General features: G+C 55.4%; 56 protein-coding genes and 1 tRNA gene (2 of these 57 only partly in view). 37 read left to right on the top strand and 20 right to left on the bottom strand.

What is annotated here, in order from left to right:
• From GVJ63_RS13055 to mrdA, 11 genes are all read left to right on the top strand, one after another.
• Window positions 1-493, top strand: the final stretch of a protein-coding gene (locus GVJ63_RS13055; RefSeq protein ID WP_010248978.1) for a M20 peptidase aminoacylase family protein. Its footprint begins 611 nt before the window's first position; the window shows 493 of its 1,104 coding nt (coding positions 612-1,104); its start codon lies off the left edge, out of view; it ends in the stop codon at window positions 491-493.
• 293 nt (window positions 494-786) lie between these two features.
• On the top strand, window positions 787-2,373 hold the full coding sequence (gene prfC, locus GVJ63_RS13050; RefSeq protein WP_010671098.1) for a peptide chain release factor 3: 1,587 nt from the start codon (window positions 787-789) through the stop codon (window positions 2,371-2,373).
• A 258-nt stretch (window positions 2,374-2,631) separates the two neighbouring features.
• Complete coding sequence (osmY, locus tag GVJ63_RS13045) at window positions 2,632-3,246, top strand: molecular chaperone OsmY (protein ID WP_010671097.1); 615 nt, start codon at window positions 2,632-2,634, stop codon at window positions 3,244-3,246.
• 111 nt (window positions 3,247-3,357) lie between these two features.
• A complete protein-coding gene (locus tag GVJ63_RS13040; protein WP_003848537.1) occupies window positions 3,358-3,519 on the top strand; it encodes a DUF1328 domain-containing protein in 162 nt (53 codons plus the stop codon).
• 220 nt (window positions 3,520-3,739) lie between these two features.
• A complete protein-coding gene (locus GVJ63_RS13035; protein ID WP_159226982.1) occupies window positions 3,740-4,792 on the top strand; it encodes a patatin family protein in 1,053 nt (350 codons plus the stop codon).
• On the top strand, window positions 4,789-5,586 hold the full coding sequence (locus GVJ63_RS13030) for a TatD family hydrolase (RefSeq protein WP_124890324.1): 798 nt from the start codon (window positions 4,789-4,791) through the stop codon (window positions 5,584-5,586). The genes GVJ63_RS13035 and GVJ63_RS13030 overlap by 4 nt, the downstream gene beginning before the upstream one ends.
• 248 nt (window positions 5,587-5,834) lie before the next feature.
• Entirely contained in the window at window positions 5,835-6,614 is a 780-nt protein-coding gene (gene deoC / locus GVJ63_RS13025; protein WP_010248957.1) for a deoxyribose-phosphate aldolase, read from the top strand.
• A gap of 62 nt (window positions 6,615-6,676) precedes the next feature.
• Entirely contained in the window at window positions 6,677-8,005 is a 1,329-nt protein-coding gene (deoA, locus tag GVJ63_RS13020; protein ID WP_159226981.1) for a thymidine phosphorylase, read from the top strand.
• A gap of 95 nt (window positions 8,006-8,100) precedes the next feature.
• Window positions 8,101-9,324 carry a phosphopentomutase gene (gene deoB, locus GVJ63_RS13015; RefSeq protein WP_159226980.1) on the top strand — a complete coding sequence of 408 codons (1,224 nt, stop codon included), beginning with the start codon at window positions 8,101-8,103 and terminating at the stop codon, window positions 9,322-9,324.
• Between the two features lie 26 nt (window positions 9,325-9,350).
• A complete protein-coding gene (deoD, locus tag GVJ63_RS13010) occupies window positions 9,351-10,064 on the top strand; it encodes a purine-nucleoside phosphorylase (protein WP_010248951.1) in 714 nt (237 codons plus the stop codon).
• A 219-nt stretch (window positions 10,065-10,283) separates the two neighbouring features.
• Window positions 10,284-12,155 (top strand): penicillin-binding protein 2, encoded by a 1,872-nt coding sequence (gene mrdA, locus GVJ63_RS13005; RefSeq protein ID WP_010248949.1) that lies wholly within the window; start codon window positions 10,284-10,286, stop codon window positions 12,153-12,155.
• Between the two features lie 26 nt (window positions 12,156-12,181).
• Here mrdA and GVJ63_RS13000 read toward each other — a convergent pair whose 3' ends face one another.
• Window positions 12,182-13,501 (bottom strand): PAS domain-containing methyl-accepting chemotaxis protein, encoded by a 1,320-nt coding sequence (locus tag GVJ63_RS13000; RefSeq protein WP_064689983.1) that lies wholly within the window; start codon window positions 13,499-13,501, stop codon window positions 12,182-12,184.
• Window positions 13,502-13,724: 223 nt separating this feature from the next.
• On the opposite strand from GVJ63_RS13000, the gene GVJ63_RS12995 reads away from it, so the two are divergent.
• The 5 genes from GVJ63_RS12995 to GVJ63_RS12975 all read left to right on the top strand — a co-directional run bounded on the left by GVJ63_RS12995 (window position 13,725) and on the right by GVJ63_RS12975 (window position 17,655).
• A tRNA-Phe gene (locus GVJ63_RS12995) sits at window positions 13,725-13,800 on the top strand.
• Window positions 13,801-14,280: 480 nt separating this feature from the next.
• Entirely contained in the window at window positions 14,281-15,246 is a 966-nt protein-coding gene (locus tag GVJ63_RS12990) for a sensor domain-containing diguanylate cyclase (protein WP_159226979.1), read from the top strand.
• A 742-nt stretch (window positions 15,247-15,988) separates the two neighbouring features.
• Entirely contained in the window at window positions 15,989-16,153 is a 165-nt protein-coding gene (locus tag GVJ63_RS12985; protein WP_004571242.1) for a general stress protein, read from the top strand.
• A 502-nt stretch (window positions 16,154-16,655) separates the two neighbouring features.
• Window positions 16,656-17,138, top strand: coding sequence for a ferritin-like domain-containing protein (locus tag GVJ63_RS12980; protein ID WP_010248940.1), 483 nt, complete (start codon window positions 16,656-16,658; stop codon window positions 17,136-17,138).
• A gap of 10 nt (window positions 17,139-17,148) precedes the next feature.
• Window positions 17,149-17,655: a ferritin-like domain-containing protein gene (locus tag GVJ63_RS12975; RefSeq protein WP_060681054.1), complete on the top strand. Its 507-nt coding sequence runs from the start codon at window positions 17,149-17,151 to the stop codon at window positions 17,653-17,655.
• Window positions 17,656-17,735: 80 nt separating this feature from the next.
• On the opposite strand, the gene treF is transcribed toward GVJ63_RS12975, so the two are convergent.
• On the bottom strand, window positions 17,736-19,394 hold the full coding sequence (gene treF / locus GVJ63_RS12970; protein ID WP_045139632.1) for an alpha,alpha-trehalase TreF: 1,659 nt from the start codon (window positions 19,392-19,394) through the stop codon (window positions 17,736-17,738).
• 351 nt (window positions 19,395-19,745) lie between these two features.
• A complete protein-coding gene (locus GVJ63_RS12965) occupies window positions 19,746-20,603 on the bottom strand; it encodes an SDR family oxidoreductase (RefSeq protein WP_022623861.1) in 858 nt (285 codons plus the stop codon).
• A gap of 98 nt (window positions 20,604-20,701) precedes the next feature.
• Here GVJ63_RS12965 and GVJ63_RS12960 point away from each other — a divergent pair, with 98 nt between their 5' ends.
• From GVJ63_RS12960 to GVJ63_RS12925, 8 genes are all read left to right on the top strand, one after another.
• Window positions 20,702-21,082 carry a helix-turn-helix domain-containing protein gene (locus GVJ63_RS12960; RefSeq protein WP_010248931.1) on the top strand — a complete coding sequence of 127 codons (381 nt, stop codon included), beginning with the start codon at window positions 20,702-20,704 and terminating at the stop codon, window positions 21,080-21,082.
• Between the two features lie 781 nt (window positions 21,083-21,863).
• On the top strand, window positions 21,864-23,276 hold the full coding sequence (locus GVJ63_RS12955) for a cytochrome ubiquinol oxidase subunit I (protein WP_010671087.1): 1,413 nt from the start codon (window positions 21,864-21,866) through the stop codon (window positions 23,274-23,276).
• A 1-nt stretch (window position 23,277) separates the two neighbouring features.
• Window positions 23,278-24,282: a cytochrome d ubiquinol oxidase subunit II gene (cydB, locus tag GVJ63_RS12950; RefSeq protein WP_010248926.1), complete on the top strand. Its 1,005-nt coding sequence runs from the start codon at window positions 23,278-23,280 to the stop codon at window positions 24,280-24,282.
• A 1-nt stretch (window position 24,283) separates the two neighbouring features.
• The gene (locus GVJ63_RS12945) at window positions 24,284-24,457 is read left to right on the top strand and encodes a DUF2474 domain-containing protein (RefSeq protein WP_010671086.1); all 174 of its coding nucleotides are present in this window, start codon (window positions 24,284-24,286) and stop codon (window positions 24,455-24,457) included.
• A gap of 218 nt (window positions 24,458-24,675) precedes the next feature.
• Entirely contained in the window at window positions 24,676-25,545 is an 870-nt protein-coding gene (locus GVJ63_RS12940) for a helix-turn-helix domain-containing protein (protein ID WP_010248922.1), read from the top strand.
• Window positions 25,546-25,763: 218 nt separating this feature from the next.
• Window positions 25,764-25,958 (top strand): hypothetical protein, encoded by a 195-nt coding sequence (locus GVJ63_RS12935; RefSeq protein WP_010671084.1) that lies wholly within the window; start codon window positions 25,764-25,766, stop codon window positions 25,956-25,958.
• Between the two features lie 330 nt (window positions 25,959-26,288).
• A complete protein-coding gene (locus GVJ63_RS12930; protein ID WP_159226978.1) occupies window positions 26,289-27,071 on the top strand; it encodes a siderophore-interacting protein in 783 nt (260 codons plus the stop codon).
• Between the two features lie 72 nt (window positions 27,072-27,143).
• Window positions 27,144-27,683, top strand: a complete 540-nt coding sequence (locus GVJ63_RS12925) for a PadR family transcriptional regulator (protein ID WP_159226977.1) — start codon at window positions 27,144-27,146, stop codon at window positions 27,681-27,683.
• A gap of 8 nt (window positions 27,684-27,691) precedes the next feature.
• Here GVJ63_RS12925 and GVJ63_RS12920 read toward each other — a convergent pair whose 3' ends face one another.
• A complete protein-coding gene (locus GVJ63_RS12920; protein WP_010248912.1) occupies window positions 27,692-27,988 on the bottom strand; it encodes a SelT/SelW/SelH family protein in 297 nt (98 codons plus the stop codon).
• A 239-nt stretch (window positions 27,989-28,227) separates the two neighbouring features.
• Between GVJ63_RS12920 and GVJ63_RS12915 the strand changes: the two genes are divergently transcribed.
• The 6 genes from GVJ63_RS12915 (at window position 28,228) to GVJ63_RS12890 (ending at window position 34,855) form a co-directional block, all read left to right on the top strand.
• Window positions 28,228-30,600, top strand: coding sequence for a TonB-dependent receptor domain-containing protein (locus GVJ63_RS12915; protein WP_159226976.1), 2,373 nt, complete (start codon window positions 28,228-28,230; stop codon window positions 30,598-30,600).
• Window positions 30,601-30,649: 49 nt separating this feature from the next.
• Window positions 30,650-31,681: a hemin-degrading factor gene (locus tag GVJ63_RS12910; protein ID WP_159226975.1), complete on the top strand. Its 1,032-nt coding sequence runs from the start codon at window positions 30,650-30,652 to the stop codon at window positions 31,679-31,681.
• Window positions 31,678-32,499: a hemin ABC transporter substrate-binding protein gene (locus GVJ63_RS12905; protein ID WP_033772557.1), complete on the top strand. Its 822-nt coding sequence runs from the start codon at window positions 31,678-31,680 to the stop codon at window positions 32,497-32,499. Before GVJ63_RS12910 ends, GVJ63_RS12905 begins: the two co-directional genes overlap by 4 nt.
• A complete protein-coding gene (locus tag GVJ63_RS12900; protein ID WP_010671078.1) occupies window positions 32,492-33,490 on the top strand; it encodes an iron ABC transporter permease in 999 nt (332 codons plus the stop codon). The genes GVJ63_RS12905 and GVJ63_RS12900 overlap by 8 nt, the downstream gene beginning before the upstream one ends.
• Window positions 33,490-34,266: a heme ABC transporter ATP-binding protein gene (locus GVJ63_RS12895; protein ID WP_081113819.1), complete on the top strand. Its 777-nt coding sequence runs from the start codon at window positions 33,490-33,492 to the stop codon at window positions 34,264-34,266. Before GVJ63_RS12900 ends, GVJ63_RS12895 begins: the two co-directional genes overlap by 1 nt.
• Window positions 34,267-34,357: 91 nt before the next feature.
• The gene (locus tag GVJ63_RS12890) at window positions 34,358-34,855 is read left to right on the top strand and encodes a CinA family protein (RefSeq protein ID WP_159226974.1); all 498 of its coding nucleotides are present in this window, start codon (window positions 34,358-34,360) and stop codon (window positions 34,853-34,855) included.
• Between the two features lie 27 nt (window positions 34,856-34,882).
• Here the strand turns inward: GVJ63_RS12890 and GVJ63_RS12885 are convergent, their stop codons facing one another.
• Window positions 34,883-35,866, bottom strand: a complete 984-nt coding sequence (locus GVJ63_RS12885; protein ID WP_159226973.1) for an MDR family oxidoreductase — start codon at window positions 35,864-35,866, stop codon at window positions 34,883-34,885.
• Window positions 35,867-36,431: 565 nt separating this feature from the next.
• Between GVJ63_RS12885 and GVJ63_RS12880 the strand changes: the two genes are divergently transcribed.
• Window positions 36,432-38,585, top strand: coding sequence for an ornithine decarboxylase (locus GVJ63_RS12880; protein WP_159226972.1), 2,154 nt, complete (start codon window positions 36,432-36,434; stop codon window positions 38,583-38,585).
• A 1,103-nt stretch (window positions 38,586-39,688) separates the two neighbouring features.
• Here GVJ63_RS12880 and mltC read toward each other — a convergent pair.
• The 3 genes from mltC to mutY are packed head-to-tail and all read right to left on the bottom strand — an operon-like array spanning window position 39,689 to window position 42,180.
• Window positions 39,689-40,768 (bottom strand): membrane-bound lytic murein transglycosylase MltC, encoded by a 1,080-nt coding sequence (gene mltC, locus GVJ63_RS12875; protein ID WP_010248892.1) that lies wholly within the window; start codon window positions 40,766-40,768, stop codon window positions 39,689-39,691.
• Window positions 40,769-40,822: 54 nt separating this feature from the next.
• Window positions 40,823-41,095: an oxidative damage protection protein gene (locus GVJ63_RS12870; RefSeq protein ID WP_003853409.1), complete on the bottom strand. Its 273-nt coding sequence runs from the start codon at window positions 41,093-41,095 to the stop codon at window positions 40,823-40,825.
• A complete protein-coding gene (gene mutY, locus GVJ63_RS12865; protein ID WP_159226971.1) occupies window positions 41,095-42,180 on the bottom strand; it encodes an A/G-specific adenine glycosylase in 1,086 nt (361 codons plus the stop codon). The genes GVJ63_RS12870 and mutY overlap by 1 nt, the downstream gene beginning before the upstream one ends.
• A gap of 154 nt (window positions 42,181-42,334) precedes the next feature.
• On the opposite strand from mutY, the gene trmB reads away from it, so the two are divergent.
• From trmB to GVJ63_RS12850, 3 genes are all read left to right on the top strand, one after another.
• Entirely contained in the window at window positions 42,335-43,054 is a 720-nt protein-coding gene (trmB, locus tag GVJ63_RS12860; protein ID WP_010248887.1) for a tRNA (guanosine(46)-N7)-methyltransferase TrmB, read from the top strand.
• Window positions 43,054-43,380 carry a YggL family protein gene (locus tag GVJ63_RS12855; RefSeq protein WP_003853403.1) on the top strand — a complete coding sequence of 109 codons (327 nt, stop codon included), beginning with the start codon at window positions 43,054-43,056 and terminating at the stop codon, window positions 43,378-43,380. Before trmB ends, GVJ63_RS12855 begins: the two co-directional genes overlap by 1 nt.
• 65 nt (window positions 43,381-43,445) lie before the next feature.
• Window positions 43,446-44,162: a DUF2884 domain-containing protein gene (locus GVJ63_RS12850; protein ID WP_010248885.1), complete on the top strand. Its 717-nt coding sequence runs from the start codon at window positions 43,446-43,448 to the stop codon at window positions 44,160-44,162.
• 36 nt (window positions 44,163-44,198) lie between these two features.
• On the opposite strand, the gene hemW is transcribed toward GVJ63_RS12850, so the two are convergent.
• The 4 genes from hemW to GVJ63_RS12830 are packed head-to-tail and all read right to left on the bottom strand — an operon-like array spanning window position 44,199 to window position 47,220.
• Window positions 44,199-45,338, bottom strand: a complete 1,140-nt coding sequence (gene hemW, locus GVJ63_RS12845; RefSeq protein ID WP_010248883.1) for a radical SAM family heme chaperone HemW — start codon at window positions 45,336-45,338, stop codon at window positions 44,199-44,201.
• A complete protein-coding gene (locus GVJ63_RS12840) occupies window positions 45,331-45,924 on the bottom strand; it encodes an XTP/dITP diphosphatase (protein ID WP_010671072.1) in 594 nt (197 codons plus the stop codon). Before GVJ63_RS12840 ends, hemW begins: the two co-directional genes overlap by 8 nt.
• Before the next feature lie 21 nt (window positions 45,925-45,945).
• Window positions 45,946-46,500, bottom strand: a complete 555-nt coding sequence (locus tag GVJ63_RS12835; RefSeq protein ID WP_010248879.1) for a YggT family protein — start codon at window positions 46,498-46,500, stop codon at window positions 45,946-45,948.
• 12 nt (window positions 46,501-46,512) lie between these two features.
• On the bottom strand, window positions 46,513-47,220 hold the full coding sequence (locus GVJ63_RS12830) for a YggS family pyridoxal phosphate-dependent enzyme (RefSeq protein WP_010671071.1): 708 nt from the start codon (window positions 47,218-47,220) through the stop codon (window positions 46,513-46,515).
• A gap of 14 nt (window positions 47,221-47,234) precedes the next feature.
• Between GVJ63_RS12830 and GVJ63_RS12825 the strand changes: the two genes are divergently transcribed.
• Window positions 47,235-48,230, top strand: coding sequence for a type IV pilus twitching motility protein PilT (locus GVJ63_RS12825; protein WP_159226970.1), 996 nt, complete (start codon window positions 47,235-47,237; stop codon window positions 48,228-48,230).
• A 5-nt stretch (window positions 48,231-48,235) separates the two neighbouring features.
• Here GVJ63_RS12825 and ruvX read toward each other — a convergent pair whose 3' ends face one another.
• The 6 genes from ruvX to GVJ63_RS12795 all read right to left on the bottom strand — a co-directional run bounded on the left by ruvX (window position 48,236) and on the right by GVJ63_RS12795 (window position 52,452).
• Entirely contained in the window at window positions 48,236-48,655 is a 420-nt protein-coding gene (ruvX, locus tag GVJ63_RS12820; RefSeq protein WP_003853387.1) for a Holliday junction resolvase RuvX, read from the bottom strand.
• Window positions 48,655-49,218, bottom strand: a complete 564-nt coding sequence (locus GVJ63_RS12815) for a YqgE/AlgH family protein (RefSeq protein WP_010248870.1) — start codon at window positions 49,216-49,218, stop codon at window positions 48,655-48,657. Before GVJ63_RS12815 ends, ruvX begins: the two co-directional genes overlap by 1 nt.
• 87 nt (window positions 49,219-49,305) lie before the next feature.
• Window positions 49,306-50,250: a glutathione synthase gene (gene gshB, locus GVJ63_RS12810; protein ID WP_010248868.1), complete on the bottom strand. Its 945-nt coding sequence runs from the start codon at window positions 50,248-50,250 to the stop codon at window positions 49,306-49,308.
• A gap of 106 nt (window positions 50,251-50,356) precedes the next feature.
• On the bottom strand, window positions 50,357-51,088 hold the full coding sequence (gene rsmE / locus GVJ63_RS12805) for a 16S rRNA (uracil(1498)-N(3))-methyltransferase (protein WP_010248866.1): 732 nt from the start codon (window positions 51,086-51,088) through the stop codon (window positions 50,357-50,359).
• A gap of 70 nt (window positions 51,089-51,158) precedes the next feature.
• Window positions 51,159-51,863: a deoxyribonuclease I gene (gene endA, locus GVJ63_RS12800; protein ID WP_060681026.1), complete on the bottom strand. Its 705-nt coding sequence runs from the start codon at window positions 51,861-51,863 to the stop codon at window positions 51,159-51,161.
• Between the two features lie 76 nt (window positions 51,864-51,939).
• Complete coding sequence (locus tag GVJ63_RS12795) at window positions 51,940-52,452, bottom strand: SprT family zinc-dependent metalloprotease (RefSeq protein WP_069026548.1); 513 nt, start codon at window positions 52,450-52,452, stop codon at window positions 51,940-51,942.
• Window positions 52,453-52,593: 141 nt separating this feature from the next.
• Here GVJ63_RS12795 and GVJ63_RS12790 point away from each other — a divergent pair, with 141 nt between their 5' ends.
• Both GVJ63_RS12790 and GVJ63_RS12785 read left to right on the top strand, forming a co-directional pair.
• Window positions 52,594-53,742, top strand: coding sequence for a glycosyltransferase (locus GVJ63_RS12790; protein ID WP_159227028.1), 1,149 nt, complete (start codon window positions 52,594-52,596; stop codon window positions 53,740-53,742).
• A gap of 25 nt (window positions 53,743-53,767) precedes the next feature.
• Window positions 53,768-55,000 carry an O-antigen ligase gene (locus tag GVJ63_RS12785; RefSeq protein ID WP_081115555.1) on the top strand — a complete coding sequence of 411 codons (1,233 nt, stop codon included), beginning with the start codon at window positions 53,768-53,770 and terminating at the stop codon, window positions 54,998-55,000.
• Between the two features lie 81 nt (window positions 55,001-55,081).
• On the opposite strand, the gene GVJ63_RS12780 is transcribed toward GVJ63_RS12785, so the two are convergent.
• A complete protein-coding gene (locus GVJ63_RS12780) occupies window positions 55,082-56,479 on the bottom strand; it encodes a sugar porter family MFS transporter (protein ID WP_010248855.1) in 1,398 nt (465 codons plus the stop codon).
• Between the two features lie 534 nt (window positions 56,480-57,013).
• Window positions 57,014-57,157: the 3' portion of a methionine adenosyltransferase gene (gene metK, locus GVJ63_RS12775; protein ID WP_159226969.1), read on the bottom strand. Its footprint extends 1,008 nt past the window's final position; 144 of the gene's 1,152 nt are visible here — the last part of the coding sequence; its start codon lies beyond the right edge, outside the window; its stop codon occupies window positions 57,014-57,016.

Genomic DNA, 57,157 nt, shown 5'->3' with positions numbered 1-57,157 from the left:
CCTCTCGCCCGGCCTGACCTGGAGCGTCAAAGCGACCCGCTTCCTGTGCGATGCCGGTGTCACCAACTCGGTGCCGGATGAAGCCCGCGTAGTCTGGGATCTGCGTTCGCAGGAGAACGGGCCGATGACGCTGCTGAAAGAGCAGGTCACGCGCGCCATTACTCACAGCGTGGCGGCACTGGGTGCCAGCGCCGAGGTCCGCGTATTAAAAGAGATGCCCGCCGCCGAGATTGATGATGAGGCGACGGCGGTGATCCGCGCCGCGATCGTCGAGGTGCTGGGCGAAGAGGGCGCGCTGTCAACCCGGACCACGCCAGGCAGCGAGGACTTTTTCTACTATCCGGTGAAGCGTCCGGGTGTAAAAGCGGGCTTCTGGGGGCTGGGCACCAACCTGACGCCCGGATTGCATCATCCCGACATGCATTTTGATCTCGACTCGCTGGAGATTGGTGTGCAGATCTTCAAAGCCTGCGTCAGAAAGGTGCTGGGATAACGGAGGCGGGGCGGGTGCAGACCCGTCCCGCTTTGTTGTGGCATCCACCGTTCCCCGATTCCCCGCCCCTGAAATCCTGCCCCTCTCCCTGTAGGCCGCGCGCGCAAAATATTGTATGCTATGCCGCCTTAAAGCTGACCAGGTAACCGGAATTCACGCCAATGTAACTTCGCGCTGACCCGCCAACGATGAAAGATCGTTTTTGGCACCGTTTACCCGCCGGTAAGGTTCTGCCGGCCACCGTGATTTATCAGCAGCGCCAGTAAGTTGCGCTGCCTATTGAGAAGAATTCCATGTCTAATCCCTTTTTAGAAGAGGTGGCACGCCGCCGCACCTTCGCGATCATTTCGCACCCGGATGCCGGTAAAACCACCATTACCGAAAAAGTGTTGCTGTTCGGACAGGCTATCCAGACCGCCGGTACGGTAAAAGGCCGTGGCTCTAACCAGCACGCTAAGTCGGACTGGATGGAGATGGAGAAACAGCGTGGTATCTCCATTACCACCTCGGTGATGCAGTTCCCCTATCGCGATAGCCTGGTGAACCTGCTGGATACCCCGGGTCACGAAGATTTCTCGGAAGATACCTACCGTACGCTGACCGCGGTTGACTGCTGTCTGATGGTGATTGATGCCGCTAAAGGCGTCGAGGATCGTACCCGTAAGCTGATGGAAGTTACCCGTCTGCGCGATACGCCGATCCTGACCTTTATGAACAAACTTGACCGTGACATCCGCGACCCGATGGAAGTGCTGGATGAGGTGGAAAGCGAGCTGAAAATTGCCTGCGCACCGATCACCTGGCCTATCGGCTGCGGCAAACTGTTCAAAGGGGTTTATCACCTCTACAAAGATGAGACCTATCTCTACCAGACCGGTAAAGGCCACACCATTCAGGATGTCCGCATCGTGAAGGGGCTGAACAACCCGGACCTCGACACCGCAGTCGGTGACGATCTGGCGGCACAGCTGCGTGAAGAGCTGGAGCTGGTACAGGGCGCATCGCACGAGTTTGAGCAGGAAGCCTTCCTGAGCGGCAAGCTGTCGCCGGTCTTCTTCGGCACCGCGCTGGGTAACTTTGGCGTTGACCATATGCTGGATGGCCTGGTGGCATGGGCACCGCGTCCGATGCCGCGTGACACCGACACCCGTACGGTAGAAGCGAAAGAAGAGAAGTTCACCGGCTTCGTGTTTAAGATCCAGGCAAACATGGACCCGAAACACCGCGACCGCGTGGCCTTTATGCGTGTGGTGTCCGGTAAATATGAAAAAGGGATGAAGCTGCGTCAGGTGCGCACCGGCAAAGATGTGGTGATCTCCGACGCTCTGACCTTTATGGCGGGCGACCGTTCGCACGTTGAAGAAGCGTATCCTGGCGATATCATCGGCCTGCATAACCACGGCACCATTCAGATTGGCGACACCTTTACTCAGGGTGAAAACATGAAGTTCACCGGTATTCCGAACTTCGCGCCAGAGCTGTTCCGCCGTATTCGTCTGCGCGATCCGCTGAAGCAGAAACAGCTGCTGAAAGGGCTGGTTCAGCTGTCGGAAGAGGGTGCGGTACAGGTGTTCCGTCCGGTGCATAACAACGATCTGATCGTGGGCGCGGTCGGGGTACTGCAGTTCGATGTGGTGGTTGCCCGTCTGAAAAGCGAATATAACGTCGAAGCGATCTACGAAGCGATCAACGTCTCTACGGCGCGCTGGGTTGAATGCAGCGACGCGAAAAAGTTTGAGGACTTCCAGCGTAAAAACGAAGTTAACCTGGCGCTCGATGGCGGCAATAATTTGACTTATATCGCGCCAACCATGGTTAATCTTAATATTACGCAGGAACGTTACCCCGACGTCCGTTTCCGCAAAACGCGCGAGCACTAATCGCCTGTTTCCGGGCCATTCCAGCTGGGAGTGGCCCTGTTTTCCTCCTTCCAGACTCCTCTTAAAAACCCCGTTTTTCTTCTGTTTTGACGTGTGATCAACCAGTTAGCCAGGCAAATTGCAAAATGCCGTCTATGATTACTCTATCGGACGGCGGAAGAGACTTCTCTTGTCCTTACGTCCTGTAACGCAGCGGCACCTGTGCCTCTGTTGCGCCCACAGTTTTTGGGTGAGTTAACTGATAGAAGGAAGATATCGATGAACAAGACTAAGATTGCTAAAACCCTGATGGCCGCCATGATTGGCTCAGCACTGATCAGCGGCAGCGCACTGGCTGACGAATCAATGTCGCAGAAAGCGTCACAGACAGCCGACAGCGCGGGTTCAAAAATCGATAGTTCTATGAAAAAAGTCGATGGTTATATGGATGACAGCGGCATCACCGCCAAAGCCAAAGCGGCGCTGGTAGATGATGACGCAATTAAAAGCACGGATATCTCGGTAAAAACGCATAGCGGCGTCGTGACCTTAAGCGGTTTCGTCACCTCACAGGATCAGGCTGAGAAGGCTGTGGCTGTGGTGCAGAAAATCGAAGGTGTTAAATCCGTCAGTGACAAACTACACGTCAGAGACAGCAAAGCATCATCAATGAAAGGTTATGCGGGCGATACCGCCACGACCAGCGAAATTAAAGCTAAGCTATTAGCGGATGACATTGTTCCGTCGCGCAACGTAAAAGTTGAGACCACAGACGGCGTTGTTCAGCTTTCAGGGCAGGTTGCTAATCAGGCACAGTCAGATCGTGCAGAAAGCATTGCTAAAGCCATTGAAGGCGTGAAAAGCGTTAAGAATGACCTGACGGTTAAATCTTAAGCTTGCGTGCGGCCACTTCTGTGGCCGTACGAATAAAAGATACCCATCCGGGGATGAAATAAGCAGATCGATTTTAAATATTCGATTTTTAAATAGGGTAAGGAGAGGCTTATGTTTCGTTGGGGCATTATTTTTCTGGTGATCGCACTGATCGCTGCAGCGTTAGGTTTTGGCGGTTTAGCGGGCACAGCAGCATGGGCAGCTAAAGTTGTCTTCGTCGTTGGTATTATCCTGTTCCTCATCAGCCTGTTTACCGGCCGTAAAAAGCTTTAGCCGATGAGTCCTGCAGTGTAATGCAACGCAAAGCATAGAGCGGAGACCAGTCATCTGTAGCGACTGACGTGAAGAGAGGGACACCTTCACATCGCTGCAAGGTAAGCCAGCCCAGCTGGCCTGCCGGTTAAAGGAACATATGACTGGTTCTCCGGAATGCTGCCGTCTTTAACGGATCGATCCTCCAGCAGACCCGGAACCCCTTTTTGAGGTTCGCACAGTGGGTATACGCATTCCTGTCACGCTCGGCGCCATTGAACCTCTGGCCCTGACACCGTTTAAATCTAAGAAAATTGCGCTGGTTTGTGAAGGCGGCGGTCAACGCGGCATTTTCACCGCAGGCGTCTTAGATGAATTTCAGCGTGCCCGATTCAACCCCTTTCAACTGATGCTCGGCACCTCTGCCGGTGCACAAAATCTTTCTGCCTTTGTCTGTGGTCAGCCCGGCTATGCCCGGCGTGTGATTACCCGCTATACCACCAGTAAACTCTTTTTTGATCCGCTGCGCTTTGTGCGTGGTGGCAATCTGATTGACCTCGACTGGCTGATAGATATTACCCGCAGTGAATTTCCGCTGGCGATGAGCAGCGCGGAGCAGCTGTTCTCCAGCGGCCGCGAGTTTTATATGTGCGCCTGCCGCAGTGACGATTACACGCCCGGCTACTTCAACCCGACCGCCGATAACTGGCTGGATCTGATCAAAGCCTCCAGTGCCATTCCCGGTTTTTACCGGCTGGGGGTCAGTCTGGAAGGAATCAGCTATCTCGATGGCGGCATCAGCGATGCGATTCCGGTGCGTGAAGCCGCCCGCCGTGGCGCTGATACCATTGTGGTGATCCGCACCGTGCCGTCGCAGATGTTCTATACCCCGAAATGGTTTAAGCGGATGGAACGCTGGCTCAGCACCGGCGCGCTGCAGCCGATGATCAACGTGCTGAATAAGCATGAACAGAGCTATCGGGAAATTCAGCAGTTCATTGAGAATCCGCCCGATGATTTGCGCATTATCGAAATCTTTCCGCCGCATGCGCTGGCCAGCAGTGCGCTGGGGAGCCGCATCGCTTCACTGAATCAGGATTATCATCTGGGACGGCGTTGTGGTCGCTATTTTCTTGCCACGCTGGGCCAGTGGCTGAGCGATGCGGAACCGATGACCACGGCGCGTATCGTAACGCCGCCTGCTCCGGTAGCCAATGCACCCGATACCCGCCTCATCATCACACCGCCGCTGGCGGATAATGATGCTGATTACGACAAAGGATCGCTGGCATGAAGTTTATCGATACGCACTGCCACTTCGATTTTCCGCCGTTTGAAGGAGATATCTCTGGCAGCCTGGCACGTGCTGCAGAAGCTGGCGTGGAAAAGATTATCGTTCCGGCGATCGATGCCAGCCGCTTTGAGCGGGTCTGCGCGTTAGCCGCGACGCAACCGGCGCTCTATGCCGCGCTGGGCCTGCATCCAATCGTCATCGAAAATCATCAGGAGGCCCATCTCGACCAGCTGGAAACCTTACTGCAACAGCGGCCGCGTAAGCTGGTGGCGATCGGCGAGATCGGGCTGGATCTCTATCGCGACGATCCGCAGTTTGATAAGCAGCAACGCTTTCTTGAGGCGCAGCTTAAGCTGGCGAAAGCGTATCAGCTGCCGGTGATCCTACATTCGCGCCGCACTCATGACAAGCTGGCGCAGATTCTGCGTCGTTACGATCTGCCGCGCCGTGGCGTGGTGCATGGTTTTGCGGGCAGCCTGCAGCAGGCGCAGGCCTTTATTAAGCTGGGCTATGCGATTGGCATCGGCGGGACCATTACCTATGAACGCGCCAGCAAAACCCGTCAGACCGTGGCGCAGCTGCCGCTCTCTTCGCTGCTGCTGGAAACCGATGCACCCGATATGCCGCTGCAGGGCTTTCAGGGCCAGCCTAATCGTCCGGAGCGGGCGCGTCAGGTATGGGAGGTGCTCTGCAGCCTGCGTGAAGAGTCACCGGAGGAGATTGCCGATGCGCTGTGGCACAACAGTCAGCAGCTATTTCAGCTCGATCCCGCTTTCCCGGCGCTGCGCAACTGACCGCCCGCGTCTCACCCGACCTGCAGCCTTCGCGCTTAAATGTGATAATAGTAACATTGCACCCGCTGGCGTATAATAACCACCAAGCCCTGTTATCTGTAATGTTAGTCACAGTAAACGTGGCAATGTTGCACTAATTTCTTATTCCTATGTGACTCCTGGCACATATCAGGCGGCATCAGAGTGTTATTATTATAACATTCCGCCGGCGAGCCGGTGGGTTGCACCCCGATCCTTTGGAGAGCCTCATGACCGATATCAAAGACCTTGCCCTGCGCGCCCTGAAACTGATGGATTTAACCACCCTGAATGACGACGACACCGACGCAAAAGTGATCGCCCTGTGTCATCAGGCCAAATCCCCGGCAGGCAACACCGCCGCAATCTGTATCTATCCGCGTTTTATTCCGATTGCCCGTAAAACGCTGCGCGAGCAGGGAACTCCGGAGATCCGCATCGCTACGGTGACTAACTTCCCGCACGGCAATGACGACATTGATATTGCGCTGGCAGAAACCCGCGCCGCTATCGCCTACGGTGCCGATGAAGTGGATGTGGTGTTCCCGTATCGTGCGCTGATCGCCGGTAACAGTCAGGTCGGTTTCGATCTGGTGAAAGCCTGTAAAACCGCCTGTGCCGAAGCAGATGTGCTGCTGAAAGTGATCATCGAAACCGGTGAACTGAAGCAGGAAGCGCTGATCCGTCAGGCCTCTGAGATTGCCATTGATGCCGGTGCCGATTTCATCAAAACCTCTACCGGTAAAGTGCCGGTTAACGCCACGCCTGAAGTAGCGCAGATCATGATGAACGTGATCCGTGATAAAGGCGTCAGCCAGCAGGTTGGCTTTAAGCCCGCTGGTGGCGTGCGCACCGCTGAAGATGCCGCTATCTATCTGAAAATGGCGGAAGAGACGCTGGGTGCCGACTGGGCCGATGCGCGTCATTTCCGCTTTGGTGCATCAAGCCTGCTGGCGAGCCTGCTCAACACCCTGGGCCATGACAGCGACACCAGCAAAGCGGGTTACTGATCCTTCAGGCGGTCGCTGACCGCCTGTTCCCCATCCTGATTTCCCTGAACCAGGGGGTTACCTTGTTCCTGCCACAAGAAATAATTCGCAAAAAACGTGACGGCCATGCGCTGACTGAAGAGGAGATTCGCTTCTTCATCAATGGCGTGCGTGATAACACCGTCTCGGAAGGTCAGATCGCCGCGCTGGCGATGACCATCTATTTCCACGACATGACGCTGCCTGAGCGGGTGGCGCTGACCATGGCGATGTGTGATTCCGGTACGGTACTGAACTGGAAATCACTTAACCTCAATGGGCCGGTGGTGGATAAGCACTCGACCGGCGGCGTCGGCGATGTGACGTCGCTGATGTTAGGGCCGATGGTCGCGGCCTGCGGCGGATATGTCCCGATGATCTCGGGTCGTGGCCTTGGCCATACCGGTGGCACGCTGGATAAACTGGAAGCGATCCCGGGCTTCGATATCTTCCCGAGCGATGACCGCTTCCGCGAGATCATCAAGCAGGTCGGTGTGGCGATTATCGGCCAGACCAGCTCGCTGGCACCGGCGGATAAGCGTTTCTACGCCACGCGTGACATCACCGCCACCGTCGATTCGATCCCGCTGATTACCGCCTCGATTCTGGCGAAGAAGCTGGCAGAAGGGCTGGATGCACTGGTGATGGATGTCAAAGTGGGTTCCGGCGCGTTTATGCCAACCTATGAGGCGTCAGAAAGTCTGGCGCAGTCGATTGTTGGCGTCGCCAATGGCGCAGGTTGCCAGACCACCGCACTGCTGACGGATATGAACCAGGTTCTCGCCTCCTCAGCTGGTAACGCGCTGGAAGTGCGTGAAGCGGTTCGCTTCCTGACCGGCGAAGAGCGGAATCCGCGCCTGCTGGAAGTGACGCTGGCGCTCTGCAGCGAAATGCTGGTCTCCGGCAAACTGGCCGCCAGCGACACCGAAGCGCGTCAGAAGCTGATGATGGTGCTGGATAACTGCAAAGCAGCCGAGGTATTTGGTCGTATGGTCGCTGCCCAGCAGGGGCCTGCCGATTTCGTGGAACGCTACGACGCTTATCTGCCGCAAGCCATGCTGAGCAAGCCGGTGTATGCCGACCAGCCAGGCATCGTCAGCAGCATGGATACCCGTGCGCTGGGTCTGGCGGTGGTGGCAATGGGTGGCGGACGTCAGCGTGCCAGCGACAGTATTGATTACAGCGTCGGCTTAAGCGACATGATCACCCTGGGCGAACGTGCCGATGCGCAGCGTCCACTGGCGATCATTCACGCCAGCAGCGAAGACAAATGGCAGCAGGCCGCCGCCGCGGTCAAAGCCGCGCTGGTGCTCGGTGATTCTGCCCCGGCTGAGACGCCGGTTGTCTATCGCCGTGTGAGCGATATCAGCTAACTGACCGGTAACCGGTGCCAGCTGCGATGCATTCGGGTATACTGATCTGATCGCTTTTTTTTGACTTGTCACGCGCCAATGCGCAGGAGACTTGCATGAAACGTGCTTTTATTATGGTTCTCGATTCCTTTGGAATTGGCTCCAGTAAAGATGCCGATAAATTCGGCGACGCAGGTTCGGATACGTTAGGTCACATCGCCGAAGCCTGTTTCAGGGGTGAAGCAGACAAGGGACGTAAAGGCCCATTGCATCTGCCTAATCTTACCGCGCTGGGTCTGGGCAAAGCCGCAGAGCTGTCGACCGGCCGCTTCCCGGCAGGTCTGGATCCTGAGGCGAAAATCACCGGCGCGTACGCTTACGCCAGCGAGCTTTCGTCAGGTAAAGATACGCCGTCAGGCCACTGGGAGATCGCCGGTGTGCCGGTGCTGTTTGACTGGGGCTACTTCAGCGACAAAGAGAACAGCTTCCCTCAGGAACTGCTGGACAAACTGGTCGAGCGCGCAGATCTGCCGGGCTATCTCGGTAACTGCCACTCTTCAGGTACGGTGATCCTCGACCAGCTGGGCGAAGAGCACATGAAAACCGGCAAGCCGATTTTCTATACCTCTGCGGACTCGGTGTTCCAGATAGCCTGTCACGAAGAGACTTTTGGTCTGGATCGTCTCTATGCGCTGTGCGAAATCGCCCGTGAAGAGCTGACCGAAGGTGGCTACAACATTGGCCGGGTTATCGCCCGTCCGTTTGTGTGCGACAAAGCGGGTCAGTTCGAGCGTACCGGTAATCGTCACGACCTGGCAGTCGAGCCGCCATCCGCCACCATGCTGAAAAAGCTGGTGGATGAGAAGGGCGGTCACGTGATCTCCGTGGGTAAAATCGCCGATATCTATGCTGAGCAGGGCATTACCAAAAAGGTCAAAGCGACCGGTCTGGATGCGCTGTTTGACGCGACGATTCAGGAGATGAAAACCGCGCCGGATCAGGCGATTGTTTTCACTAACTTCGTTGATTTCGACTCAACCTGGGGACATCGTCGTGATGTTGCCGGTTATGCGGGCGGGCTGGAGCTGTTTGACCGTCGTCTGCCTGAGCTGATGGAGTTAGTCGGAGAAGATGACATTCTGATTCTGACCGCTGACCACGGCTGTGACCCAACGTGGGAAGGTACTGAACACACGCGTGAGCACATTCCGATTCTTATCTACGGACCGAAAGTCGAGCCGGGTTCACTCGGTTACCGTGAAACTTTCGCCGATATTGGTCAGACAATTGCACACTATTTTGGCCTGTCCGAGATGGACTATGGCAAGAACATGCTGTAAATCAGCAATTTAATAAGGATTAAACAATGGCAACCCCTCATATTAATGCTGAAATGGGCGATTTCGCAGACGTCGTGCTGATGCCTGGCGATCCGCTGCGTGCAAAGCACATTGCTGAAACCTTCCTGGAAAATCCGGTAGAAGTGAACAACGTGCGCGGGATGCTGGGCTACACCGGCACCTATAAAGGCCGCAAAGTCTCTGTAATGGGCCATGGAATGGGTATTCCTTCCTGCTCCATCTACACCAAAGAGCTGATCACCGACTTTGGCGTGAAAAAGATCATCCGTGTGGGCTCCTGTGGTGCCGTGCGTGCCGATGTAAAACTGCGTGACATCGTGATTGGTATGGGTGCCTGCACCGATTCCAAAGTGAACCGTATGCGTTTCAAAGATCACGATTTTGCTGCGATTGCTGACTTCGACATGGTGCGTAACGCGGTTGATGCGGCGAAAAACCTGGGTGTTGAAGCGCGCGTAGGTAACATCTTCTCTGCCGATCTCTTCTACACCCCGGATCCGCAGATGTTCGACGTGATGGAAAAATATGGCATCCTCGGCGTTGAGATGGAAGCTGCAGGTATCTACGGTGTGGCCGCAGAGTTCGGTGCTAAAGCGCTGACCATCTGCACCGTATCAGACCACATCCGTACGCACGAGCAGACCACCGCTGCTGAGCGTCAGACCACCTTCAACGACATGATCAAGATTGCGCTGGAGTCTGTGCTGCTGGGTGATTAATCAGCGTGGCAGGCATTGACGCCTGCTGCCCGATCCCCTTGCGCAGATCCCCCTTAACCGGGGGATCTGCATTTTCCCGCCTCGCCGTCCCGGTAACATTCACATCAAATGACACAATTTTGGTCAGGCTTGTGCATCTTCGCGCTGGCACGCCCGCGATCGCGCTTTATCATGGTGCGCAATAACAGATAATAATTAATCGCCTGATAATGCCCCCTGATGAACTTTCGTAACTTCCAAGCTGAAGAGAAGCTGTTTGCCCGCCGCGCTGCAATAGCCTTTGCTCTGGTCTGTCTCTGTTTCACCATTCTTGGCGTAAACCTTTTTCGCTTACAGGTGCGCGACCATGGCTATTACCAGACGCGCTCTAACCAGAACGACATCAAAATGATCCCCATTGCGCCGACGCGTGGGCTGATTTATGACCGCAATGGCATTCCGCTGGTGCGAAACGTCAGCTGGTACGCCATTACGCTGACGCCTTACAAAATCAGCGACATGGACGCCACGCTGCGGGCACTCACGCCGATCGTTAATCTGACGCCGGACGAAATCGACACCTTCCGCCATGCGCTGAAGCAGACCAGCCGTTACAAGCCGGTGGTGCTGAAAGAGGAGCTGACTGAAGAGCAGGTCGCCCGCTTTGCGGTCAATCAATTTCACTTCACCGGCGCCAGCATTGAGACCTACCAGGATCGTGAATATCCCTATGGCGCGGATCTGGCGCATGTGATCGGTTATGTGTCGAAAATCAACGATAACGACTATAAACGGCTGAATGCGGAAGGCATCGCCGAAAACTATGCGGCTGACCATAACATTGGTAAGCAGGGGATTGAGGGTTATTACGAAGCGCTGCTGCACGGCAAGCCGGGTTATCAGGAAGTGGAAGTGGATAATCATGGCCGCATTGTGCGGGTGCTGAAAGAGGTACCGCCGGTCGCGGGTAAAAACCTGACGCTGACGCTGGATCTGCACCTGCAACAGTATGTGGAAAGCCTGCTGGCGGGGCAGCGTGCGGCGCTGCTGATTGAAGATCCGCACGACGGCTCCGTGCTGGCGATGGTCTCCAGTCCCAGCTACGATCCCAATCCGTTTGTGAAAGGCATCAGCTATCAGGCCTACAAAAAGCTGCTACAGGATAAAGACCTGCCGCTGATTAACCGCGTCACGCAGGGACTCTATCCGCCTGCCTCCACGGTGAAGCCTTACATGGCGATGTCGGCGCTGCTGACTCATGTGATTACGCCGCAGTCGCAATTCTTTGGCGCACCCACCTGGACGCTGCCAGGCACGGACCGGCGCTATCGCGACTGGAAAAAAACCGGGCACGGCATGCTGGATGTGACGCGGGCAATCGAAGAGTCCGCCGATACCTTTTTCTACCAAGTGGCGTTTATGATGGGCATCGATCGCATTCACACCATGCTCAGCCAGTTTGGCTATGGCAAATCGACCGGCATTGACCTGAATGAGGAGTACAGCGGCTTACTGCCGAGCCGGGAGTGGAAGCAGAAGGTGCATAAAAAGGCCTGGTATCAGGGTGATACGGTTTCAGTCGGTATCGGACAGGGTTACTGGATTGCGACACCCATTCAGATGGTGAAAGCGATGGTGGCGCTGATTAATAACGGTCGGGTCATTGCCCCCCATCTGCTGGAGAAAACCCAGCGCGGCACCCTGGTGGAGAACTATCATCCGCAGCAGCATGAAGCGCAGATTGGCGATCCCCATTCACCCTACTGGTCACTGGTACGCCACGCGATGTTTGGCATGGCTAACGCACCCAACGGCACCGGTTATAAATATTTCCACACGGCACCCTATGGCATCGCTGCGAAGAGCGGGACGTCGCAGGTGTTCAGCCTGCGCCAGAACCAGACCTATAACGCGAAGATGATACCGGTACGGTTACGTGACCATATCTTCTACACCGCCTTTGCGCCGTTTAATGACCCGAAAGTCGCGGTGGCGTTGATACTGGAGAATGGTGGCAACGAAGGGATTACTGCGGCACCCGTAATGCGGGCGATTCTGGATCATATCTTTATCCCGCCGGTGCCAGAAGCGCCGGTTCAGGCAACACCTTAAAAGGGGGCGGTTGCCCCCGCAGAGCGTCAGACTTTAAGCGTTTTGGTCACCTGGCCGATGGCGCGTACTACATCCGTTGCGCCTTCACGGATTTCCGCAATCACGCCGCCCGCCTCCTGGGCCAGCTGTACGCCCTGATCGGCGCGCTTCAGGTTGGATTCAATTCCTTTCAGTGCCCGGCTCGCCAGCTGATGGTTTTGCTGTATCCGATTTTCGATGTCGGTGGTGGCGCGATTGATGTTTGCTGCCAGCGTGCGGACTTCATTAGCCACTACCGCAAAGCTGCGGCCATGGGTTCCGGCCCGTGCCGCTTCAATAGCGGCATTCAACGCCAGCAGGTTAGTCTGATCGGCTATCCGGCGGATACCTTCCACAATCGCGCCGATACGCTCTGAGGATTCACTCAGTCCGGTAATATCACCGGAGATCCCCTGCAGTTCACCCGCCAGGGCGTTCATGGTCTGCACGCTGCTGGCGATAACATCGGCACCCAGCTTTGTGCTTTCATCCGTTTGCAGCGCGGTGTGATAAGCCCGCTGTGCCGCATCATGTTCCTGCTGATTCTTTTCCACCTGCGCGGTCACATCAGTGGCGAATTTCACGATTTTGTAGAGCCTGCCCTGTTCGTCAAACACCGGATTGTAGGTGGCGCGCAGCCAGATAGTCTCACCCCGTTTATTGACCCGGGGAAACTGACCTGAGACAAATTCGCCGCGGTTCAGCTGCTGCCAGAACTCGCTATATTCGCGGCTGTCGCGCAGCGCCTGCGAGCAGAAGCGACGGTGGTGAACACCTTCTACCTCCTCACGACGATAACCCATGGTTTTCAGGAAGTTGTCATTGGCTTTCAGCACTTCACCTTTGAGGTTAAAAGCGATCACCGCCATCGACCGTTCTATGGCGGTGGTGATGGCGCGCTGCTCCTGCGCATCGTTGATATGATCGGTGATGTCGGTTGCCAGTTTGACGATTTTAATCACCCGGCCATGGCGGTTCTGCACCGGTACATAGTTGGCTTCGAGCCATACCGGTCGGCCGTTTTTCGCCACGCGCAGGAACTTATCGCTGAAGCTTTCGCCCCGGTTCAGTCGCAGCCAGAAATCCTGATAGTCCCGCGACTCAAGCTGCTCTGCGGTACAAAACAGGCTGTGGTGCTGGTCTTCGATCTCCGCCAGCGCGTAGCCCATGCGCGCCAGAAACAGCGCATTCGCGCTGAGAATGGAGCCATCGGGAGAGAATTCAATCATGGCGATGGAGCCATTGAGAGAGCTCAGCGTTGCCGCTGAGTGTGAACGCTTCTGCCAGCTGTGACGGGAAGCGATACCTGATGTAATGGTGGAAAACATGGCGATCCTTATTATTAGTGTTGGTCTCGCATGCTATATCGGCAATTTCGCGTCACAATGCAGACTCTGCCTGCTTTCTGACTAAAATATATCCGGCCAACAGAGAGGTTTATGGCGGCAGGTCAGACCCACTCTTTGGGTTGATGGAAAAGCGGTCAGTCGATTTGATTTTGGTGAAAAGCGTTTGACGCTGCCGGGCCGCTTTGGTTTAATGCGCCCCGTTGCCCGAATAGCTCAGTCGGTAGAGCAGGGGATTGAAAATCCCCGTGTCCCTGGTTCGATTCCGGGTTCGGGCACCATCTTTAAAGAACCCGCCTCTGGCGGGTTTTTGCATTCTGGAGCGAACCCGTTATCGAAGGTTCGATTCACTCGCCACATCCCTGTGGCTCGCCCTCTGGGTCGCGCTGGCACGCGATGCAAAAATGCTCCCGGCATTTTTGTCCGGGTTCGGGCACCATCTTTAAAGAACCCGCCTCTGGCGGGTTTTTGCGTTTATGGGGCGAACCCGTTATCGAAGGTTCGACAGACTCCCGCCATTCCCGAACATTCCGAATTTCGCCTCTCCCGCGCCCATTCCACTTCTCAACCCTGTAGCAACACAAACAGATTTCATGGCGAAACCAATTGCCAGGTTTGCCTCTGTGCTGCGTTGCCAGACTGGCACCGCCTGATATCCTGTCCAGCCTGCAATTGACCGCGGCTAATCGTGTTTTATAAGCCACCCTTTACAGAATCAGCCTGACAGGCACAATACCCCTTTTTCCTCCTCTCACACGGTTATGTCAGAAGAAGCGCTGCGTCTGCAGATACAGAACCTCAAAAAGCACAATGCGCGTCTGAAGCGTATAGCGCATGACGCCCGCACAAAACTCAATGCGGCGCTGGATGGTACCGGGTTGTTCCTGTGGCAGCTGGATATTCCCAGCGGCAAACTGGTGATCTTCAACCGGCGCTGGGGGGCGATGCTGGGCTTCCAGCCGAAAGAGACCGACGCCAACTTTGAATCCTGGAAAGAGAGCCTGCATCCCGATGATGCCGCCGACGTTCTACAGGCATTCAACGACCACATCGCCGGGAAAGCGCCTTATTACGAGGCTCTGCACCGCATGATCGCCAAAAATGGCAGCATTACGTGGGTGCTGGATCGGGGCCGGGTCAGCGAATGGAATGCGTACGGAGAGCCGGTTAAAGTGATCGGCACTCACATCGATATGACCAAAGAGAAGCAATATGAGGAGCAGCTCGCCCTGCTGGCGCTGCACGATCCCCTTACGCTGCTCAACAATCGTCATGCTCTGCAGAATTATTTCTGTGAAATGAAAGCTCAGGGACCGCTCTGCGTGGTCTTTATTGACCTGGATAACTTCAAACACGTCAACGACACCCTGGGGCACCGCAGCGGAGATGAAGTCCTCATCCAGTTAAGTCAGCGGTTTACGGAACTCTCTCCGGCAGAAGTGATCATTGGCCGACTGGGCGGCGACGAGTTTGTGTTGTTAATACCCTGGGCGCTGAACCATCCGCGGGTAAAGAAACTGGCGCACGCCTGTCTTGACGCGGTAATGGCACCTTTTGATATGGCAAACGGGCATGCCCTCATTGGGGCGTCTGTCGGTGTGTCTCAGGCGCAGGACAAAGATGACTTTGATACTGCACTGCAGCGTGCTGATGAAGCGATGTACCGTATCAAGAAAAATGGCAAGCGCGGTGTCGCTTTTGATTCCACTTTTCCCGACTCCCTCTGACTCTGCTGAACAGGGCATATGTTTTGCAAGTCAATAACGCACAATCTCCCTCATGGCTTTGCTCGATCTTACTCATAATGTTGAGTTCCCCTTTTCGCAGGCATGCAAAATTTATGCGTATGCCCGCAGAAAGGACTTTTTAGTACTATTCCGAAAACCCGCTTTTTGCCACCAAATACCTGAATCTTGCCGCTTCGGTTATATTCAGATATCAGTGCTAAATCTGACCTCTCTTTTTAATAAAAATTTTCATCTAACCAGCATAATTGATCGTTTATTGATCGATTCAGGCTATTTTTAACTGGTGCTATCAATGCGTCACGCTTCGCTTATTTTTAACGTAAAAGCAGGGTTTCAGATTTCTAATTAGCGCTTCGCTTGGGGAATTTGATCGTTTGTTGATCATCTTCACTACCTGATATTGATGAAATTATCTCTTTGCCGCTTCGCTTATATTTTTTCAATTGGACTTTTTTTGAAAATGATCGATTAATAGGGCGCGGCGATTTTCGTTATAAATATTTTTCATGCTGCGGCTCTTTTATGAATAGAAAAGAGCGATGGTTGAAATCCGTTATCAATCCGGTTGAGGGTAGGACGGCCAATAAACCAGAACTGTGACGGGTTTTTTATTTCTCTGACTTGATCGGTCCGATTTTCTGTCTACATTTATGTTGCTGAATCGGCCTGATGAAGCGTTAACTGTGCAAATTCCAATTTTTAAAATTCAAAGAGGACGCATATGACTCAATATCGCGGTGGGGCCGGGAATTTTGCGGCCGACAAAGAGCGTGCTGCTGAAGCAGGGCGCAAAGGAGGCCAGAAAAGCGGCGGTAACTTCAAAAACGATCCTGAACGTGCCATTGAAGCGGGGCGCAAGGGAGGTAAGGTTAGCCGCCGGAGCTGAACGTCTTTAACACTGCTGTAACGGCAGGGTTACTCTGTTAGCCGGGCATTTTGAATCTTTTTAGTTCCTCGTGAAGATAATTACACCCTGAATTATGTCATTGCTCCATCATTGGCAATGGCTGGAGCTGTGAATTGAACCGGAAGGGTTTTCCCTTCCGGTTTTTTATTTCCTATCGATTAAAGCTGTACCGTTAAATACAACTTTGTACAGATAAGTTTCGAGTGGTACTTTTTTATGCAGTTAATCTTAAAAAATGTATACAACGATTTATCACTTTGTACAAAATCCAGCACTGCTAGCGAAGCCGCAATCTTAAAAACAATTTTTAGCTAACGCGTTGCTGTAAAAAGGAAAGTGCATTTTACATGCCACTTTTGTCTTAAATTCATACTGATGCAGCGTGCGATATTAAGAATCTCCACTAGACTTTTCAGGTGTCAACGATATGACTGGCGCTGCGTTATTACAGACGCAGCTTTTTAATCAATGAGGCTATCTTATGACAGTGAAAACGTTAAACGACCTGTTCATCCATGACTTATCCGATGTATACAGCGCTGAGAAGCAGATAACCCGTGCATTGCCTAAAATGGCGCGTGCAGCCAGTGACGAAAATCTTATCGCTGCGTTTAATCAGCATCTGGAAGAGACCCGTGCTCAGATTGAACGACTCGACGAACTGGTGGAAGTGACACCTGAAGTCAAAATCAAACGAATGAAATGTCATGCGCTGGAAGGTCTGGTTGAAGAAGCGCAGGAAATTATCGACTCGGTCGAGAAGGGCGAGATTCGCGATCATGGACTGATCGGTGCGGCGCAGAAAGTTGAGCATTATGAGATTGCCACCTACGGTACCCTGCATGCGCTGGCGCTGAAGCTGGGTTACACCAAAGCCGCACAGCTGCTGGAAGAAACCCTGAATGAAGAGAAGCAAACGGATGAGAAGCTCACCTCGGTAGCCGACTCTATTACCGTCTCTTAAGGAGCAACACATGACTGCGATTGAACATTATCACGACTGGCTGCGCGATGCGCATGCGATGGAAAAACAAGCAGAAAGCATGCTGAGCAAGATGTCAGGTCGTCTTGAACACTATCCGGCGCTGGAACAGCGTCTGGCGCAACATCTTGAAGAGACCAAACATCAGCTGACTCTGCTGGAACAGCTGCTCGACAGCCACGGTATCGATCACTCTGTAATGAAAGATGCGATAGGCAAAATGGCAGCCACCGGCCAGGCCGTGGGCGGCATGTTTAACTCAGATGAAGTGGTGAAGGGCGCTATCAGTGGCTATGTATTCGAAAATGCTGAGATCGCCAGCTACACCAGCCTGATCGCCGCGGCTGAGCAGGTCGGTGATGCGCAGGGCGTACGCATACTGAGTGAGATCCGCGATCAGGAAGTGGCGATGGCGGAGTGGCTGCTGCAGCACCTGCCTGAAGTGACACAGCAGTTCCTGCAACGTGCGTCACAACCAGGCACTGAAGCGAAGAAGTAGCGCTGAATAGCCTGTATGAAACATGAAAAAGCCGGGATAGCCCGGCTTTTTGCGTTTTAAAGGTTTACAGGCTGCGCTACTCAGTCAGCCATTAAATGCCCATACATCGTCATCAGCTTACGTGTAACGCCGTTAGTCCAGCCGAATCCATCCTGTAACGGATACTCACCACCGCCACCAGGACGGGCGCGCTCGCCGCTGATGTCATACTTCTCTACCAGCTTATGGTGCAACTGATAGAAGTTATTGACCGTGTTGAGCCAGTTCACTGCCACTTCAGTCGCCAGCGTCTCTTCACCGTAATTATTCAGGCCAACAACCGCCATCCACTGCATCGGTGCCCAGCCGTTGGGTCGATCCCACTGCTCACCGCTTTCCACCATTGAGGTCAGCAGGCCGCCGTTGCTCAATAGCAGATGGCGCAGCGAGATCGATTGCAGGTGCGCCTGATGCGGCGTTGCAAGACCGACAAACAGCGGAACCACGGAGGCGACGGTAAAGGCACCGAAACGCTCCCGACGCCAGTCGTAGTCACGGAACACACCGGCGGTGCTGTCCCAGAGATAACGGGTAATCGCACGCTTGCGCGCTTCCGCTTTTTTCTGCCAGGCCAGCGCGGTCAGCTCTTCCCCTTTCGCGTGCGACAGGGTGGCGATCATCAGCTCCAGCTTGTACAGGAACGAGTTCAGATCGATAGGAATAAACTGCGTGGTACGGATGCTCGACAGCCGTTTCGGGTTACGCAGCCAGCGCGAGGAGTAATCCCAGCCCGATTCCGCTCCGGCACGCAGGTCACGATACACTTCGCTGGCCGGACGTTTCGATTCGCGGGCGGTTTCCACATCTTCAATCCACGACTCATCACGCGGCGTATCGCGGTCATCCCAGTAGCGGTTCAGCAGTGAGCCGTTTGGCATCCGCACCACGTGACGATAAGCCTGGTTCGGCATCAGTGAACCGGCACCGTCCATCCAGAACTGATACTCCTTCATCAGCTGTTCCTGATAGCGCTTAGCACCGCGCACGCCATCTTCTTCGAACAGCTCAACCATCAGGGCAAACACCGGTGGCTGCGAGCGGCTGAGATAATAGGTACGGTTGCCGTTTGGCACATGACCGTAGTTATCGATCAACCAGGCAAAGTTATCCGCCATGTGACGCAGCAGATCGTCACGGCCCGATTCTGCCAGGCCGAGCATTGTGAAGTAAGAATCCCAGTAGTAGGTTTCGCCAAAACGTCCGCCCGGCACCACATAGGGTTTGGGTAACGGCAGCAGCGATGAGTGCGGCATATGCTGCTGCGGCATTTTGGTCAGAACCGGCCACAGGTCGTCGATATGCTCATTGAGCGTTTTATCCGGGTTGGAGACATAAAAGCTTTCGTTTACGCCAGGCAGATAAAAGTGATCGGCGACAAAACGCGACAGGTCAAAATCACTGCTGCGTTTCTGTCGACGATAGCGCATCAGCACATCCAGCGGATCGTACTTGGGCGAACAGTCGGGGAAGGTTTTGCTGTCCTCGAAAATCCGCGACATCTGAACATGTTCAAACAGTTCCAGATAACGATCGGCAGGGGTCAGCGCATCCGGCGCCGGCAAGCCTTCAATCAGCTCCGGCTCCGGTTCAGAATCCTGCATGCGATCCAGCTTCAGTTCATGGGGATCGTATTGATACTCAACTTCCGCCCCGGCACGAACCTCTTCAAGTGCATTTTGTTGCTGGCGATGGGTATTAATAACGGCCTCCTGAGCGGTCGTGGTTGCACAAAGGACAAATTATAGACCTCTCCTCCCCCGGAACAACAATGCAGAATATCTATGAACGTAATAAATATTGTCGATTAATCGAGGTTTTTGGATAAATTCCAGACAATTCAACCAAATATAACGCTGTTCACAAAAAACGCATTTCAGATGAATCTCTTAGCGACCTGAATAAAAAAATTTAACCTGAAGAAAACTGGCGTTTATTCACATTTTGTAAAAGAAACAGCAGCCGCAAAGAGTGCAGAAAGTGGCATACCCAACGGGAATTCGGACAGGAGAGTGAGGTGAGCGGACCCGATTGTCCGCTCATGAACGACAGAATTAACGGTTCGCCAGTGCCGCGCGAATGACTGCCTGCCAGGTGGTGGTGGGGCGACCGATGAGCTGGCTTAGCTGACGGGAGTCATCGAACAAACCGCCTTTCTCTGCACCGGCATCAGAATCCGCCAGCATTTCCGCCAGACCTTCTGGCAGGCCTGCGTTTTTCAGCGCCGCCGCAAACTCACTTTGAGAGAGATTGACGTAATCAACCTTTTCACCGCTCTGTGCGGCAATCTCCGTAGCAAACTGCGCCAGCGTGTAGCTGTCATCACCTGCCAGTTCATACACTTTGCCCGCCTGATCCTCACGGGTCATTACTTCTGCCGCCGCTTCGGCGTAATCCTGACGCGCTGCCGAGGCGATACGACCTTCGCCTGCTGCGCCAATAAACGCATGATGCGCCAGCGCCGGTGGGATGCTCGCTGCGTAGTTCTCGCTGTACCAGCCGTTACGCAGCAGGGCGAACGGGATGCCAGAGGCTTTCAGCAGCGCTTCTGTTGCGCGGTGTTCAACGCCCAGGCCCAGCGGCGAGGTATCCGCATGCAGCAGGCTGGTGTAAGCGATAAAGCCCACGCCCGCCGCCCGAGCAGCCTCAATGACGGCTTTATGCTGCGCTTCACGCTGGCCCACTTCACTACCGGAGATCAGTAGCAGCTTATCCACGCCTGCAAAAGCGGCCTCCAGCGTCTCTGGCTGACCATAATCGGCCTGACGGACAATGACGCCCAGCGCTGCGAGATCGGCCGCTTTGGCAGGCGTACGGACGGCGGCAACAATTTCTCCCGCCGGGACTTTTTTCAGTAATGCATCAATCACGAAACGGCCCAGCTGGCCGGTGGCACCTGTAACTGCAATCATGTTAATACTCCTGTGGCTGTTGGTGAAATTCAGACTAGTGTATAAACTAATTTTTAGTAAGTACTTACAGAATTGTTAGTTTGAGGTGGATAAGTTAAATGTCTGAAAAAATGAGTGAAAAATTTATCCGCGGTGAATTGCTCAACGTCAACTGCCCGTCACGTGACGTGCTGAAACGCGTAACCAGCCGCTGGAGCGTATTAATTCTGCTGGCCCTGCAGGACCAGACGCTGCGCTTCAGCGCGTTGCGCCGGACGGTCGGTGGCGTCAGCGAGCGGATGCTGGCGCAGAATCTGCGCTACCTGGAAGAAGATGGCTTCGTGCAGCGTATCGCCTACGATGTGGTGCCACCGCACGTGGAATATCGCTTAACCCCGCTTGGACGCGAAGTCGGTGAACAGGTTGTGGGGCTGGCTGACTGGCTGGAGCTGAACCTGAGCCGGATTCTGGCACAGCGCGAAAAATCTGCGGCAGAGTAAAATCACCCTGTATCAGCCGTCATAACGTGACGGCATGGGTATACTCGCTGCAAAATTTCTGACCCCATTTGTCTGTCATCTCACTTCCTGAAAGCGCGATAACGTAACGGCAGCGCAAATAATCCAGTCGATCTTTTCGCACGGTTGCTGGTTATTAAATCGTTTTATGAATCTCTGGCCCGGAATAATCGACTACCCGCAGCGCGCTGTTAATTCATACCTTCTTTTTGACTCATTTTATTAACATCTCTGATGGCGCTTAAAAGCGCCGTTCTGCGTTTTTTCTGTCAGAAGTTATAGCTGCATTAGCCAGGCAAAAGCAAAAAAGCAAACAAAGCGGCAGAGGTAACTATTTACTCTTTTAACCTGTTAAAAAATAAGGGTATTTAATTTGGAGGCTCTAAAATTTGACCTTTACTCAATCAGGGTTTATAACAAAATAGTGCCTGAAAACAGCCTGTTGAAGGCATTTTTCAGGCAAGGTTCGCTTTAGCGCTATCGATTTTTAAAGTACAAATTACCGTAACATTAACGACACATAAACACGCTCTGATTAACCTTTAGGCCTTATTTTTAAATAAATAATTCCCGTCAAAAACAATGATCAGAATCAATAAAGACTGTTATAGTTTTCATTAACCCCACTGTTTCTATTTCCTCGCCGCGAATAGTTTTAAATTTGCGGCGGGAATTTCAATAAGCGCAGAGAACCAGGCGCATCAGGCTTAAGTTGTTAATTATAAGTAAATACATGGTGTTCTATGTGGCAAAGAGGTAAGCAATGTTCGGATTAGATGCCTTTCATCTGGCCAGGATTCAGTTCGCATTTACTGTTTCCTTCCATATTATCTTTCCCGCCATCACCATCGGTCTCGCCAGTTTTCTGGCCGTGCTCGAAGGTATGTGGCTCAAAACCCGCGATCACACCTATCGCGATCTCTACCACTTCTGGTCGAAAATCTTTGCCGTTAACTTCGGCATGGGTGTGGTATCAGGACTGGTCATGGCTTATCAGTTCGGGACGAACTGGAGCGGCTTCTCGGAGTTTGCTGGCAGTATCACCGGTCCGCTGCTGACCTATGAAGTACTGACGGCGTTCTTCCTGGAAGCGGGCTTCCTGGGCGTGATGCTGTTTGGCTGGAATCGCGTGGGTCCCGGGCTGCACTTCTTTGCCACCTGCATGGTCGCCCTCGGTACGCTGATTTCCACCTTCTGGATCCTGGCCTCTAACAGCTGGATGCATACGCCTCAGGGCTACATCATTCAGAATGGCATCGTGGTTCCGCAGGACTGGTTCAAAATCGTCTTTAACCCCTCATTCCCTTATCGCCTGTTCCATATGTCTGTAGCGGCGTTCCTGGCGAGTGCTTTCTTTGTGGGATCGTCGGCGGCCTGGCATCTGCTGAAGGGAAATAACAATCCCGCAATCCGCAAGATGTTCTCAATGGCGTTGTGGATGGCACTGATTGTCGCGCCGATTCAGGCGATGATTGGTGATGCTCATGGTCTGAATACGCTGGAACACCAGCCTGCCAAAATCGCGGCGATTGAAGGGCACTGGGAAAACCCACCGGGTGAAGCCACACCGCTGATCCTGTTCGGGATCCCCGACATGGAGCAGGAACGTACCAAGTATGCGCTGGAGGTGCCTTATCTTGGCAGCCTGATTCTGACGCATAGCCTGGACAAGCAGGTCCCGGCGCTGAAGTCCTTCCCGAAAGAGGACCGGCCTAATTCAACGGTCATTTTCTGGTCCTTCCGCGTGATGGTGGCGCTGGGCCTGCTGATGATTACGCTGGGCGTAGTCAGCCTGTGGCTGCGTTTTAAAGGGCGTCTCTATGAGTCGCGTCCTTTCCTGTGGTTTGCGCTATTGATGGGGCCATCGGGTCTGATTGCGATTCTGGCAGGCTGGTTTACCACTGAAATCGGTCGTCAGCCGTGGGTGGTCTATGGCGTGCAGCGCACGATTGATGCGGTCTCGGCACATGGGGATATGCACATGAGCATCAGCCTGCTGGCCTTTATTCTGGTCTACAGCTCGGTGTTCGGCGTGGGGTATCACTACATGATGCGTCTGATTAAGCAGGGACCGGTTACCGGCGAAGGCCATATCACCGAAGAGGGTGGTCCTGGTCAGAAGAAAACCCCGGCGCGTCCGCTTTCCGCTGCCACCTTTAAGGATGGAGACCACTAAGATGATCGATTATTCCGTTATCTGGTTTGCGATTATCGTTTTCGCAACCCTGATGTATATCGTGATGGATGGCTTCGACCTGGGTATTGGTCTGCTGTTCCCGTTCAATAAAGATGCTGGCGAGCGCGACATGATGGTTAACACCGTCGCGCCGGTCTGGGACGGAAATGAAACCTGGCTGGTTCTGGGTGGTGCTGGCCTGTTCGGCGCGTTCCCGCTGGCCTATGCGGTGATTGCCGATGCGCTGTCGATTCCGCTGACCGCTATGCTGATTGGCCTGATTTTCCGTGGTGTCGCCTTTGAGTTCCGCTTCAAGGCGGTAGAAGGCCATCGGGCGTTCTGGGACAAGTCATTTATTGCCGGTTCAGTCATCGCCACCTTCAGTCAGGGTGTGGCCGTGGGTGCGTTGCTGGATGGTATTCCGGTTGAGGGACGTCGTTTTGCCGGTTCCGCAATGGACTGGCTGGCACCGTTCCCGCTGTTCTGCGGCGTGGGTCTGGTTGTTGCCTACGCGTTGCTGGGCTGCACCTGGCTTATCATGAAGACCGAGAATGAGCTGCACCGTAAAATGTCTGCGCTGGCTACGCCGCTGGTGATTGCGCTGTTAGTGATTATCGGCATCATCAGCCTGTGGACACCGTTTGCGCATGCGGATATCGCGCATCGCTGGTTCAGCAAACCCAACCTGTTCCTGTTCCTGCCGGTTCCGGTATTGGTGCTGCTCTGTTCGTGGGGCATTGTGCGCGCCATTAAACGCGAGGCGCACTATTCACCGTTCCTGCTGACGCTGGCGCTGATCTTCCTGGGCTTCTCCGGGCTGGGCATCAGTATCTGGCCAAACATTATTCCGCCATCAGTGACCATCTGGGCTGCCGCCTCACCGCCGCAGAGCCAGGCCTTTATGCTGGTGGGTAGCCTGCTGATTATCCCGATGATCCTGGGCTACACCTTCTGGAGCTACTACGTGTTCCGTGGAAAAATCAAAGCAGACGCAGGATATCATTGATATGAAAAGCCTCAGCAGCATGAAAGACCACAATCACAATGAAGAAACGAAAGCGCCATGGTGGAAGCGTGTGATGTGGCTGGTGTTTATCTATGCCGCCAGCGTGCTGGCGCTGGGCGTTGTCGCCTCGCTGTTCCGTATGATGATGACAGCGGCCGGAATGCGCAGTCATTAGTTGTCGCAGGCTCCGTCTTACAGCTATCCGGCGCAGTTTTTATCAATAATCAGAAGGCTGACGACAGTCAGCCTTTTTTAGTTAGTAACCTAAGCAATTAATGCGGAAACGCCCTGAACGGGCGCGCAATGCTTACCCTTTCCTTACACCGATTTGCGATTTTTGTTATCCTTTTGTAACTGAAATCCCAGTCCTAACCCGCGTCGTAAATCGCCATCATGCTCAGTCAGGCCATTAAAAAACAGCACATCAACGATCTGGTCGAGTGGATTGAAGCCAATCTCACCGACGATCTTAATATCGATCAGATTACCCTCAAGTCAGGTTATTCCAAATGGCACATGCAGCGCATGTTTAAGGAGATGACCGGACAGACCCTGGCGGCTTACACCCGTAAACGGCGTCTGACGATGGCCGCTATGGCGCTGCGTCTGACCCGCATGACGCTGATCGATATCGCCGTACGTTTTGGTTTTGATAACCAGCAAAATTTTACCCGGGTATTCAAAGGTCACTTTTCGCTGACGCCTGGCGCGTTTCGCCGTATTCCCCATTTGCCGGTTAAAAACTTCCATGGCCGCATTCTGGTGCGATCGCTGGCAGAGCGTGCAACGCTGGTGGAGCGTGAGGAAGAGCTGCATCTGTGCGGAGAAACGCTGGAGTGGGAGTGTAAGTTTGGCGATTACATTGCCGATCGCGATCACCGGGTGGCTGAACAGGCGCGGCAACTGGTGGCGCTGGCGGGCGGCCGCGTGTCGCAGGGCTGGTTAGGCTTTCAGTATGGCCCCGGCCATAGCTCTGCTGATCAGCAAAATATCAGCCTGTTTCAGGCGCTGGAGCCGCAACATGCCGGGCTGCTGGGTGACAACACCGCCAGCTGGAGCGAGGTTCGTGGACTCTATGCGTCGATCCGCTGGAGCGGCAGCCCGGAGCAGCTGACACGCTTTATCGAGGATATCTACTATCAGCATCTGCCAGCACTGGGTGTGTCACGTCGTCCGGGTAAAGATCTGCTGCGTCTCGATTTTGCGCACTGTAAGCCCGACTGGCTGAGCGGCGTTTTTTCTATTCCGGTGATGCAGGCGTAGCCAGCAGGGCAGGGGGTGTGGCTCCCGACCCTGTTAATGCATAATTCGTGCGGTAAACCGTGACAAACCGCACGATTTTATAAAATAACTCGCCATTCTGGCGTAAAATCCTCTCCCGAAACCCTGCCATGCCTGAATCATCGTGCATCTGTGCCAGGGCTGGAATATTTACCTGCATTTCAGGCCTTTTCTGGTCAAAAAAACAAACGAAGACAACTATGCGACGCTTAATGATTTCACTGATCCTGGCATTGCCTGTCATGGCGATGGCACAACAGGCTGAACCTTTTTCACCTCCTGCCGGGCTGCATCCGCACTCTCAGGCCACCCAGCATGAAATTCTGGGTGATGGTGAGCTGCCGGAACACACCAGCAGCAATCCTTCCCTCTCAGGATTCAACGACACACTGTAAGTGGTCACGCGCTGCCAGAATGTGCGGCGCAACATCATGCCCGGCTCGTCAGGAGCCGGACAGTTTCCGCCTTCTCTGCCTGCCCCGTAAACACGCCGCACCTGCTGCTTACCTCTCTCTGAACGCTCTTATCAGGGCCGCTCTTCGTCTGCACTACGCACACCCGTACAGGCATAAAATATATCTTAAGCCGCTGGATCGCATTTTTCGTTCTTGTAGTGAAGATATATCATAGCTAATCTTGGCACTTCAGATGAGAATGATTGTTATTCCATTATTATCAGCATGCCTTTGAGTCACGGGCATCCATCCCGTTTCAGGAGAGAAATTTTGCCTGTATCAGCCGATCAGCGTGTACCACAGCGCGTCCGTAATGAATTGCGTTTCCGTCATATTCAGGTCGCGAGTAAAACTAACATTGCCGGTAAATTCTGGCGCATCCGGTTCAGCGGTAGCGATCTGGCGGGCTTTACGTCGCCAGGCTTTGATGACCACATTAAGGTTTTCTTCCCTTCCGCTGAAGGAGCCACACTGGCTCTGCCACAAATCACCGATGCGGGGATTGTCTGGCCGGAAGGGGTGCGTCCGCAGGCGCGTGATTACACACCGCTGGAATTCGATGGTGAATCTTCACTGACCCTCGATTTCTATATTCATGAGCAGGGCGTAGCCAGTGACTGGGCAACTCAGGCGCAGCCTGGCGATCGGTTGATTGTCGGCGGGCCACGCGGCTCGCTGGTGGTGCCGACCGATTACGCATTCCAGCTCTATGTCTGTGATGAAACCGGGCTGCCGGCTTTTGCGCGCCGTCAGCGTGACGTCCGGGCGCAGGCGCTGCATCTCTATGCCTTTACCGATGAAGCGACGGGCCGCGACTATTTATCTGATACGGCTGATGTGACGACAAACTGGCTCGGCAGCGGCCAGATGCAGAAAGCGCAGCTCAGCCAGCTGATTGCCCGGCTGGATCAGATCACTATCCCGACGGAAGATTACTTTGTCTGGCTGACCGGCGAAGGTGAGTTTGTTAAAGCGCTGTGTGACTACTTCACGGTGCAGCGCGGCCTCAACAGTGACTTCGTACGGGCGGTGGCCTACTGGCACCAGAAGTAAGCCGCTAAGGCAATTGAGTTTTGCCAGGCGGCGCACTACCATCAATCCCACTTTTTCGCAGCAGGGCAGGCCATGAAACAGCATCCGACTTCCACTTCATCTGACGATCAGACTGCGCGCGCAGGCAGTTGCAGCGGACGGCGCAAGCGACGTGAAAAGATGCTGGAAGCGAGCGAGATTCGCCTGCTGATGCTCCATTTCCTGGCGCAGAATGCCGCGCACGGCTATGAGCTGATCAAGTCTGTTGAGGAGCTGTCAAAGGGAGAGTATTCGCCCAGTCCGGGGATCATTTATCCCAACCTGACGCTGCTGGAAGAGATGGAGGCGATTCAGGTGGTGGATGCGCAGGCAACGCGTAAAGCCTACCGCCTGACGGCAGCGGGAGAGGCGCAGCTGGCAGAGAACCGTGAAACGGTCGCCAGCCTGATTACACGGCTCTCTACGCTGGCGATTCTGGTCAATAACCGCAGCATTCCTGCTGTTGAGCAGGCGATTCATGGGCTGAAGGTCGCGCTGAACCGGCGGCTTGCGCAGGAAGATATCTCAGAAGCCGCGCTGCAGACGCTGATTAAAGCGCTGCACGACGCGGCAGAAAAAATCACCCACAGCTAATAGCGGACTTAGCTGACTTCAGTTTTGTGTTTGTCGATGTGACCCAGCGTACGATCCGGAAAGCAGATGTCCCGCACACGCTGTTTCAGCGTGGTTGCATCCGGGAAGCCACCATCCCGCTTACGTTCCCACAGCAGATGCTCATCCAGCGTAATCTCAAAGATACCGCCGGTGCCCGGTTTCAGCGTCACCTCCGCCAGATCCTCAGCGAACGTATGCAGAAGTTCCTGTGCCATCCACGCTGACCGCATCAGCCAGTTGCATTGCATACAGTAGTGAATAACAACCACAGGTTTTTGCGCCATAACTCTATTCCTTTACGTGTTGATAAATGCCAATGCATTCGGGTTAACAATTTGTGCGCTGTGGTTTATATCTAAATGTAAATAAGATTGATAATGATTATCAGTTGCATTAAATTCCGGGCGATAATTACTACACCAGCATGATGTTCTGACTTTTCACGGCTTTTATGCGGAGCCGTTTTACTGTTGCCAGCAAGCAAGTGAGCGAATACTAACAATTAATCAGGTAATTCGCGCCTATGTCACCACGTTTTCGGAGATTGACGCAACCGCGTCTGACTCAACTGGCGTTGCTCGCCACCTTCATCAATACCACCTGCACTTATGCTGCGGGCAGTGAATCTGCCACCCTAGCCCTTTCTGACCGCTATGGCAGCAGTGCCGAACCGGTAATGACGGTGACGGCACCGGAAATCAAAAAAACGGCAGGCAGTAAAACCTCGCTCTCTGCCAGCGATCTGCAACAGCGTGGTGCCACTGACTTCGGATCGATCATGCGCTATGAACCGCTGATCAGTGCTACCGGTACCCGTGGTGGTTCATCAGCCGGTAAGAGCGGTTTTGATCGGGCCGGTTATACCGGCTACAACATTCGTGGCCTCGAGAGCAACCGCGTCGGTCTGGATGTAGACGGCATTCCGTTGCCGCAGGCCACTGGCCGCAGCTATGTAGGACGCGCAGGTCTCGACAGCTTTGGCATTGGCCGCGATTACATCGATCCTTATATGTTTGGCCGTATTGAGATTGAGAAGGGCGCCACAGCAGTGGAACAGCCGAACACCTCGATTGGCGGCAACGTCTCGTTCCGTAATAAGTCTCCCGACGATTACCTGCATCCCGGAAAAGCAACCGCGTTCAGTTATCAGAGCGACTATGACTCATCCAGTCGCAGCTGGCATAACGGCATCACCGCCGCTGCCGGTGACGATGAGCTGCGCGGCATCTTTGTTTACAGCCGCCGTGACGGACAGCAGACCCGTAACAACAGCGATACGCTGGATGCGTATCCCGCTAACTGGCACTCCGACGCCTTTATGACCTCCGGCATCTGGCAGCCCAATGATGCTCACAAGCTCAGCGCGACGGTCGATTACTATCACAAAACCCACCACAGCCATTACGACAGCTGGAGCACTTCAGGCAATACAGTCTGGGGGACGGCACAGCAGCAGAGTGATACCCGCCGCTGGGGCATCAGCCTGGCGGATGAGTACACCCCTTACAATGACCTGATCGACAGCCTGACGACCCGCATTTACTGGCAGCAGACCCAGGCGCATGACAACACCCGGATGCCGTCGAGTGCCACCGCCAGGCAAACCGTCTATTCCGACTACAACAGCGACAGCTACGGTTTTGACACCCGCGCGCTCAAAAGCGTCGGGCGACATGAACTGAGTGCCGGGCTGAATGCGCGCCTGGTGGATACTGAGCGACCTTTCCGTCAGTCACCGCCAGCCAGTGCTTTTACTGCGATCATGCAGCCGCAGGCTAACAGTCGCAGCTACAGCGTGGGTGGTTATCTGCAGGATACCATCAGCTTCGATGCTGACGGACATCGGGCGGCCATCGTGCCTGGCGCGCGGGTGGCCTATCAGAACACCCGACCGCGTGATGTGGCGACGCTGACCACGAACAGTAGCGTGCTCGACGCCAGCGAAGTTTCAGCGCTCTATGGATCGCCAAACAGCGACACCCAGATATTGCCGTCGATCGCCTTCCAGTACGATCTGACACCGAAGCTGATGACTTATCTGCAATATACCCGTGGCGCGCAGTTCCCCAACGATACCCAGCTTTATGGTTCATGGAACCTTGGCTCCAGCTATGCCGGCACCGCGCAGTATGCGCTGATTGGTAATGCAGATCTGAAAACCGAAACCAGCAACAACTACGAGTGGGGTGTAAAAGGAGAGGTGGCAAAAGGCGTCACGCTTAACGCTGCCGCTTTTTATAACGACTATAAAAACTTTATTGCCTTTACCCGCTACAGCCGGGCGGCTAATCCGGGTAAGTTCGTCAATGTGCCTGCCAACATTTACACCACCTATCAGGCGGAGAACCGCGATAAAGCCTACATCTACGGGGCTGAAATCAGCAGTAAAGTGAACTTCGGTAGCTGGTTCAGCGAGGTCGAGGGTCTGAGCGCCAATCTGGCGTTTGGTTACACGCAGGGCGCGGCAAAGTCGAGCTACCTTGGTGACCGCTACATCGACCTTGAGAGTGTTGCCCCGATGAAAGCGATCGTCGGACTCGCCTGGGATGATGAGGCGCGCGGCTACGGTGCCGCCGTTACCGCTACCTTTGTCAAAGGTAAGCAAGCCAGTGCGACTAACCGCGAAAGCTTCGCTAACAACGGCAGCAGCCTGGCCGACTCCAGCACCGATTACATGCGGGTGCCGGGTTATGGCATGGTGGATATGACCGCTTACTGGCGTGTCGCGCACAACGTCAGGCTGAGTGGCGGGCTTTACAACATAACCGATCGCAAATACCGGGATTACCTCAGCAGCCGTGAACTGACCAGCGCCACTCAGCAGGAGCGCAACGATCAGGCACTGGCCGTGATGCCGGGCCGTACTTTCCAGTTAGGTGTTAACGTCGATTTTTGATAGCCGTCGCCCTGCGCTGATGCAGGGCATTACTAAGAGAGCCTGAGTCATGAACCCGATTTATCAGCACTATCTTGTCCTTAAAGGTGAACAACCGAACAAATATGCCCGCGACCTGGCCGCGCTGATCGGCATCAGCGAAGCGGAATTGTGTGAAGCGCGCATCGGCGTTGATGCCGTGGCGCTGAAACGCGATTTTCCGGCGTTGCTGAAGGCACTGGGCGCAGTCGGCGAAACCAAAAACATTACCCGTAACGCTTATGCGGTACATGAACATCTGGGTGAATACCACAATGTGCAGATTGGCGCGCATGGTGGCCTGGTGCTTAATCCCCGTGCGCTCGATCTGCGCCTGTTCGTCGGTCAGTGGTGCAGCGCCTTTGCTCTGCAGGAGCCGACCGGGCAGGGCGTTCGTCACAGCATTCAGATTTTTGATCGTCATGGCGATGCGGTGCTGAAAGTTTACGCCACGGAGCAGACCAGCATGGCAATGTGGCAGACGCTGATCGCCGACTTTACCGACGCCGTGGCGACGCCGCTCGTGGTTGAGCCGGTTGCCGCTGCTCCCCTGACGGAGGCGATTGATGCCACCGCCATCGACCGTGAATGGCGCGCCATGACCGATGTTCATCAGTTTTTCGCGTTGCTGAAGCGCCACCAGGTGTCACGGCCGCAGGCCTTTCGCGCGGTGGGTGAGGATCTCGCCTGGCAGACCGGCAACGACGCGCTTGAGCGCCTGCTACAGATGGCACAGCAGGCGGGCAATGAAATTATGATTTTTGTCGGCAACCGTGGCTGTACTCAGATTTTCACCGGCAGGGTAGAGAAGCTGCAGCCAGTGGAAAACTGGCTCAACATCTTCAATCCGCAGTTCACCCTGCATCTGATGGCTGATCAGATCTGCGAAAGCTGGGTAACACGCAAGCCAACGGGTGATGGCTTTGTTACCAGCCTGGAACTGTTCGCCGCCGACGGCACGCAGATCGCCCAGCTCTACGGTCAGCGCACGGAAGGTACGCCAGAGCAGTCACGCTGGCGCGAGCAGATTGGCGCACTCCGCACGCCGGGAGCGGCGGCATGAAAAGAGCGATGCTGTTATGGCTGCTGATGACGCTGCCATCACTGGCGGCGGAGCGGGTGGTGTCGATTGGTGGTGACGTCACTCAGATTATCTATGCGCTGGATGCCCAGTCACAGCTGGTTGCGCGCGACAGCACCAGTCTGCGTCCGGCGCAGGCCGCCCGACTGCCGGACGTGGGTTATATGCGCCAGCTCAACGCCGAAGGCATTCTGGCACTGAAACCGACGCTGGTGATCGCCAGCGCGCAGGCGCAACCGTCGCTGGTGCTGCAACAGATTGCCCGCGCGGGCGTCAGGGTGGTCACGGTCAGCGGCGACAGCAGCCTGCAGGCGATTCCGCAGAAAATTATCACTGTGGGCCAGGCGCTGCAGCGTGAAAGCGAAGCTCAGGCACTGGCGCAGCAGATGACGCAGCAGATTCGCCAGTTGCCGCAGCAACCGCTGCCGGTAAAAGTGCTCTACATCATGGCGAACAGCGGCATGAAATCGATGGCGGCGGGAAATCAGACTGCGGCCGATGGCGCCATTCGCAGCGCCGGGCTGGAGAATGCTATGGGCTCGGTGCCGCACTATCAGGCACTGTCGCAGGAAGGGGTGATCGCCGCCGCGCCGGATCTGGTGGTAATAGGCGAGGATGGCCTGAAAACCCTGGGCGGCGAAGCGCAGCTGTGGCAGTTACCGGGTCTGGCGCTGACGCCTGCCGGGCAGCAGCATCGTCTGCTGGTGATCGACACCATGGCACTGCTGGGGTTTGGCCTTGATACGCCGCGGGCAATCGTGAAATTGCGTCAGGCGGCGGAATCGCTGAACCATGATTAAGGATAATGCGCTGCGTGGCCTGGTGCTGATGCTGATCTTCCTGCTGGTGGCGATGGTGCTGGCGGCAAATCTGGGGGCGATGTCGCTTTCAGTGCGGGCGCTGTGGCAGGCACCGCTCAGCGATCTTATCTGGCAGATCTGGCTGGATATCCGTCTGCCGCGCGTGCTGCTGGCGGTGGTGATGGGCATGGCGCTGGCAGTCTCTGGCGCAGTGATGCAGGGTGTTTTTCGTAACCCACTGGCCGATCCCGGTCTGCTGGGGATCAGCAGCGGGGCGGGACTGGCGGTGGCGCTGGCAATCATTATTCCGCTGGCGTTGCCGGCACCGCTGGCATTGTGGCTACCGATGATCGCCGCGTTTATCGGCAGTCTGCTGGTTACACTGCTGATCTTCAGTTTCAGTCGGCTGGCGCGCGGCAATCTTTCGCGGCTGTTGCTGGTCGGCATTGCGATTAATGCGTTGTGCGGGGCGGCGGTAGGCGTGCTGTCATGGCTGAGCAACGACCAGCAGCTGCGCCAGCTGTCGCTGTGGGGCATGGGAAGCCTCAGCCAGGCACAGTGGCCCGCACTGCTGATCTGCCTGCTGCTGATTCTGCCAGCCTTGCTGCTGTTACAGACCCGTGCCCGCCACCTTAACCTGCTGCAGGCGGGTGAAGAGGATGCGCACTACATGGGCGTTGATGTGAAGCGTACTCAGCATCAGCTGCTGATCCTCAGTGCGTTGCTGGTCGGTACGGCGGTCTCGGTCAGCGGCGTGATTGGCTTCGTCGGACTGGTGGTGCCACACGTGATGCGTTTTTGCCTTGGCGGCGATCATCGCTGGCTGCTGCCCGGCTCAGCGCTGGCGGGGGCGATTCTGCTGCTGCTGGCCGATACGCTGGCGCGCACTCTGGTGGTTCCGGCCGAGATGCCGGTGGGGTTGCTGACCAGCCTGATTGGTGGTCCGTGGTTTCTCTGGCTGATTCTGCGTCAACAGCGAGGGCTGGAGTGATGGACATTTTACAGGCCAGGGGATTGTGTCTCGCGCGCGGCGGCAAAACTGTTATCGATAATCTCGATGTTACGCTGTCAGGTGGCGAGCTGGTGGCGCTGATTGGCCCCAACGGCGCAGGTAAGTCGACGCTATTGCGGATGCTGACGGGATTTCTGTCGCCCGATCGGGGCGAGTGCTGGCTGGGCGATCGACGGCTGACGGCATGGCCGCGTGAGCAGCTGGCACGACGCCGGGCAGTGATGCGCCAGCAGAACAACCTGACGTTTTCACAGTCTGCGCAGTCGGTCGTGGCGATGGGCCGTGCGCCCTGGCCGGAGGCGCAGACATCGCAGATTGTAGCCGAGGTTATGCGGCTGACCGGTTGTGAAGGGCTGGCGCAGCGCGATTACCGCCAGCTCTCCGGCGGTGAACAACAACGGGTTCAGCTGGCACGGGTGCTGGCACAGCTCTGGCATGAGGGAAGACCACGCGGCTGGCTGTTTCTGGATGAGCCGACTTCGGCGCTGGATCTCTTCTGGCAGCAGCAAACCCTGCGTTTACTGCGCCAGCTGACGCGCGCCGGAGATCTCACCGTCTGCACCGTGTTACATGACCTTAATCAGGCCTCATTGTGGGCCGATCGCATACTGCTGCTGCACGCAGGCCGACTGGTGGCACAAGGCTCGCCGCAGACGGTGATGACGGAAGCGACGCTGACGCGCTGGTACCAGGCCGATCTGCAGGTAGTGGCGCATACCGGGAGTGGACAGCCGCATATCCAGCTGCGTATTTAGACCGTTTCGCTTTAAAAACATTACCTTGCGCGGTTTTATTCGCTGATTTTGCGCTATACCTGGAGTTCCGGACAGATTCAAGGAGACCATAATGGCAAAATCATTAGATCAGACCGCTGAGCAACTGGGTAATATTTTACTCTCTTCCGGACTTCATCTGGCGACCGCCGAATCCTGTACCGCCGGGCTGATCAGCATGACGCTGGCCGCGGTGGAAAACAGCGGAGACTTTTATACCAGCGGCTTTGTGACCTACAGCGAAAATGCCAAAATCCGTCTGCTGGGGGTGCGCCCTGACACGCTGAAACAGCATACGGCGGTGAGCGAACAGACGGCGCGGGAGATGGTGCAGGGCGCCTGTGCCCGCTCCGGCGAGCCGGTGGGATTATCTATTACCGGCTATGCCGGACCTGATGGCGGCGAAGATGGTACACCGGCGGGCACCATCTGGTTTGGCTGGGAATTGCCCGACGGCAGAGATGAAGCGGAATGCCATCAGTTCAGCGGCGATCCGAAATCGGTGATGGAGCAGGGGACACAGTTCGCGCTGGAAGGACTCATAAAACGGCTGCAGCGAGCCGATCGTTAAAGGCGCGAAACGCGCCTTTAAACAGGATTAGCGACAGTCGACAATCAGACGACCCTGCACTTTGCCATCCAGCAATGCCTGCGCACCCTCTCTGGCTTCACTTAGCGGGATCACCCGGCTCAGCTTACTGAGCCGTTCGCTATCCATCAGCTCACCGAGTCGTTGCCACGCCTGCTGACGAAGCGGCTTCGGACACATCACGCTATCGACACCGGCCAGCGTAACGCCACGCAAAATAAAGGGTGCGACGCTGGCTGGCAGGTCGAGTCCCTGCGCCATACCACAGGCGGCAACCGCGCCGTCGCGCTGGGTGGCGGCCAGCACATTCGCCAGGGTGTGACTGCCTACGCTGTCTATCGCGGCGGCCCAGCGCTCTTTTGCCAGTGGCTTGCCGGGTTGGGAGAGTTCTTCACGGTCAATGACCGATGCCGCGCCCAACGTATCAATCAGATAGGCATGGTCGCTGGTGCGCCCGCTGGAAGCGATCACCTGATAACCCAGACGCGCCAGCAGGCTGACGCTATAGCTGCCGACGCCGCCACTGGCACCGGTTACCAGTACCGGCCCCTGTTCAGGTGTAATGCCCTGTTTTTCCAGCGCCATCACGCAGAGCATTGCGGTCAGTCCCGCCGTACCGATTGCCATGGTTTGCAGCGGACTCAGCGTGGCGGGCGGGCGCACCAGCCAGTCGCCACTGACGCTGGCTTTCTGTGCCAGGCCGCCCCACTGTTTTTCGCCCACGCCCCAGCCCGTCAGCAGCGCCACATCATCCTCTTTCCAGTCAGGATGGCGGCTGGCCGTCACCCGGCCAACAAAATCGATACCTGGCACCATCGGGAACTGGCGCACAATCGGGCCTTTGTTACAGATAGCCAGGGCATCTTTGTAGTTCAGGGATGAGTAGCTGACGTCGAGCGTGACATCGTGGTCGGGCAGTTGAAATTCGGGGAGATCTTTCAGCAGGGAACGGTAACCTTGTTCGTCATTTTCAATGACCAGTGCCTTGAACATGCAGCCTCCGGCAGAGTGGGAAAGAGAAGATCAGTTTACGCCTGGCAGATGCAATGCGGTAGGGCAATGGCCCCGTCTCCCGGCAATGAAGACGACACGAGCGGAAAAACAGGCTGACAGCGGCAGTGAGTTAAGTGCATAAATCTGCATATAATTCAGATAATTAGTCGTATTGTGAATTTTTTATGATAAATAGACTATAAAAATCATGTTGTTACATGCGAAGAGGGTGACTGAATAATTACCTGGTTCGGGTTGTCCATGCCTGAAAAAGATGACATTATGACCGCCACTTTTTGACCCTGCTTCTTTGCCACAGAGGACGTCGCCATGTCCGGTTCACCGCGCATCCGCCCGGATTACCGTTCGCTTTTTCCGGCGCTCACCGGGTTATCCTCTTTTCCAATATCTCCGTTATTCACCATGCGGTGAGGCCAGCCGGGCAGCGGCTATGGATCTGCTCTCCACGGGCTGCGTAACGCCTTCTGACTGTTAAGTATTCGCCGGGGCACTGTCCCCATAATTGTGCCTCTGGCACTTCCTCCCTGACGTTAGGGATTCTGTTATGACTCCACTGAAAATTGCTGCCAGCGCCGCTGTGGCGCCCAGTCTGACCCTGAACACTGCGCGAGACGTGGTGACGCTGGATAACACCGACTTCACTGATGTGGCGGCGGTTGTCGTCTCGCTGGCGGATACCCGTAGCGGCGTGCTGGCGCTGCTGCGTCATACCGGCTTTAATCTGCCGGTGTTTGTCGCTAACGTGTTTGAAGAAGAGGTGATGCACCTGCCCGGCGTCAGCGGTGAGCTGAATGGCGATCCGCAGGAGTGGATCGCGCTGGAAGCGGCTGCGCAGGCGTATGAAGCGGCGCTGCTGCCACCTTTCTTCGAAACGCTGACCCGCTATGTCGATATGCAGAACAGCACCTTTGCCTGTCCCGGACATCAGGGCGGTGCGTTCTTTAAAAAGCATCCGGCGGGCAAACAGTTTTACGACTTCTACGGCGAGAATGTTTTCCGGTCTGATATGTGCAATGCCGATGTCAAACTGGGCGATCTGCTGATCCACGAAGGCTCGGCCAAAGATGCGCAGAAGTATGCGGCAAAGGTGTTCAACGCCGATAAAACCTACTTTGTGCTCAACGGCACCTCAAGTGCCAACAAAGTGGTGACCAATGCGCTGCTGACCCGTGGCGATCTGGTGCTGTTTGACCGCAACAATCACAAGTCGAACCATCATGGCGCGCTGATTCAGGCGGGCGCGACCCCGGTTTATCTTGAAGCGACGCGCAATCCCTTCGGCTTTATTGGCGGCATTGACGCGCACTGTTTTGATGAGGCTTATCTGCGCGAGCAGATCGCGGCCGTGGCTCCGCAGCGCGCGGCTGAAGAGCGGCCTTTCCGTCTGGCGATCATCCAGCTGGGCACCTACGACGGCACGGTCTACAACGCGCGCCAGGTAGTGGATCGCATCGGCCATCTGTGTGATTACATCCTGTTTGATTCCGCGTGGCTCGGTTATGAGCAGTTCATTCCACTGATGGAAGGCTGTTCGCCGCTGACCCTGCAACTGAATGAGAACGATCCCGGCATTTTTGTCACGCAGTCAGTGCATAAGCAGCTGGCAGGTTTTTCACAGACTTCGCAGATCCATAAAAAAGATAATCATATTCGCGGACAGCGCCGCTTCTGCCCGCATAAGCGACTGAATAACGCCTTTATGCTGCACGCATCAACCAGTCCGTTTTATCCGCTGTTTGCCGCACTGGATATCAACGCCAGAATGCATCAGGGCGAAGCGGGGCGTCGCATGTGGGATGAGTGCGTCACGCTGGGTATTGAGGCGCGTAAAGCGATCCTGGATCGCTGTGAGATGATCCTGCCGTTTGTGCCGGAGACGGTAGATGGTCAGCGCTGGCAGGATGCGCCCACTGAGACGATCGCCCGCGATCTGCGCTACTTCAGCTTTGAACCGCAGGCGAAGTGGCACGGTTTCGCGGGCTATGCGCGCGATCAGTATCGGGTGGATCCCTGCAAGCTGCTGCTGACCACGCCGGGGATTGATGCGGCCAGCGGTGAGTATAGTAATTTCGGGATTCCGGCGACCATTCTGGCGAACTATCTGCGCGAAAACGGCATTGTGCCGGAGAAGTGCGATCTCAACTCAATCCTGTTCCTGATGACCCCGGCAGAGAGTCCGGAGAAGATGGCGAATCTGGTGGCGATGCTGGCGCAGTTCGAACAGCACGTCAAAGAGGATGCGCCGCTGGCCGAAGTGCTGCCGACCATTTACCGCAAAAATGCCGAACGCTATGCCGGGTATACCCTGCGTCGCCTCTGTCAGGAGATGCACGACCTTTACGTCAGTCACAACGTCAAGGATCTGCAGCGCCTGATGTTCCGCGCCGCGGAGTTCCCGCCGGTCAGGGTGAATCCGCAGGATGCGCATCAGGCTTATATTCGCGGCGAAGTGGAGCTGGTGCCGATAGCCGAAGCGCAAGGCCGGGTTGCCGCGGAAGGTGCACTGCCTTATCCACCGGGTGTGCTGTGCGTCGTCCCGGGGGAAGTCTGGGGCGGCGCGGTGCAGCGTTACTTCCTGGCGCTGGAAGAGGGGCTTAATCTGCTGCCTGGCTTCTCGCCAGAGCTGCAGGGCGTTTACACCGAAGAGGATGACCAGGGACGGAAGTATCTGGTGGCCAATATGATAGTGGGGCGCTGATCTGAGCGTGGGCAGAGGCGGGTAGCGGCCCGCCTGCCTTTTTGTTCGCTGCGCGAACGGGGCTGAGAAGGTTTCGCCTGGCAGGCCCTGGGTTCGCTGCGCGAACGGGCTGTGAGAGGTTTTCGTTCGCTTAGCCGCGGGCTAACACTGAGCGGGTTCCGCCCGCCAGGCGATGGGGAGTTTCAGGTTGCCTGAGCAGGCGGACGCGTCAAGGGGCGGACGCCCGCCCCTTAACAATCCCGGCGTCCGGCTGCCTCCGCGCCCCGCTGTGCGGGGTGCCTTCGTCACGCCCTGCGGCCGACGGACCGTCCGGACTCGCCATCCCTGGCTCGTGCAGTCCTTTCGCCGACGTCCTGTCGGCTCATCCTGGCCTGCGGTTGTTCCTCAGCGCTTCGGACGCCTCTGGGAAACCCCCGCCTGTGATTTCTTTATGTTTTCTTTGGTGCACAGTTGCCTGGTGGTCTGAAAGCCAGTCTCAATTCCTGAAGTTCACCGCAACAATCTTAGTTACCTGAAAACGAGATAACAGCGGGTAGGGTTGAATGCCATTCTGTTTGCTGAGCCGAAAGTCAGAGGCAATCCCAAACTCACAGCGACAGCGAACCCAACATAAAAAGAAGAGATAACAGCGAGGGGGTGGGGGGGCCGTCAGAACCGCTGAGCGGATGAGGGATTTCAGGACGAGCGACAGGGATGTCGCGAAGAGGCGGGTTCGCGCCATGGATGGCGCGTCCCGCCGGTCCGTGAGAAATCCTGAAGTAGCGAAGGAACCGCGAAGCGGCGGTGAAGCAGGCCGGAGCCCGGGGTCAAGGGGGCGCGGCGACTGGCGCCCCCTTGTCGGTCGCCTGCAGAGGCGAATCTGAAACTGCCCGGCTAATCAGGCGAACGAAACCTTCTCATAGCCCGTTCGCGCAGCGAACACTCCCAGCTTCAGGCGCTTCACTCCTGATCGCCTGGCGGGCGGAACCCGCTCAGTGCATACCCGCGGCTAAGCGAACGAAACCTTCTCATAGCCTGTTCGCGCAGCGAACAATCCCAGCTTCAGGCGCTGCACCCAAGCCCGTTCGCGCAGCGAACACTCCCCCGCTTTAGCGCTGAGCCAATCAGAATCCCCGATAACTCTTCTGCGCGGTACTCACCTTATAAAGATAACGACGCGACTCCGCCGACGGATGCTGGTTCGCCAGGGTCGAATAAACCTTGCTCGGTGACATGCCGTTAATCATCGAAAACGCTCGATCTTTATCGCTGGAGAAGACGCGCAGCACGCTGCCTGCGCCGCCGTTATAGGCGGTGATCACCGCATAACGACGTGACACCGGATCCTGAATGCCGCCCAGATAGCTACGCTGCAACAGCGACAGATAAGCGGTACCCGCATCAATATTGTTCTCCGGATCCAGCAGATAGCTGCGGCTCGGCTTGCCCCATTTACCCTTCATGCGGAACACGTCAACACCGGCAGTATGCTGCACCACCTGCATCAGACCCAGCGCATCAGAATGGCTCACGGCGTAGGGGTTAAAGCTCGACTCGGTCTGCATAATCGCCAGAATCAACGAGGCATCAACACCATACTGATCGGCGGCTTTACGCACCATCGGCAGGTATTTGTGCGCACGCTTATCCAGGTGGTTCGGCACCATCGGAATCGAAATGGTGTAAATCACATGCAGACCCGAGGTGCGGCGCTGCAATTTATTCTGAATCAGATAGTCAGCAAAGGCTTCTGCGCGACCCTGCCAGCGAATCGGCTGACCGGTATTATCCAGCACCTGCCCATACAGCAGCGGCTCTTTACTGATTTCAATATCGTTGGCGTCAGAGTAGAGATCGACATTACCCGGATCTTCGCCAATCAACAGGGTGGTCACGATTGCCTGACGCAGGCTGGCCATAGGATCGGTGCCAGAAATCGTCTCGATGGTCAGCTTACCGCTTTCAAAGTTAATGTGGCTGCGGGTGTAATAGTTGTCGCTATATTTGACGTAATCTTTGGGTCCGGCGATCAGGACCTCATTGATACCCCAGATATTCTCAATATTATGAGCAAACTGCCCCATCAGAATATCAAAGGCGTTGGTATCTTTTACCCACTCCTCGTGGGACTGCTGTTTCTTTGACCCGGAACAGGAAACCAAAAGTGGTGCTATCACCAGCAGGGCGATTAATTTTTTATTCATTGGGAATGCAAGCCTGACCTGGATAACCGGCCTCAGCGATGAGGCCCGGAATGTTTACGCTTCTGGCGGTGTATAGCCTTCGATATGAACGTCTTTACCTTCGAACAGGAAATTGATCATCTCCTTCTCCAGCACTTTACGATCTTCGGGATTCATCATGTTGAGCTTCTTCTCGTTGATCAACATGGTCTGTTTCGCCATCCACTTCTGCCAGGCTTCTTTGGAAATGTCGTTGTAAATGCGCTTACCCAGATCGCCCGGGTAGAGCTGAAAATCCTGTCCTTCCGCGTCGCGCTGTAAAAAAGTACAAAAAATAGTGCGGCTCATTATTCTTCCTCATTAATCTCACAACTGTTCAAAGCCAGTTGTCGGGGATGGCGCAGCTCGTGTAACAGGCGCTCAACGGGTGCGGCTAATCCCACAGATGGTGGCAGCGCTAAGTTATACCAGAGACCGCCTGCTTCATCCATCGCCGCCCCGACAGAAGGCCACGTCAGCCACATTGGCACGATATCGAGATGGAAATGGCTGAAGGTGTGACGGAACGCAGTAAGCTGCTGCGGTTTTGCATGGATGCCGCGGGCCGCCAGCCAGTCGGTCAGTGCCGCTTCCGTTGTGAACTGCGGGAAGCAGAACAGGCCGCCCCACAAGCCCACAGGCGGGCGCTGCTCCAGCCAGACATCATCACCATCCTGCATCATCAGGAACCAGCCGCTGCGCTCTGGCAGCACCTGCTTAGGCTTCTTACCGGGATAGCTCGCCCAGCTGCTGCTGGCATACGCCTCACAACCGCTGTTCAGCGGGCAGATTTCGCACTTCGGCTTTGATCGGGTACAGACGATAGCACCCAGATCCATCATCGCCTGATTAAACTGGCTGACGCCCTCGGCGGGTGTGACCTCTTCGCTGATCTGCCAGAGCCGCTTTTCGACCTCTTTCTTACCCGGCCAGCCGCTGACAGCATAGCAACGGGCCAGCACGCGCTTGACGTTGCCATCCAGAATCGGGAAATGCTGCCCCAGTGACAGCGACAGGATCGCGCCCGCAGTGGAGCGGCCTACGCCGGGCAGGGAAGAGACATCATCGAAATTACGCGGGAACTCGCCCTGATGAACCTCGACAATCTGCTTTGCGGCTTTATGCAGATTACGCGCACGGGCGTAGTAGCCGAGGCCGGTCCAGAGATGTAAGACCTCATCCAGCGGAGCCGCAGCCAGATCGATGACCGTGGGGAAGCGCGCCATAAAGCGTTCAAAATAGGGAATAACCGTGGCAACCTGGGTTTGCTGTAGCATCACTTCGGAGAGCCACACCTTGTAAGGCGTTTTCTCCAGCTGCCACGGCAGGGTTTTGCGACCAAAGCGCTGATACCAGTCCAGCACCTGTTGCGCGAACTGCGGCGCTTGCATCATAAGAAGGAAATTTTCCGTGTTTACTCTACACTCAGGCAGGAATTCCAGCACATGCGCACCTGGGTGTAAACCGGAAGATTGCAAAGGCTTGCTTCTGCTTATGAACTTTGCATAATGCCCGTTTCCCGGAACAGGCTAACCAGCAGGCTTTTACATGATTAATGACGTCATCACCCCAGAATTTGATGAGAACGGGCGGCCATTACGCCGGATCCGCAGCTTTGTGCGCCGCCAGGGCCGCTTAACCAAAGGCCAGCAGCAGGCGCTGGACACCCTGTGGCCGGTCATGGGGGTGGAATATCAGCCGGAGCCTGTCGATCTGCCCGCGCTGTTTGGCCGCGAAGCCCCGGTGACGCTGGAAATTGGCTTTGGCATGGGCGCTTCGCTGGTAACGATGGCGCAGAACACGCCGCATCAGAACTTCCTGGGTATTGAAGTGCATGCGCCGGGCGTGGGTGCCTGTCTGGCCGCCGCCAAAGAAGCCGATGTGCAGAACCTTCGGGTGATGTGCCATGACGCGGTGGAAGTGCTGGAGAAGATGATTCCGGATAACTCGCTGCGCATGGTTCAGCTTTTCTTCCCCGATCCGTGGCATAAAGCGCGTCACAATAAACGCCGTATTGTCCAGGTGCCTTTTGCCGAGCTGGTGATGCGTAAACTGAAGCTGGGCGGCGTTTTCCACATGGCGACCGACTGGGAAGCCTACGCGGAGCATATGCTGGAAGTGATGAACAGCATCGATGGTTACCGCAACCAGTCAGAACAACAGAATTATGTGCCGCGTCCTGAGACGCGTCCACTGACCAAGTTTGAGCAGCGCGGGCAGCGTTTAGGCCACGGCGTATGGGATTTAATGTTTGAGAGGGTGAAATAATGGCTACACAACGCAGCCGCCGTTTACGTAAAAAACTGCACATTGATGAGTTTCAGGAACTGGGCTTCTCGGTTGCCTGGCGCTTCCCGGAAGGCACCAGCGAAAGCGAAATTGATGAGACGCTGAACCAGTTCATCAATGAAGCGATCGACCCTAACGGCCTGGCCTTCGATGGCAGCGGTTACCTGGTGTGGGAAGGTCTGGTTTGCCTGCAGAAAACCGGCAAATGCACCGATGAGCATCGTGCTCTGGTTCGTAAATGGCTGGAAGATCGCAAGCTGCAGGACGTTCAGATGACTGAACTCTTTGACGTCTGGTGGGACTAAGTCGTCACACAGTGTCGGGCTGAGGCCCGATCAGAGGGTTTCAGACCCGATCTTAGGGAGTAGATATGATGCGTAAAGCGCTTCTTGCTGTGCTGCTGGTGGCAGCAACCCAGGCTCAGGCAGCCTATGAATGCAGCGTTAAGCCGCAGGACGATGTGGTGATTAAGCCGCAGAGCGTGCAGGTGGTCGGTGCCAACGGCAATATGGAAATCTCGCCGCAGGGCGACGTGCAGTTCAATGGACAGAAGGTCACGCTCGATACGGCCGGACGCCAGAAAGCGATCGACTATCAGAACGCGCTGCGTCGCGATCTGCCGTGGATCGACAGCGGGGCGACATCACGTCTGGAGAAAGGGCGTGCGGCACTGGATCAGGTCATCGTTGAAAAACTGGGCACCGACAGCAACGTGCGTAATCGCCTGACCACGCTGAATGGTCAGCTGAAGCAGCAGATGAACCGCATCATTGAACACCGTGAAGATGGGCTGACGTTCCACCATCAGGCGATTGATCAGGTTCGCGCCGAAGGTGAAAGGCTGGTGCAGTCGACACTGGGCGGCGTGATGCAGGATAGCCTGAACGAGATGGGCAGTAAGCAGGGCAGCGGCGGCAGTAATCCGCTGCAGGCGATTATGGGTAATCTGGGCGGGTTGCAGCAGTCGATTCAGGCTGAGTGGAGCAAGCAGGAGCAGGATTTCCAGAACTTCGGTCACGAGGTGTGTAATCGCGTTATTTCGCTGGAAGATCAGCGTAAACAGCTTACCGGTGCACTGAAAAAATAGGTCAACGCCTCAGCCTGCCGGGCTGAGGCGCTTTTGTTACTCTTCCGCTAAGAACAGCTCCAGCAGCGAATTCAGGAACAGCTTCCCTTTCTCCGTAATCTGCCACTGCTCCGCGGTTTCAGTCACGTAACCCGCGGCAATCGCAGCATCCATCTGCGGACGGATCACCTGCTCTGACAAACCGGTATAGCGGCTGAACTCGTCGCGCGGCGCGGCTTCCAGCAGGCGAAAGCGGTTCATGAAATATTCAAACGGCTTGTCGCTATCGGCAACGTCATACTGCTTTTCGCGGTAGTTCCCCTGCATAAATCCACGCGGATGACGGGTTTTCACCGTGCGGACTATGCGGCCATCCGGTTGCGTCAGCTTGCCGTGTGCGCCACACCCAATCCCCAGATAGTCGCCAAAGCGCCAGTAGTTGAGGTTGTGCTCACAGCGATAACCCGGCTTCGCGTAGGCAGAGGTCTCATACTGCTGATAACCGGCAGCCTGCAACAGCTGATCGCCCTGTTCGAAAATATCCCATAGCGCATCATCATCCGGCAGCACCGGCGGGCGTGAGCCAAACAGGGTGTTGGGTTCAATCGTGAGCTGATACCAGGAGAGATGCGGTGGATTAAGCGCAATCGCCTGACGTAAATCATCGAGCGCCTCTTCCAGCGACTGATCGGGCAGGCCATGCATCAGGTCAAGGTTAAAACTGCGCAGCGAGAGCGACTCGGCCAGTTCAGCGGCGCGGACCGCCTCTTCCGGGCCGTGAATGCGGCCAAGGCGCTGCAGCTTTTGCGGACTGAAACTCTGTACGCCAATCGAAATACGGTTGATACCGGCGCGCTGATAGGCGCTGAACCGGTCCGCTTCCACGGTGCCCGGATTGGCTTCCATGGTCACTTCCGCATCGGGCGAGAGCGTCAGACGCTCCCGCACACCATCCATCAGCATCTGCATCGCGCTGCTGCTCAGCAGGCTGGGCGTGCCGCCACCGATGAAGATCGTGCGCACTTCCCGGCCATTGATCAGCGGTAAATCGATCTCCAGATCGCGCAGCAGGTGCTGCACGTATTCAACGTGCGGCACCTCATCTTTCAGCGCGTGGGAGTTAAAATCACAGTAAGGACATTTCTGTACGCACCACGGAATGTGGATATAGAGACTTAACGGCGGCAGATTAGGCATTACGCATCGCTTCCAGCAACAGCGTCAATGCTTTACCCCGGTGAGAAACTGCACCTTTTTCCGCTTTACTCAGTTCGGCCGCGGTTTTACCCAGCGCCGGGACAAAGAAAATCGGGTCGTAACCAAAACCACCGGCACCAGCGGCGGCGCGGGTGATCTCACCCTGCCAGCTGCCATGGAACACCAGCGGGGTCGGATCTTCCGCATGACGCAGATAGACCAGCACGCAGTGAAATTGTGCCTGGCGCTGACCGTCCGGTACGTTTTCCAGCGCCTGCAGCAGCTTCTCCAGGTTCTGTTGATCGCTGGCCTCTTCACCGGCGTAGCGCGCCGAGTAGATGCCGGGCGCGCCGCCCAGCGCATCTACGGCCAGGCCGGAATCATCGGCAATAGCCGGTAATCCGGTGATCTGTGCCGCGTGACGCGCCTTGAGAATCGCGTTCTCAATAAAGGTCAGGCCGGTCTCTTCCGCCGATTCAACCCCAAGGTCGGTCTGTGCGACGATATCCAGACCAAAGGCGGAGAGTAACTCCGCCAGCTCACGCACTTTGCCGGGATTGCCGGTTGCGAGGACAACTTTTTGCATAACAGTTCCAGTTTGATTCATTTACAGCAGATACCAGAGACCCGGGAACAGGTCCATGCCGAGAAAGTTCAGGGCATACAGCACCAGGATGACGATCATCGCTGAGAAGTCGATGCCGCCCATCGCAGGCAGAATACGGCGAACAGGTGCCATCATCGGCTCGGTTAACTGCACCAGCAGATAGTCGACAGGACCCCGGCCCTGGCTGATCCAGCTCATCAGGGAGCGAATAATAATCACCCAGAAGACCAGATAGCCGGCGGATTTAACCAGCGACAGCAGGCCGACCAGCAGATTGGTTGGGTCGACTGAGAAGACGCCCACCTGAATCAGCAATAAAATCGGGTATTTCAGCGTAGTCAGCACAAATGCCAGCAGCAGCGAGGCGGTATCTATCGGTCCCAGTGCCGGCAGTATACGGCGCAGCGGCTTAACAATCGGCTGTGTCACTTTTACGACAAACTGCGCCACTGGATTGTAAAAATCGCAGCGGGACCACTGCATCCAGATGCGTAACAGCAGCACCATGACGTAGAGATCGATCAGCGTTTTTACTAAAAACGTCAGTGTTAACATGAAGTTCCTCTGTTATTGTTGTGAGTTGTGCGCATAATCTCGTGCGCCAAAAATGGCGGTGCCGATACGCACCATCGTACTGCCTGCGGCGATTGCCGCCTCCATGTCATCGCTCATTCCCAGCGAAAGCGTGTCTGCATGCGGATAGTGCTGTTGCAGCTGCCGGAAGGCTTCCGCCATCTGCTGACACACCGCCAGCTGCCGCGCGTAATCACTCTCTGCTGCCGGAATCGCCATTAATCCGCGCAGCCGCAGTTGCGGCAGGGCAGCGATCTGCTCCGCCAGCCCGGAAACGGCCTCCAGCATGATGCCAGATTTGCTGTTCTCGTCACTGATATTTACCTGAATTAACACATTCAGCGGTGGCAGCGAAGCAGGCCGCTGATCGTTGAGCCGCTGCGCGATGCGCTGGCGGTCAATGGTGTGACACCAGGCGAAATGTTCCGCCACCAGACGGCTTTTATTGGACTGCAGCGGGCCGATGAAGTGCCACTCCAGCTCAGGATGTGCGGCCAGTGCCTGGACCTTTTCAACCCCTTCCTGAACGTAATTTTCACCAAAGGCAATCTGGCCAGCGGCAAAGGCTTCTTCGACCGCGCTCGCAGGTTTGGTTTTACTGACTGCAAGCAGGGTAATTTCTTCTGGTGCGCGGCCGCAACTCGCGGCAGCAGCAGCGATTCGCTGCCGCACTTGCTGTAGGTTCTGCTGGATTGAAGTCATAGTCAGGAGAAATTATGAATCTGGATGAAATGGTGGGGCTTAGTGTAAAGCATAATGCCGCCGATCTGCACCTTTGCAGCGGACATTTGCCCTACTGGCGGCGGCAGGGAAGGCTGGAGGCGATTCCGCAGCAGTGCCCGCTTTCTGGTGCATGGATGGCGCAGTTTATGACCCGCTGGCTCAGTGACCCGCAGCGTCAGGAGCTGGAGCGCGCAGGGCAGCTCGATTTCGCCCTAAGCCTGGCCGATGGTCAGCGTCTGCGCGCCAATCTCTTTATGCAGCGCAACGGCCTGTCACTGGCACTGCGCATCATCGCCACGGCATGCCCGACGCTTGCGAGCCTGCAACTGCCCGCCATTGTCCCGACGCTGCTGGAGCAGCAGGATGGGCTGATTCTGGTGACGGGAGCGACCGGCAGCGGTAAATCAACCACGCTGGCGGCGCTGGTCAATGCGCTGAACCGCCAGCAGGCGCGGCATATCATCACGCTGGAAGATCCGATTGAATTTATCCATCACAGCCAGCAGTCGCTGATACAGCAGCGGGAAATCGGCCTGCACTGCGGTTCGTTCTCGCTGGGGGTAAAGGCAGCACTGCGTGAAGATCCCGACGTCATCCTGCTGGGCGAACTGCGCGACAGCGACACTATTCGTCAGGCACTGACAGCTGCGGAGACCGGCCATCTGGTGCTGGCGACGCTGCACACGCGTGGCGCGGCGCAGGCGGTGGATCGGCTGGTTGATGTCTTTCCGGCAGAGGAGAAACAGCTGGTGCGTACTCAGCTGGCGGGCAGCCTGAAAGCGGTAATTGCACAGCGGCTGGTGCCATCAGTTGCCGGTTCGCGCATCGGACTGTTTGAGGTCCTGATCGCCACACCTGGCATCACCAATCTGATCAGAGAAGGCAAGATGCACCAGATCCCTGCGCTGTTACAAACCGGCGCACAGGCCGGTATGCAGACGTTTGAGCAGAGCAGGCTGGCGCGTCAGGCTGCCGGACTGATTGAGTGAGGATGTCAGTAATGGTTTTCGAACCAGTCCTGCAAAATGATGGCAGCAGACTGTGAGTCGACCGATCCTTTATTGAGCGCGCGATAGCCGCCGCGTTCAAACAGGCCAGCACGCGCTTCTACCGTGCTGAGTCGTTCATCCTGCAGCTCCACGCGGATGCCAAAGCGCCCGTGCAGGCGGTTGGCAAATTTACGTGCGCGATCGGTCAGCGGCTGCTCGGTGCCATCCATATTCAGCGGTAATCCCACCACCACGAAATCGGGCTGCCACTCTTTCAGCAGTTTTTCAATTACCAGCCAGTCCGGGATGCCATCCTGCGCTTTCAGGGCGGTCAGCGGACGGGCGCTGCCAGTGAGTTGCTGACCTACGGCGACACCAATACTTTTGGTGCCGAAGTCGAATCCTAACAGAGTTTGAGTTGACATCAGGCGTGTCCGGCGTCGCTGGCCATGTTGTGAATATCGACGCCAATACTGCGCGCCGCTTCGCGCCAGCGCTCTGAAATCGGCGTCTGGAACAGGATGTTGCTGTTAGCGGGCGTGGTCAGCCAGGCATTTTCCATCAGCTCATTCTCCAGCTGATCTTTTTCCCAGGCGCAGTAACCCAGCGCTACCAGCACGTTAGTGGGCTGAGACGCCGTACCGATCGACTCCAGCACGTCACGGGACGTGGTGATGATCGTGTTATCTGAAACACGAATACTGGAGGTAAAGGTGCGTTGCGCGGAGTGCAGGATAAAGCCACGATCTTCCGCCAGCGGGCCGCCGGTAAACACCGGTTTATCCAGCTTGATCGCCGGATCGCGATCGTCAGCAGAGATTTTGAGCTTCTTCAGAATGCCTTCAACCGTCAGGTTTTCCATGGGTTTATTGATGATCAGTCCCATTGCACCCTCTTCGTTATGTTCGCAGAGATAGACCACGGAACGTTTGAAGAAAGGATCCTGCAATGAAGGCATGGCAATCAAAAAGTGATGTTGTAAATTCATTCTCACACGATGTACCAAAAAAATAACCGGCACGCGACGGCCGCACCGGTATTGGGTTGATCACGGAGCTTCGCCCCGGCGTCATGCTCAGCCCAGGCGCTTCTCAATGGCATCCATCAACATGCCGGTGATGGAGATCGGGAACGCAGCCTCAATTTCACGAATGCAGGTTGGGCTGGTCACGTTAACTTCAGTCAGTTTATCACCGATGATGTCCAGACCGACAAAAATCAGCCCTTTTGCTTTCAGCGTCGGGCCAACACGGCGCGCGATTTCCCAGTCGCTTTCGCTCAGCGGACGCGCTTCACCGCGACCACCGGCGGCGAGGTTGCCACGCGTTTCACCGCCCTGCGGGATACGCGCCAGGCAGTAAGGCACCGGCTCGCCATCGACGACCAGCACGCGTTTGTCACCCTCGGTGATCGCCGCAATATAATTCTGCGCCATGCAGAAACGGCTCTCATGCTCGGTCAGGGTTTCGGTAATCACGCCAAAGTTAGGATCATCTTTCTTCACGCGGAAAATCGACGCACCACCCATGCCATCCAGCGGCTTCATGATGATGTCGCCATGCTCCTGCCAGAAAGCGCGCAGCTGCGCTTTGCTGCGGGTCACCAGGGTATCAGGCGTAAACTCGGCAAACCAGGCGGTGTAGAGCTTTTCGTTACAGTCACGCAGGCTCTGCGGTTTGTTCACGATCAGCGTACCCAGCTCTTCAGCGCGCTCCAGAATGTAGGTCGCATAGATGAACTCGGTATCGAATGGCGGATCTTTGCGCATCAGCACCACATTCAGGTCAGCCAGCGGGATCACCTGCTCGCTGCCGAACTGATACCAGTTCTCAGGGTTCTGCTCGACGGTCAGCAGGCGGGTGCGGGCAGAGGCCACGCCACCGCGCAGGGAGAGATCGTGCATCTCCATGTAGTGAATTTCATAACCACGGCGCTGTGCTTCCAGCAGCATAGCGAAGCTGGAGTCTTTTTTAATATTGATGGACGAAATAGGGTCCATCACGATGCCAAGTTTAATCATTATTATCTCCTCGGTGAGGCGGTATTTACCGCCTCGTCTGGTTCGGTCTGCAGTGGGCCGATCGGTCAGGACATCATGCCTGCTCTCTTTCCGCTGAAAGTATCGCTTAACCCAGGTCGCCAAACCTCACCTGAAGTGCCGTAATGGCCGTCAGCGCGGTAGTTTCGGTACGCAATACCCGTGGGCCAAGCAGAATGTCAGTAAAATCGTGCTGCGCCGTCATCGCAATCTCGTCCGCAGACAAACCGCCTTCAGGGCCAATCAGCAACCTTACCCGCTCAACAGGCTGGGGCAGCGTGTTGATGCTGTGGCTGGCGCGCGGATGCAGATTAAGCTTCAGTCCGCTATCTGCTTCTGCACACCAGGCTTCCAGCGTCATCGCTTCACGAATCTCCGGCACGCGATTACGGCCGCACTGCTCGCAGGCGGCAATAGCAATTTTCTGCCACTGCTGGATCTTCTTCGCCAGACGCTCAGCATCAAGCTTTACGCCACAGCGCTCGGAAAATAAGGGTGTAATGACATTCACGCCCAGTTCGATCGATTTCTGGATAGTGAATTCCATTTTTTCACCGCGCGACATCACCTGACCTAAATGCAGATGTAACGGTGACTCGCGATCGTCCGGCTGGCTCTCTGTGACCGATACTTTTACACGCTTTTTATCTACATGCGTGATCTCTGCTGCAAAAGTCAGATTAGTGCCATCAAAGAGTTCCAGACGCTGACCTGCCGTCATCCGGAGCACCCGGCCCACATGATTGGATGCATCTTCATCCAGGGTAATTTCACTGCCGATGCTTAATGGCCCGGCGTGATAGATGCGAGGTATACGCATAAGGTTCCTGAGACCGGACGCCGCGCTGCAGCGGCGTCATTGGAAAAAGAGCTAGTGTAGGGCAGGGATTTTAGCGCTGGCAAGCCTGCTGCACATAAGGATTGTGATTGCCCTGAACCTTTGCAATGCGCTGGTCGCGTTCGCACTCCCAAACTGATACGGGATAGAGCTTGTTCCAGGCGGTAAACAGCTGCGTCTGCTGGCGCGAAATACGCAGATGATACTGGTCGCGCATATAGAAATAGGTGCGGGCAATGGCACCACGCGCCCGCGCAGGTGGCTCCGCCTGTTTGAGTTTAAAGTCGATCTTCATCTCACACTGGCCATACTGCTGCTCGCTGCCGTTCCATTGACTGTAGGCGAAGTTGCCACGGTCGCCATTCACTTCACCCACCGCAGGCTGCAGGTTGTGCAGGTCGGTTTCGATGCGGCGGTAGTCGGGATCTTTGCTGCAGTTTTTACGACCGCCATCCTGCCAGCACTGACGCTGATGGCCAAACTCCCAGGCGGGCATCACATGTTCCCACTCAATGCGTGCGGCGCGATTGGCGTTTTTGCGCACCTGATAGCCACAGCTGTTGAGATCGGGAATCCCCTTTTTTCCCTGCCACTGAATCTTACAGCCACAGTAAAAAGAACCCGGTGCATCGGCGTTGATCGCCGCCGCAAAGGTTTTGGCCTGCTGAAAGTTATTTTGATGATAGTTATTCAGGTTAAGGGCGTCAGCGGCGGGCGCAAACAGCAGCGCAACCGCCAGACTTAGTATGCGAGACATATTCCAGATTTCTACTCAGTACGAAAAAGGGCGGCAGGGTAACAGAATGTGGAATAGGGCGGAATGGGGATTCTTCTCAGGACGCGACAAATTCACCCGCGGTCAGCAGGCTGCCACAGTGCACGCAGCGATATTCACTCTCTTTGCGCAGTATACGATTGTGGCGGCGCACGGTCAGCTGATGCTGCTGACACTGACAGCGGTAGGCAAAGGTGTTGCTGCGTACGGATGCGATCTCAAACTGGTGAGTACGCCGTGCCGGAACGCCCAGCACCTGCTCCATCATCCACTTCCACTCTTTGCCGTGCGGCGCAACGCGACCAAATTGCTTCCAGACCAGCAGATGCGCCAGCTCATGCGGCACCACTTCATCGATAAATGCCTGCTGGTTTTCCAGCAGCAGCACAGGATTGATGCGAATTTCCCAGGACGCCAGCCAGGCGGTGCCCGCCGCCGTACCACGCTGCTGGTAGAGCAGCTTCGGTTCCGGATAACGGGTTTTCAGCGCCTGATTCGCACGTTCAAGCGACTGGCGCAGCGAGCGCATTACGGCCTGCTGCAGGGCAATGGGGAGACGAGGCGTTTTCATGGCGCTCAGAATAATCGCCGCCGCGCAGGAACTCAACGTCGCCAGCGACAAGTGTGGTTCTGGCTGGGGGAAAATTTCTGGTTTAAATATTGTTATGGGCTTTTTTAGAATATTCTATTAATGAGATTCACCGCAGAGTGGATGGATGAAAAGCGAACGGCACAGGGCATGGATAAACCAATGAAAAATAATGATAACGTCAGGAAACAACGGATTGTGCTGGTGACGGATCTGATGGCCGGTCGTGGTGGGATGGAAAATGTGACTGGTCAGTTGATTAAGGCCCTGAATGCGGAACCCGGTACTGAAGCAGGGCTGTTTATTATCAACAGCGGAGAGGAGAGCCACTCCCGCGCCTGGACCGCCAATGCTGTTCTGGCTGAGAGCGTCTGCACGCTGCGGAATAAGAAAATAAAAAATCTTATTCATACGCTGAGAATGGCCGCCTTCTTTCGTCGTTATCAGCCCGATCATGTCCTGACCCTCAACACCATTCCCTGCCTGATGACGCGCCGGGCAATCACGCTTTCAGGACGTAAAATCGTATTGTCGAGCTGGATGCACCTGCCTCCGCGTGAACGTTATCGTCCCCATTATCTGCTGCGCGCCGATCACCATTTTGCGATCAGTAATCAGATTAAAGAGCAGCTGGTGGAACTGGGCGCACGCGCCACTGACGTTGACGTGATCTATAACCCGATCAAACGCAATGACACGGTAATCGGCAGACCCCAGGCGCTGAATTTTCTCTATATTGGTCGCGTCCATTATCAGCGGCAGAAACAGCTTAAAGATCTGTTTGATGCCCTGCAGCAGCTGGATGCGCCCTGGACGCTGGAGATAGTGGGTGACGGGGAAGATCTGACGCAATGTCAGCACTACGTGACGCAACTCGGCATCCAGGATCGCATCACCTGGCATGGCTGGCAGGAGAATGCCTGGGAGTATGTCATCCGCCATATCAGACAGGTCACCTGCCTGGTCATGACCTCTAACTTCGAAGGCTTCCCGTTGATCCTGCTTGAGGCGATGTCACGCGGCGTCTACTGTGTTTCATCCGACTGTATCAGCGGCCCGGCGGAAATTATTCAGAACGGTATTAATGGTCAGCTCTATCCCACCCATGACAGCATGGCGCTGGCCGCGATTCTCAACGCTATGAGCGGGGATTTCCACTTCCCCGATCATCAGGCTATTAAAGCGAGCATCACCGGTTTTTATGAGGAAAATTATATGAAGCACCTGATGAGTGTGTTTAACCGTCTTACTGAGGTTAAGCATGACGAATAAAATCAGTCGCAATGGATTAACGTTAATGGTTAATTTTTCAGTTATTGCGCTCTGCCTGGCGCTGTCACTGAATATGTTTGTTACCGGCCTGCCGCAAAAAATATTTTATCTGGTCTCTTATCTCTCTATCGCGTCCGTGCTGTATGGCCTGGTGCGCAGGCGGGTGGACTTTAAAGAGAACGGTTTTTATATCGCCCTGTTTGCTGTGCTGATTATCTTTGCCCTGATTCGACTGTTCTGGGCGATTCACGTGAAGGGGATCGAAACCGCGCCCTCAGGCGATGCCATCACTAATATGGGCAACTATCTGCTGGGCGCGAAGCGGCTGTTGATGGGTGCCTTTGTGCTGCTCAGTCTGGCTGTTTATGGGGATCGTGTCTCCCTGACTACGCTACGCGTCGGAAAAGGACTCATCCTTCTTGGCCTGCTGATTACGCTGGGCTTTGGTATCCACGAGCATCTCTACACTGAGAATATCCGCATCAAGCTCACCACCGAAGCCGCCTCCATGTCCTCCTACATGATTCTGTTTATCTATTGTGCCTGGCTGTGGCTAAGCCGCTATGAGACGCACGCTTACTGGAAGGTGGCCGATATCGCTGTGCTGGCAGTGACCTTTGCCTTGCTCTACCTGTGCGGCACCCGTGTGACTCTGATTGCGCTGATTGCCGTGGGGCTGCTGTTCCTGGTGCAGACCTACCGGCTGTCGCTGCTGACTAACTGGCGGATTAGCGCTCTGCTGGTGGGCGTAATGGCGGTGCTGATTCTGATGACCAGCAACCGCTGGGTAGAGGGAGTGCAGGATATTGAGAACTTTGGTTCAAACAGTTCGACCTCGCTGGGCGCACGTGTCGCCATCTGGGGCGGGGCGGTCAACTTTATTGAGCACCATGGCGGTTTTGCGACGCCGGATGCGCGCACCACTGAGGCGCGTCAGTTCATCACTGCGCACTATCCTCTCAATGTTGAAGGCTTCACCAACGTTAAATACAACATGCACAACGAGTTCCTCGAGGTGACGTCATTGCAGGGCTGGCTGGGTACGGCGTCGCTGGCGCTGCTCTATCTGACTGTGCTGGCGGGCTGGCTGAAGAAGTGTGATCTGCGCGGCGTGGCGCTGCCGATGGTGGCGCTATTTACCACCGGACTGACCGATTCGGTGCTGCCCTATAATCAGACCGCGACCATTTTCATTATGGCACTGGCGCTCTGCTGCATACGGCGGCCCCTGCCGGTAACGCGGGTAACCACAGCGTAGTGGGGCGTTGAACAAATAAAAACGGCGGGGTTTCTCTGGAAACCCCGCCGTTTTTTTTACCGCGTTTTTTACCGGGTAAAGTTAGTCGCGTGAACCGATGTCGCGCAGTTTTTTACCTGCCATCAGGTTACGTTCGATGTGTTCCAGCGAGACGTTTTTGGTCTCAGGGATCAGCATCACCGTCAGCAGAATGAAGAACAGGTTAAGCAGTGCGTAGACCCAGAAGGTGTTCGCATTGCCCAGCGTATTCAGCATCGTCAGGAAGGTCGCACCTACGATCATGTTCGCGATCCAGTTGGTGGTGGTGGAGACAGTGATACCGAAATCGCGGCCTTTCAGCGGCTGAATTTCGGAACAGAGTACCCAGATCAACGGACCGGCTGACATCGCAAAACCGATGATGAACATCAGCAGCATACCTACCGCAAAGTACTGTGCGCCCGGCGAGTGAATGCCGAAGTGCAGCATCGTACCCAGAACGCCCATACCGGCTGCCATCACCATAAAGCCCAGAATCAGAGTAGGTTTACGACCCCAGCGATCCACCAGGCCAATGGCAATAAAGGTCGCCAGTACGTTAACCAGACCCACAATCACCGTGCCCCACATCTGCTGGGTGGTGTTGGTGAAGCCCGCGATTTCAAAGATTTTTGGCGCGTAGTACATGATGACGTTCATGCCGGTAAACTGCTGCATTACCTGCAGCAGGATGCCGAGATAGACCGCACGACGGAAGTGGCTGCTGCTGGTGAACAGACCCCAGCCAGACTGTTTGATCTTCAGGCTTTCACGGATCTCTTCCAGCTCACGTTTTGCCTGCTCGCTGGTGTCACGCAGACGATCCAGTACGCGTTGTGCATCGCGGAAGTTGCCTCGTGCCGCCAGCCAGCGTGGGCTGTTTGGCAGGAAGAAAACGCCGACCAGCAGCAACAGTGCCGGAATAGTGATGATGCCCAGCATCCAGCGCCAGTTGCCGGTAAAGCTGAACGCCGTATCGGACAGGTAAGCACCAAGAATACCGATGGTGATCATCAGCTGATAAAGCGAAATCATACTGCCGCGAATTTTTTCCGGAGCGATCTCAGAAAGATAAAGCGGGGCGGTATAAGAGGCGATACCGACTGCCAGACCCAGCAGAACGCGGGCGCTGATCAGCATTTCCGGGTTTGGCGACATCGCCGACCAGAGTGAACCGATAACGAACAGAATCGCACCGGCCATCAGGCTTTTTTTACGGCCCAGGCGGGATGACATCCAGCCGCTGCCGATAGCACCGACCGCCGCACCAAACATCATGGAACTGACGATCCACTCCTGCTGATGAGGGGTGACGTTAAAGTCCTTTGCGATAAACGGCAGAGCACCGGCGATAACGCCGATATCCAGACCGAACAGCAGACCCGCAAGGGCCGCCAGAAAGCAGACAAATAAGGTCATCGCCTTATTTGAAGTTCTGCTTTTGTGTGTATTGCCAGGCATTTTAGCCTCCAGGTTTATCCATCATTGTTTTTATCAATGTTAAAAAACCTTTTGCGGGAAAAAAGTGAGCCTGATCACATCAGTGTAATCGCTTACACACGCTGAAACCCTGAAATTCAGCATATTTTTCCCGGAAAGATTAATTAACCAGTGAGGTATAGCACTCATTAAGTTTCTGACAATGCTCTATTTACTGGCTATCAGACGACGCTGAAAATAACGCATTTTCAGCAGAATAACTACGTGCGTTAATTCCTAAATATCGGATAAACAAAGCATTTCAATTTGTAATCGTTAACATTTAGTCGTCAGAAAAAGCGAAAAGAAGTGTAGCTGAGAACTGAAAATTTGCTGCAGAGAGAAGAAGATGTCGGGCAGATGCGTTTTTGTTGTCGTCACGCGCTCAACAGAAATTGCGCTGGCCTGTCGTTCAGAAGGGTAGCGGAAGCAAAATTGCTCCGGTTAGCAATGGGGCTGAAAAGGCAATAAAAAACCCTGCCGCAGTGGCAGGGTTTTTATCTGCAGCCGGTAACCTTACAGGCCAGCCGCTTCACGCAGCAGGGCAGCTTTGTCGGTTTTTTCCCATGGGAAATGTTCACGACCAAAGTGGCCGTAAGCTGCGGTCTCTTTATAGATTGGGTGCAGCAGATCCAGCATCTGGATCAGACCATATGGACG

Origin of the sequence: Pantoea sp. 18059, from assembly GCF_902706165.1 — a bacterium.
Taxonomy (GTDB): Bacteria; Pseudomonadota; Gammaproteobacteria; order Enterobacterales; family Enterobacteriaceae; genus Pantoea; species Pantoea agglomerans.
This window is presented reverse-complemented; position numbering and strand designations above follow the sequence as displayed.

Coding starts and splice junctions, on each gene's coding strand:
- mltC (WP_010248892.1), bottom strand. CDS start 40,768: ATGAATAAAAAATTAATCGCCCTGCTGGTGATAGCACCACTTTTGGTT.
- deoC (WP_010248957.1), top strand. CDS start 5,835: ATGACCGATATCAAAGACCTTGCCCTGCGCGCCCTGAAACTGATGGAT.
- GVJ63_RS12935 (WP_010671084.1), top strand. CDS start 25,764: ATGCGACGCTTAATGATTTCACTGATCCTGGCATTGCCTGTCATGGCG.
- GVJ63_RS12945 (WP_010671086.1), top strand. CDS start 24,284: ATGAAAAGCCTCAGCAGCATGAAAGACCACAATCACAATGAAGAAACG.
- GVJ63_RS12795 (WP_069026548.1), bottom strand. CDS start 52,452: ATGAAAACGCCTCGTCTCCCCATTGCCCTGCAGCAGGCCGTAATGCGC.
- ruvX (WP_003853387.1), bottom strand. CDS start 48,655: ATGTCAACTCAAACTCTGTTAGGATTCGACTTCGGCACCAAAAGTATT.
- GVJ63_RS13000 (WP_064689983.1), bottom strand. CDS start 13,501: ATGTTTTCCACCATTACATCAGGTATCGCTTCCCGTCACAGCTGGCAG.
- gshB (WP_010248868.1), bottom strand. CDS start 50,250: ATGATTAAACTTGGCATCGTGATGGACCCTATTTCGTCCATCAATATT.
- osmY (WP_010671097.1), top strand. CDS start 2,632: ATGAACAAGACTAAGATTGCTAAAACCCTGATGGCCGCCATGATTGGC.
- GVJ63_RS12885 (WP_159226973.1), bottom strand. CDS start 35,866: ATGTTCAAGGCACTGGTCATTGAAAATGACGAACAAGGTTACCGTTCC.
- GVJ63_RS12985 (WP_004571242.1), top strand. CDS start 15,989: ATGACTCAATATCGCGGTGGGGCCGGGAATTTTGCGGCCGACAAAGAG.
- cydB (WP_010248926.1), top strand. CDS start 23,278: ATGATCGATTATTCCGTTATCTGGTTTGCGATTATCGTTTTCGCAACC.
- GVJ63_RS12785 (WP_081115555.1), top strand. CDS start 53,768: ATGGTTAATTTTTCAGTTATTGCGCTCTGCCTGGCGCTGTCACTGAAT.
- rsmE (WP_010248866.1), bottom strand. CDS start 51,088: ATGCGTATACCTCGCATCTATCACGCCGGGCCATTAAGCATCGGCAGT.
- GVJ63_RS12880 (WP_159226972.1), top strand. CDS start 36,432: ATGACTCCACTGAAAATTGCTGCCAGCGCCGCTGTGGCGCCCAGTCTG.
- endA (WP_060681026.1), bottom strand. CDS start 51,863: ATGTCTCGCATACTAAGTCTGGCGGTTGCGCTGCTGTTTGCGCCCGCC.
- GVJ63_RS12895 (WP_081113819.1), top strand. CDS start 33,490: ATGGACATTTTACAGGCCAGGGGATTGTGTCTCGCGCGCGGCGGCAAA.
- GVJ63_RS12790 (WP_159227028.1), top strand. CDS start 52,594: ATGGATGAAAAGCGAACGGCACAGGGCATGGATAAACCAATGAAAAAT.
- GVJ63_RS12915 (WP_159226976.1), top strand. CDS start 28,228: ATGTCACCACGTTTTCGGAGATTGACGCAACCGCGTCTGACTCAACTG.
- GVJ63_RS12990 (WP_159226979.1), top strand. CDS start 14,281: ATGTCAGAAGAAGCGCTGCGTCTGCAGATACAGAACCTCAAAAAGCAC.
- GVJ63_RS12960 (WP_010248931.1), top strand. CDS start 20,702: ATGTCTGAAAAAATGAGTGAAAAATTTATCCGCGGTGAATTGCTCAAC.
- deoB (WP_159226980.1), top strand. CDS start 8,101: ATGAAACGTGCTTTTATTATGGTTCTCGATTCCTTTGGAATTGGCTCC.
- GVJ63_RS12850 (WP_010248885.1), top strand. CDS start 43,446: ATGATGCGTAAAGCGCTTCTTGCTGTGCTGCTGGTGGCAGCAACCCAG.
- prfC (WP_010671098.1), top strand. CDS start 787: ATGTCTAATCCCTTTTTAGAAGAGGTGGCACGCCGCCGCACCTTCGCG.
- GVJ63_RS12965 (WP_022623861.1), bottom strand. CDS start 20,603: ATGATTGCAGTTACAGGTGCCACCGGCCAGCTGGGCCGTTTCGTGATT.
- GVJ63_RS12975 (WP_060681054.1), top strand. CDS start 17,149: ATGACTGCGATTGAACATTATCACGACTGGCTGCGCGATGCGCATGCG.
- GVJ63_RS12780 (WP_010248855.1), bottom strand. CDS start 56,479: ATGCCTGGCAATACACACAAAAGCAGAACTTCAAATAAGGCGATGACC.
- GVJ63_RS12900 (WP_010671078.1), top strand. CDS start 32,492: ATGATTAAGGATAATGCGCTGCGTGGCCTGGTGCTGATGCTGATCTTC.
- GVJ63_RS12835 (WP_010248879.1), bottom strand. CDS start 46,500: ATGTTAACACTGACGTTTTTAGTAAAAACGCTGATCGATCTCTACGTC.
- GVJ63_RS12870 (WP_003853409.1), bottom strand. CDS start 41,095: ATGAGCCGCACTATTTTTTGTACTTTTTTACAGCGCGACGCGGAAGGA.
- GVJ63_RS12955 (WP_010671087.1), top strand. CDS start 21,864: ATGTTCGGATTAGATGCCTTTCATCTGGCCAGGATTCAGTTCGCATTT.
- deoD (WP_010248951.1), top strand. CDS start 9,351: ATGGCAACCCCTCATATTAATGCTGAAATGGGCGATTTCGCAGACGTC.
- GVJ63_RS12905 (WP_033772557.1), top strand. CDS start 31,678: ATGAAAAGAGCGATGCTGTTATGGCTGCTGATGACGCTGCCATCACTG.
- GVJ63_RS12840 (WP_010671072.1), bottom strand. CDS start 45,924: ATGCAAAAAGTTGTCCTCGCAACCGGCAATCCCGGCAAAGTGCGTGAG.
- GVJ63_RS12925 (WP_159226977.1), top strand. CDS start 27,144: ATGAAACAGCATCCGACTTCCACTTCATCTGACGATCAGACTGCGCGC.
- GVJ63_RS12940 (WP_010248922.1), top strand. CDS start 24,676: ATGCTCAGTCAGGCCATTAAAAAACAGCACATCAACGATCTGGTCGAG.
- GVJ63_RS12855 (WP_003853403.1), top strand. CDS start 43,054: ATGGCTACACAACGCAGCCGCCGTTTACGTAAAAAACTGCACATTGAT.
- GVJ63_RS13030 (WP_124890324.1), top strand. CDS start 4,789: ATGAAGTTTATCGATACGCACTGCCACTTCGATTTTCCGCCGTTTGAA.
- GVJ63_RS12980 (WP_010248940.1), top strand. CDS start 16,656: ATGACAGTGAAAACGTTAAACGACCTGTTCATCCATGACTTATCCGAT.
- GVJ63_RS12920 (WP_010248912.1), bottom strand. CDS start 27,988: ATGGCGCAAAAACCTGTGGTTGTTATTCACTACTGTATGCAATGCAAC.
- GVJ63_RS12815 (WP_010248870.1), bottom strand. CDS start 49,218: ATGAATTTACAACATCACTTTTTGATTGCCATGCCTTCATTGCAGGAT.
- trmB (WP_010248887.1), top strand. CDS start 42,335: ATGATTAATGACGTCATCACCCCAGAATTTGATGAGAACGGGCGGCCA.
- GVJ63_RS12830 (WP_010671071.1), bottom strand. CDS start 47,220: ATGACTTCAATCCAGCAGAACCTACAGCAAGTGCGGCAGCGAATCGCT.
- GVJ63_RS12890 (WP_159226974.1), top strand. CDS start 34,358: ATGGCAAAATCATTAGATCAGACCGCTGAGCAACTGGGTAATATTTTA.
- GVJ63_RS12910 (WP_159226975.1), top strand. CDS start 30,650: ATGAACCCGATTTATCAGCACTATCTTGTCCTTAAAGGTGAACAACCG.
- mutY (WP_159226971.1), bottom strand. CDS start 42,180: ATGATGCAAGCGCCGCAGTTCGCGCAACAGGTGCTGGACTGGTATCAG.
- GVJ63_RS13040 (WP_003848537.1), top strand. CDS start 3,358: ATGTTTCGTTGGGGCATTATTTTTCTGGTGATCGCACTGATCGCTGCA.
- hemW (WP_010248883.1), bottom strand. CDS start 45,338: ATGCCTAATCTGCCGCCGTTAAGTCTCTATATCCACATTCCGTGGTGC.
- GVJ63_RS12825 (WP_159226970.1), top strand. CDS start 47,235: ATGAATCTGGATGAAATGGTGGGGCTTAGTGTAAAGCATAATGCCGCC.
- mrdA (WP_010248949.1), top strand. CDS start 10,284: ATGAACTTTCGTAACTTCCAAGCTGAAGAGAAGCTGTTTGCCCGCCGC.